Raw genomic sequence first — 52,802 nt, forward strand, 5'->3', positions numbered from 1 at the left:
TTCGGACATCGCCGGGTCAAAGGTTCATATCACCTCGCCGGCGCTTTTCGCAGATTAGCACGTCCTTCATCGCCTCTGACTGCCAGGGCATCCACCGTGTACGCTTAGTCGCTTAACCTCACAACCCGAAGATGTTTCACTTCAAGATTGCGAAAATTTGAGAGACTCGAACACACCATTAAGATGTGTCGTTTCAATTTTCAGCTTGATCCAGATTTTTAAAGAGCAAAACTTCTTAATGCACTCAAAAGTACATTCAGAAGTTCATCATTCATCAGACAATCTGTGTGAGCACTACAAAGGCAGGTTCTTTAAGGTAAGGAGGTGATCCAACCGCAGGTTCCCCTACGGTTACCTTGTTACGACTTCACCCCAGTCATGAATCACAAAGTGGTAAGCGCCCTCCCGAAGGTTAAGCTACCTACTTCTTTTGCAACCCACTCCCATGGTGTGACGGGCGGTGTGTACAAGGCCCGGGAACGTATTCACCGTAGCATTCTGATCTACGATTACTAGCGATTCCGACTTCATGGAGTCGAGTTGCAGACTCCAATCCGGACTACGACGCACTTTATGAGGTCCGCTTGCTCTCGCGAGGTCGCTTCTCTTTGTATGCGCCATTGTAGCACGTGTGTAGCCCTACTCGTAAGGGCCATGATGACTTGACGTCATCCCCACCTTCCTCCAGTTTATCACTGGCAGTCTCCTTTGAGTTCCCGGCCTAACCGCTGGCAACAAAGGATAAGGGTTGCGCTCGTTGCGGGACTTAACCCAACATTTCACAACACGAGCTGACGACAGCCATGCAGCACCTGTCTCAGAGTTCCCGAAGGCACCAATCCATCTCTGGAAAGTTCTCTGGATGTCAAGAGTAGGTAAGGTTCTTCGCGTTGCATCGAATTAAACCACATGCTCCACCGCTTGTGCGGGCCCCCGTCAATTCATTTGAGTTTTAACCTTGCGGCCGTACTCCCCAGGCGGTCGACTTAACGCGTTAGCTCCGGAAGCCACGCCTCAAGGGCACAACCTCCAAGTCGACATCGTTTACGGCGTGGACTACCAGGGTATCTAATCCTGTTTGCTCCCCACGCTTTCGCACCTGAGCGTCAGTCTTTGTCCAGGGGGCCGCCTTCGCCACCGGTATTCCTCCAGATCTCTACGCATTTCACCGCTACACCTGGAATTCTACCCCCCTCTACAAGACTCTAGCCTGCCAGTTTCGAATGCAGTTCCCAGGTTGAGCCCGGGGATTTCACATCCGACTTGACAGACCGCCTGCGTGCGCTTTACGCCCAGTAATTCCGATTAACGCTTGCACCCTCCGTATTACCGCGGCTGCTGGCACGGAGTTAGCCGGTGCTTCTTCTGCGGGTAACGTCAATCGATGAGGTTATTAACCTCACCGCCTTCCTCCCCGCTGAAAGTACTTTACAACCCGAAGGCCTTCTTCATACACGCGGCATGGCTGCATCAGGCTTGCGCCCATTGTGCAATATTCCCCACTGCTGCCTCCCGTAGGAGTCTGGACCGTGTCTCAGTTCCAGTGTGGCTGGTCATCCTCTCAGACCAGCTAGGGATCGTCGCCTAGGTGAGCCGTTACCCCACCTACTAGCTAATCCCATCTGGGCACATCTGATGGCAAGAGGCCCGAAGGTCCCCCTCTTTGGTCTTGCGACGTTATGCGGTATTAGCTACCGTTTCCAGTAGTTATCCCCCTCCATCAGGCAGTTTCCCAGACATTACTCACCCGTCCGCCGCTCGCCGGCAAAGTAGCAAGCTACTTTCCGCTGCCGCTCGACTTGCATGTGTTAGGCCTGCCGCCAGCGTTCAATCTGAGCCATGATCAAACTCTTCAATTTAAGTTTGATGCTCGTGAATTAAACTTCGTAATGAATTACGCATGTTCACTCAGAGACTTGGTATTCATTTTTCGTCTTGCGACGTTAAGAATCCATGTCACTTTGAGTGCCCACACAGATTGTCTGATAAATTGTTAAAGAGCAGTGCAACGCGGCTTTCGCTCACCGTTGCGAGGTGGCGTATATTACGCTTTCCTCCTTCAGAGTCAACCCGTTATTTCAGGATTTTTTCTCTTCAACCGACCGGGCTGTTTGTGAAGTGATTCACATCCGCCGTGTCGATGGAGGCGCATTATAGGGATCCCATTTTTTAGCACAAGTATTTTTTAGATCTTTTTTTCCGACTGCTGATTTTCCGCGCTTTTCGCTGAAATCCCGCCCGATCTGCTTAAATATTGACGTATTTTGCCTTGCCTCGATCCATTAATACGATCAAAGTCTTCTGTATAGCGCTCATTGTTAGAGGTAGATATGCCCGCAGTATTACGTCCTTATAAAGATCTGTTCCCCCAAAAAGGCGATCGCGTGATGATCGATGCCAGCAGCGTGGTGATTGGTGATGTCCGAATGGCCGATGATGTCAGTATCTGGCCACTCGTCGCCATCAGGGGTGATGTTAACTATGTGTCGATTGGTGCACGTACCAATATTCAGGACGGTAGCGTCCTGCACGTCACGCACAAATCCTCCTATAACCCGGAAGGCAATCCCCTCATCATTGGAGAAGAGGTTACCGTCGGCCATAAAGTGATGCTTCACGGCTGTACTATCGGAAATCGCGTACTTGTTGGCATGGGGTCGATTTTGCTGGATGGCGTCATAGTAGAAGATGACGTGATGATTGGAGCCGGTAGCCTGGTCCCGCAGAACAAACGGCTGGAGAGCGGCTATCTCTATCTGGGAAGTCCGGTAAAACAGATCCGCCCCCTTAAGGAGGCAGAGATCGAAGGATTAAAATACTCGGCGAACAACTACGTAAAATGGAAAAATGATTATTTGGATCAGGATAGCCAAACCCAACCCTGATCGTCTTCCTGCTCTTCGCGGATTAAATCGCTGGCTTCCTCTTCCAGCTCCCAGCGATTTTCGCAAAATACCGCTATCGGATCTGAACCGCCAAAACGACGCAACAGCGTTTCCCCATGAATGGCACAGGTCAGTTGCATGCCGTGTACCAGAACCGGGAAACAGACCGCTTGCTTACTTTCATCCCAGCTCTCTCTGTCCGGAAAATGAATAGCCTGATTCACGCCGAAAGCTCCTGCTTTAACTTTTCAATGACCGGCTCGACTGCAGGCAACACCCCGTGCCAGAGCAGCACCGCATGCGCAGCCTGCCCCACCAGCATGCCGAGTCCATCGGCTAACTGTTTCGCACCGTGTTGTTCACACCAGTTAAGGAAAGGCGTCTTTCCTTTCTGATAAAACATGTCATAGAAATACATATGCGCACTGACCAGCGAAGCGGGGATCGCCGGGATCTCACCACTAATGCCACTGGATGTGGCATTAATGACAAGATCGAACTCACGATCGGCAAGATCGTCAAGAGCTACCGCGCTCACGCTGCCGGTATGCGCAAACAACGCCGCCAGTGCTTCTGCCCGGGAAAAGGTTCTGTTAGTAATGGTCACCGAACAGTCCAGTGAAAGCAGAGGCAACAGAACGCCCCGCGATGCGCCACCCGCGCCAATCAGCAGGATCCGGAATCCAGGCTTGATAAAGGAGAGTCTTTCCAGATCGCTGAGTAAACCAATCCCGTCGGTGTTGTCACCCAAAAGGCGTCCATCCTCAAGCCGTTTTAGAGTATTGACTGCACCAGCCAGTGAAGCGCGCTCGGTTAGCTCATCCGCACGTTCGAAGGCTTCCTCTTTAAAAGGCACCGTCACATTCGCGCCTTTGCCCCCCGCGGTGAAAAAGGCCTCCAGCGTTGGGATAAAAGCATCCACTGGCGCCAGTATGCGACCATAGGGATGATCAATCTCCAGCTGCTCCGCGAATTGCTGATGGATCAACGGTGACTTGCTGTGTGCAATGGGATTGCCAAAAACAGCATAGGTTTCCATGAGATTACCCCTGGCGAAAACGTTCGCCGGTCAAAGCGTCGCGAATTTCAGACGGATTCAGGCGCCCTCCCGTTTCACCGACAGCAACAGGGAAGTCATTCCCGAACTGCGCCAGCACTTCTTCGGTTGTCCGACAAGGCGGCAATCCGGTCAGGTTAGCACTTGTTGAGACTAGCGGTTTACCAAATGCCAGACAAAGCTCAACCACCAGCGGATGGTCAGTTACGCGAACGGCGAGGGAATCAAAGCGTCCGGTTAACCAACGCGGGGTTGTCGGCTGCGCCGGGAAGACGAAGGTCACTGGTCCCGGCCACGCGGAGAAGATAGTCTCGCGCTGCGCCGGCGTCAGCATAGAGTCATCGATATAAGGTTTAAGCTGCTCGTAATTCGCAGCGATCAAAATCAGTCCTTTCTCGACGGGTCTTTGTTTCAGGGCAAGCAGACGGCTCACAGCCGTCTCGCTGTCAGGATCGCAACCGACCCCAAAAACAGCTTCAGTTGGATAGGCGATGACTTCTTCATTTTTCAGTACGTCCACTGCATGCGCAATGGAGCCTGATGGCAGGTTATTATTCACTATTTTGATCCGCCGTAACCGGCTTTCCACATTGTTTACTGGCGCAGAAGCGTTTCATGCCTTGCGCGGTTTTCTTCTCTATCAGTAGCGGATAATTGCAATGAGGGCAGATTCCCGCTACCGGTTTAAAATTGATGACGAACTGGCATTCAGGGTAGCGATCGCACGAATGGAAGGTCTTACCATAACGGGAACGGCGCTGTACCAGCTGACCGCGCTGACACTGAGGGCACGCAATTGCCGTTTCATCAGGTTTATCAATTTGTTCCGTATGCTCACATTCTGGATAGCGGCTACATCCAATAAACATGCCGAAACGCCCCTGCCGCAGGGCTAATTCACCACCGCACACGGGACAATACTGACCCTCCAGAATTTTAACGATATGTCCATCCGCCTGGCTTTTCAGAGGACGAACATAATCACATTCCGGATAGTGTGAACAACCGAGAAACGGGCCGTGTTTCCCGGACCGAATAACAAGTTCAGCCCCGCACTGCGGGCAGGGCTCGTTTTTATGCACCGTGAATAGTGCTGATTTGGCCATAACAACTCTTGGTGCTGCACATTGAATTAGTGCAGCATACCTTCATTCACTTCAAAGAGTAATTCTTCCATTTGCTGATAGGCATTTTCACAGCCCGGAATATTAAACAGAACCATCAGGATCACCCATTTGAGATCTTCCAGTTCGAATTCTGCTGTATCCAGCGCCATGACGCGCTCTATCACCATTTCTCTCGTTTCGAGGTTCAGCACCTGAATCTGCTCAAGGAATAAGATGAATCCCCGGCAGCTGGCGTCCAGCCTTTCACACTCTTCTGCGGTATAAATGCGTACTGACAATGGATCAGAAGCAAGCTGCATCGGTTCGGCCAGGCCTTCCTGATAATCAGCCAGTTTTTCCAACCACATCAACGCATTATAGATGTCTTCCCGCTCAAACCCCGCATCGGTAAGATCCTGTGTCAATTTGTCCTGATCCACTCGCATTTCTGCTTCGTTATGGATGTAAGTCTCAAACAAATACATCAGTACGTCGAACATGGCATGCCCTCCTCAATCGGACATAGCCGCCGGGTACAGCTGCGATCCACCCTGCTAACTCCAGTTCGAGTAGCTGTGCTACCGTTACTGGCACAGGTTGGCCGGCACGTTCAGCGACAACGTCAACAGGTGTTACCTCATCTCCTACGTTAGCCAGGAGCTTGGGAAATGGCAATGCCACCTTTCCCTGATCTGATGAATATTGTCGCTTTTCGGGATCTTCCTGCAGCCATTGCAGCCCATATTGCAAATTTTCAAGAATATCCCCTACTTCCGTTACAGGTGTGGCCCCTTGTTTAATCAGCCAGTGGGGCCCCTCGCATCCGGGGTTACCTATCGGGCCGGGCAAGGCAAAGACCTCTCTCCCCTGTTCGAGCGCGCATCGTGCCGTGACCAGCGAACCGCTTCGCCGCGCAGCTTCAACTACCAGCACGCCTTTGCTAAGCCCGCTGATAATTCGATTACGACGCGGAAAGTTTGCCGGCCTGGGCTGCGCGGAAAGCGGAAACTCAGAGACTATCGCGCCGTCAGATTCAATAAGCCGCATCGCCAATGCCTGATGTCGGCGTGGATAAATGCTAAAAAGACCGTTCCCCAGGACCGCGACACTTTGTCCTTTAGCTGACAGTGCCGCGCTGTGGGCAACGCCGTCAATACCGCAGGCCAGCCCGCTGGTAATCGTGAAACCACTTTGTGTAAGCTGTTCGCACAGGATTTTCCCCCATCGCTCGCCGTACCATGACGGCGCACGACTGCCTACCACCGCCAGCTGAACGGTATTAAGCGTCTCTGGGTTACCTTTTATGAATAATGCACCGGGATAATCAGGGATCGTGCGAAGCAAAGGGGGATAAAGGGGATGGTTGGCCGTTAATAAATGATGCCCCGGCTGCTCAAGCCATAGCAGGCTACGTTCCAGCTCACTCTCATTGAACGCAAAGAACCGTTCAGCCTGCTTTGCTGTCAGTCCAGCATTTCTTAAGACAAGCGTGTCGATGCCTTCCTGCTTCTGCAGTCGTGCAGCCGCTTCCAGCATTACATCACCACACAGAGACCCTGTGTGTATTAGCCGTAGCCATATCTCGGTCAACGTCATCCTTTCCCCTGCCATAAGCGGCCTCCGCAATCATTGCGATTGGTCACTGATGCTGTCAATCGATGGGGGATTTGTCTAGAATAGAGGTAGTATTCTTATCAACTCCTGAACACGACTCTGGAAATTTATGGCAGTTTTGCAAGTGTTACATATTCCGGACGAGCGCCTTCGCATCGTCGCTGAACCGGTCAAAGAAGTGAATGCAGAAATCCAGCGTATCGTTGATGATATGTTCGATACCATGTACGCCGAAGAAGGCATTGGCCTGGCGGCGACACAGGTGGACATTCATAAGCGTATTATCGTGATTGATGTTTCTGAAAATCGCGATGGCCGCCTGGTGCTGATCAACCCTGAGCTGCTCGAAAAGAGTGGCGAAACCGGTATTGAGGAAGGCTGTCTGTCTATTCCTGAACAGCGTGCGTTAGTGCCGCGAGCTGAAAAGGTGAAAATTCGCGCCCTGGATCGTGACGGTAATCCGTTCGAACTGGAAGCAGATGACCTGCTGGCGATTTGTATTCAGCATGAGATGGATCACCTTGTCGGTAAACTGTTTATCGATTACCTCTCACCGCTGAAACAGCAGCGTATTCGTCAGAAAGTAGAAAAACTGGATCGTTTGCGTTCTCGCGCATAACGCCCCCGGATACAAGGATCACCGTGTCTAAAACACTACGAATTATCTTCGCGGGAACCCCTGATTTTGCAGCGCGTCATCTTGACGCGCTGTTATCTTCCGGTCACAAGGTTGTTGGCGTCTTTACCCAGCCGGACCGTCCTGCTGGTCGCGGCAAAAAAATGATGCCCAGCCCGGTAAAAGTGCTGGCAGAAGAGCATGGGCTACCCGTTTTCCAGCCCGCATCGTTACGCCCACAGGAAAATCAGCAGCTGGTCGCTGACCTGAAAGCCGACGTAATGGTGGTGGTGGCTTACGGTTTAATCCTGCCAAAAGCTGTGCTCGATATGCCTCGCCTGGGTTGCATCAACGTGCATGGGTCTTTGCTCCCGCGCTGGCGTGGTGCTGCACCTATTCAGCGCTCGCTGTGGGCAGGTGATGCCGAAACGGGCGTTACCATTATGAAGATGGACGTAGGTTTAGACACCGGCGATATGCTGTATAAACTGGCCTGCCCCATTACGTCAGACGATACCAGCGCCACGCTGTATGACAAACTGGCAGACCTCGGTCCACAAGGGCTTATCGAGACGCTCCAGCAGCTTGCTGACAATACGTCGAAACCGGAAGTTCAGGATGACGCGCTGGTGACTTATGCCGAAAAGCTGAGCAAAGAAGAAGCGCGGATCGACTGGTCCCTGTCGGCCGCTCAGCTTGAACGCTGCATTCGCGCTTTCAATCCATGGCCGATGAGCTGGATGGAGATTGATGAGCAGCCGGTGAAAGTGTGGAAAGCCTCCGTCATTAGCGGTACTACTACGGCTGAACCCGGTACGATTGTTGACGCCAACAAGAACGGCATCCAGGTGGCGACTGGGCAAGGGATATTGAATCTTGAATCGCTCCAACCGGCCGGTAAGAAAGCCATGAGCGCTCAGGATCTGTTAAATTCCCGTCGCGAATGGTTTATCCCGGGCAACCGTCTTGCCTGAGCAAATTTATTCTTAAGGCCCGGTGTTTCCGGGCATTTTTATTTTTACGGTTATGAAAAAACAAAATCTACGCAGTATGGCGGCTCAGGCCGTCGAGCAGGTTATTGAGCAGGGCCAGTCATTGAGCAATGTCCTGCCTCCCCTGCAGCAAAAAGTCTCTGATAAGGATAAAGCCCTGCTTCAGGAGCTCTGCTTTGGCGTCCTGCGCACGCTTTCTCAACTTGAGTGGTTGATTAATAAGCTGATGTCACGCCCAATGACAGGCAAACAGCGCACCGTACACTATTTGATTATGGTGGGTTTTTATCAGCTTCTTCATACCCGCATCCCACCCCATGCCGCGCTGGCAGAGACGGTGGAAGGTGCCGTTGCGATTAAACGTCCTCAGTTGAAAGGGCTGATCAACGGCGTACTGCGTCAGTTCCAGAGACAGCAGGAAGAGCTTCTGGCTGAATTTGCCCAAAGCGAAGCGCGCTTCCTGCATCCGGACTGGCTGTTGAAGCGCCTGAAAAAAGCTTATCCGCAGCAATGGCAGGACATTGCCGATGCTAACAACCAGCGTCCACCAATGTGGTTACGCGTGAATCGTAATCACCACACCCGTGACGCATGGCTGGCATTACTTGAAGAAGCTGGAATGAGCGGCTTCACCCATGACGCATACCCTGATGCCGTGCGCTTAGCATCGCCTGCACCGGTACATGCATTGCCCGGCTTTGAAGACGGTTGGGTAACGGTACAGGATGCCTCGGCTCAGGGTTGCATGACCTGGCTTGAACCCCAAAACGGTGAGCAGATCCTCGATCTCTGCGCAGCGCCTGGGGGCAAAACGACCCATATTCTTGAAGTGGCTCCGCAGGCCAGCGTGATGGCGGTGGATGTTGATGAGCAGCGTCTTTCACGCGTTTATGACAACCTCAAGCGTCTGGGCATGAAGGCACAGGTTAAGCAAGGCGATGGGCGCAAACCCGCGGAATGGTGTGGTGAAACCCAGTTTGACCGCATTTTGCTGGATGCCCCCTGCTCAGCAACCGGCGTGATTCGTCGTCATCCGGATATCAAGTGGCTGCGTCGCGATCGTGATATTAACGAGCTTGCCCAACTGCAATCCGACATTCTCGACGCCATCTGGCCGCATCTCAAACCCGGCGGCACGCTGGTCTATGCGACCTGCTCAGTGCTGCCGGAAGAAAACAGTCAGCAAATCTCGGCCTTCCTTAAACGTACCCCGGACGCGGCGCTGCGAGATACGGGAACGCCTGAATGCCCGGGTCAGCAGAATCTGCCGGGTACAGAAGAGGGTGATGGTTTCTTTTACGCTAAGCTAATCAAAGAGTGATGTTGAGAACAGGTCACGAGATATGAAGATTATCATTCTGGGCGCAGGACAGGTTGGCGGAACGCTGGCGGAAAACCTGGTTGGGGAAAACAACGACATCACCATAGTTGATACCAACGGCGATCGCCTGCGTGTTTTACAGGACAAATTTGACCTGCGGGTGGTGCAGGGTCATGGTTCGCACCCACGTGTTCTTCGTGAGGCAGGCGCCGACGATGCCGACATGCTGGTTGCGGTGACCAGTTCTGACGAAACCAATATGGTTGCCTGTCAGGTGGCCTACTCGCTTTTCAACACGCCAAACCGAATTGCGCGTATTCGCTCTCCGGACTATGTTCGCGATGCTGAAAAACTGTTTAATTCCGAAGCGGTCCCCATCGACCACCTTATCGCGCCAGAACAGCTGGTTATCGACAATATCTACCGCCTGATCGAATATCCGGGTGCCCTGCAGGTGGTAAACTTTGCCGAGGGCAAAGTGAGTCTGGCAGTGGTTAAGGCCTATTACGGCGGACCATTGATCGGCAATGCGCTTTCCACCATGCGCGAGCACATGCCGCATATCGATACGCGCGTCGCAGCCATTTTCCGTCACGACAGACCCATTCGCCCGCAGGGCTCCACGATTGTCGAAGCCGGTGATGAGGTCTTCTTTATTGCGGCCTCACAGCATATTCGTGCGGTGATGAGTGAACTACAGCGTCTCGAAAAACCCTATAAACGCATTATGCTGGTCGGCGGCGGCAATATCGGTGCAGGTCTGGCACATCGGTTAGAAAAAGATTACAGCGTGAAGTTGATCGAGCGCGATCAACAGCGTGCTGCTGAACTGGCGGAAAAACTTCAAAATACGATCGTATTTTATGGTGATGCGTCCGATCAGGAGCTACTGGCTGAAGAGCATATTGATCAAGTCGATCTCTTTATTGCCGTCACCAACGATGACGAGGCAAATATAATGTCCGCCATGCTCGCGAAGCGCATGGGGGCAAAAAAAGTCATGGTGCTTATCCAGCGCAAGGCGTATGTCGATCTGGTTCAGGGCAGCGTTATTGATATTGCCATTTCGCCTCAGCAGGCAACAATTTCAGCGCTTCTGAGCCATGTTCGTAAAGCGGATATTGTCGGTGTGTCATCGCTCCGCCGTGGCGTGGCGGAAGCCATTGAAGCTGTTGCTCACGGAGATGAAACCACGTCACGCGTCGTGGGCCGGTCAATCGATGAAATTAAGCTTCCACCAGGCACGATCATCGGCGCCGTTGTGCGCGGGAATGATGTCATGATTGCCAATGACAATTTACGAATTGAGCAAGGCGATCACGTTATTATGTTCCTTACCGATAAAAAGTTTATTACCGACGTCGAACGTTTATTCCAGCCAAGTCCATTCTTCCTTTAAAGAATTGGGTGCTCCAGAAAGAGCACCCTTACTTTATCCTTTTCATTTTTGTGCCTTTTATTTTTTATAATGTTTAATTATCCCGAATGGCAATTGGCTAATCATTTGTTAAACTTAAACTCGTCAGCTGGCACAAGGAGAGAACAATGAGTTTTATTAAAGAATTTCGCGAATTTGCGATGCGCGGGAACGTGGTGGATTTAGCTGTGGGTGTCATTATTGGTGCGGCATTCGGCAAGATTGTTTCATCATTAGTGGCCGACATTATCATGCCACCTTTAGGGTTGTTAATCGGGGGCATAGATTTCAAACAGTTCGCTTTCACGCTGCGTGAAGCACAGGGTGATGTGCCGGCGGTCGTGATGCACTACGGCGTATTCATTCAGAACGTATTTGATTTTGTGATTGTCGCGTTTGCCATTTTTATGGCTATCAAGCTGATCAACAGGCTCAATCGTAAGAAAGAAGAGCCAGCTGCAGCACCTGCACCAACGAAAGAAGAAGTGCTGCTGAGTGAGATCCGCGATCTGTTAAAAGAGCAGAACAACCGCGTTTAATCAAAAGCTTAAAGCAGGAAGGCCAGTGGTAAATAAGCGATTCGCTTGCTTGCCACTGGCCTCCCAGTTACCCCGTTTTTCATGCTTGTCTTTACGCAGATAACTTCCTTTCCCTTTTTATTCTTCTCAACGCGCTGTCTGAATAGCGGGTCGTGAAGTAGTGCCTCAATGGCATTGTCTTTGATCTGACCTTTCGTGTGCTGATAGCGGCTCATAAATTCTCCTGAGCATGGTTTATGACGACGGGAGTCTAGACCCGGATGAACTAAAAATCAACAGCCCTGCGTTTCTCCACTCGCTCCCTGTTCAAGAGCTTCCAGAATGGAACAATAAATACTGCTGTGGGCCGTACCGCAGCAGGCATCATTCAGCCTTTGCAGAGAGCGCTGCATGGTTTGCAGCTCCTGAATGCGTGCTTCCACTTCATCCAGACGAGCCTGCACAATGCTTTTAGACTCCTGGCAGGTGTGATGTGCCGGATCGATGCGGATCGATAAAAGTTCGCGGATCGAGTCTAATGTGAAACCGAGCTGGCGCGCATAACGAATAAACCGCAGGCGCTGCAGATCGTTATCGGTATAAAGTCGAAAGCCACCTTCAGTACGAACCTCATGATCGATCATCTGCTGCTTTTCGTAATATCGAATGGTATCCGGCGTGACGTTAGCGAGCTTCGCAAGTTCACCGATACGGTACATAGCTACTCCTCATTTAATTTCTGCATCAATCTTACACCGTATTCACCGTGCAGAAAGTCAGTGTTCATTCCTGCCTGGCGAAGCTTGAGTTCAAGCAGGGTGAGACGACGGCTAAGTTCAGAATGTCGCGGATCGTCCTGACGGAGGCCTTTAAGCAGATCGGCCAGTTCAACAGCCTCTCTGCGCTGTTCAAGCTCCGGAGGGAGACAGCCTGCATTTTTCAGTAAACGGTATCCAGCCCGTAATTCAGGCGAGATGTGGGAATCGTCTTCAAGCACAAGAGGTTCGCCGCTTCCTGGAAGATCGTCGAATTCGCCTTTTTTTTGGGCATCACGAATATGGCGTTCTGCCCACTGGTCGAGCAACCACATTACCCGCTCCAGGAGATGAACAGAATTGATACAGACATTGTAGAGAAGTGGGGATATCGCGGATATAAAAAAACCCGCCGGAGCGGGTTTTTTTACGTTACTGCAGATTACTCTGCAGCAGCTTCTGCTTTCTCTGAACGATCAACCAGCTCGATGTAAGCCATCGGCGCGTTGTCGCCTGCACGGAAACCACACTTCAGAATGCGAGTGTAACCACCGGCACGGCTCGCGAAACGCGGGCCCAGTTCGTTAAACAGTTTTGCCACGATCTCGTTATCACGAGTACGGGCGAATGCCAGACGACGATTAGCAACGCTGTCAGTCTTGGCAAGAGTAATCAGCGGCTCAACTACGCGACGCAGCTCTTTCGCTTTAGGCAGGGTCGTCTTGATGATCTCATGACGAACCAGTGAACCTGCCATGTTGCGGAACATAGCCTGGCGATGGCTGCTGTTGCGGTTCAGTTGACGACCACTCTTACGATGGCGCATGACCTTATCCTTCTCAGTAAAACCTTAACCTGTGATCCGGTTACTCGTCAGCAATGCTTGCCGGTGGCCAGTTTTCCAGGCGCATGCCCAGAGACAGACCACGAGAAGCCAGCACGTCTTTAATCTCAGTAAGAGATTTTTTACCCAGGTTCGGCGTTTTCAGCAACTCAACCTCGGTACGCTGTACCAGATCACCGATATAGTGGATAGCTTCTGCCTTGAGGCAGTTAGCAGAGCGGACAGTCAACTCGAGATCGTCAACAGGGCGCAGCAGGATCGGATCGAATTCTGGTTTCTCTTCTTTCACTTCCGGCTGACGTACATCACGTAAGTCAACGAAAGCTTCCAGTTGTTCTGCCAGGATGGTTGCCGCACGACGAATCGCCTCTTCAGGATCGATTGTGCCGTTGGTTTCCATTTCGATGACCAGCTTGTCCAGGTCGGTACGCTGTTCTACACGCGCTGCTTCAACATTGTAGGCAATACGCTCTACAGGGCTGTAGCATGCGTCGACCAGCAGACGGCCGATTGGGCGCTCATCTTCTTCCGAATGAATTCGGGCAGAAGCCGGCACATAACCACGACCGCGCTGAACTTTGATACGCATGCTAATCGCTGCGTTCTCATCGGTCAGGTGGCAGATCACGTGCTGCGGCTTGACGATTTCAACATCACCGTCGTGGGTGATGTCGGCTGCAGTCACAGGGCCAATGCCAGATTTATTCAGAGTAAGAATAACTTCATCTTTACCCTGAACTCTCACCGCCAGCCCTTTCAGGTTGAGCAGGATTTCAAGGATATCTTCCTGAACGCCTTCTTTGGTGCTGTACTCATGAAGTACACCATCAATCTCAACCTCGGTCACCGCGCAACCCGGCATCGATGAGAGCAGAATACGGCGCAGTGCGTTACCCAGAGTATGGCCAAAGCCACGCTCTAAAGGCTCAAGGGTCACCTTGGCGTGCGTCGAACTCACTTGCTCGATATCTACCAGGCGCGGTTTTAGAAACTCTGTCACAGAACCCTGCATTGTGTCCTCTCTTTGGTACTAAGCTTTACTTGGAGTAAAGCTCGACGATCAGGTGTTCGTTAATGTCCGCAGACAGATCAGAACGTTCTGGCTGACGCTTGAACGTACCTTCCATCTTGCCAGCATCAACTTCCAGCCAGGTTGGCTTTTCACGCTGCTCAGCCAGCTCCAGAGCGGCCTTCACGCGAGATTGCTTTTTCGCTTTCTCACGAATGCTAACAACGTCATTCGCTTTAACCTGATAAGAAGCGATGTTAACAACACGACCGTTTACCATGATTGCTTTGTGGCTAACCAGCTGACGTGATTCAGCACGAGTAGCGCCGAAGCCCATACGGTATACAACGTTGTCCAGACGACCTTCCAGCAGAGCCAGCAGGTTTTCACCTGTGTTGCCTTTCAGACGTGCTGCTTCTTTATAGTAGTTACGGAACTGACGCTCCAGCACACCGTACATACGGCGAACTTTTTGCTTTTCACGCAACTGCACACCATAGTCAGACAGACGCGGTTTACGCGCACCGTGCTGGCCAGGAGCTTGTTCAATTTTACACTTGGTATCGATCGCGCGAACGCCAGACTTAAGGAATAAGTCGGTGCCCTCACGACGGCTCAGCTTGAGCTTAGGACCCAAATATCTTGCCATTTTCTATCTCCAACTAACCTAAAAAACGGAGCGTTATACGCGACGTTTTTTCGGCGGACGACAACCGTTATGAGGGATCGGAGTCACATCAGTAATATTCGTGATGCGGAAACCAGCGGCGTTCAGAGCGCGAACAGTAGATTCACGACCCGGACCCGGACCTTTAACCATAACTTCCAGATTCTTGATGCCGTATTCTTTTACGGCTTCAGCGCAACGCTCTGCTGCAACCTGAGCTGCGAACGGAGTGGATTTGCGAGAACCACGGAAACCGGAACCACCGGCTGTTGCCCAACCCAATGCGTTACCCTGACGATCAGTAATAGTAACGATGGTGTTGTTGAAAGAAGCATGGATATGAGCCACGCCGTCAGAGACTTGTTTTCTTACACGTTTACGTGCACGAACTGGTGCCTTTGCCATTATTCAATCACCCCGATTATTTCTTGATCGGTTTGCGCGGACCCTTACGGGTACGTGCGTTGGTCTTAGTACGCTGACCGCGCACTGGCAGACCACGACGATGACGCAAACCGCGATAGCAACCAAGATCCATCAGGCGCTTGATGCTCATGCTGATTTCACGGCGCAGATCACCTTCAACGACAAATTTGGCAACTTCGTCACGCAGCGTGTCGATTTGTTCTTCAGACAGCTCACTGATCTTAACATCTTCAGCGATACCCGCTGCAGCCAGAATGGCTTTAGAACGGGTCTTGCCGACGCCGTAGATCGAAGTTAATGCGATCACAGCATGTTTCTGATCAGGAATGTTAATGCCTGCTATACGGGCCACTATGCACTCCTACTATTTAATATGTACGCACCATGCTGAAAAGCCCGTTTTCAGGATACTCAAATGGAAACGTACAGACATACAAAAGATTGGCTGGCTAATCTAGCCAGCTCAACCCAACTTTGCAAGAAAAATATGCGAAATAATCAGCCTTGGCGCTGTTTATGCTTCGGCTCGGCACTGCAAATCACACGGATGACACCATCACGCTTAACGATTTTGCAGTTACGGCATAATTTCTTGACGGAAGCACGAACTTTCATTTTTACTCTCCGTAACTTCTCAGGCGACCAATTAGCGGCCGTAGCCTTTCAGGTTCGCCTTCTTCAATGCAGACTCATACTGACTGGACATCATCAGAGTTTGCACTTGAGCCATAAAGTCCATAATCACGACAACAACGATAAGCAGTGAGGTCCCACCGAAGTAGAACGGTACTTTCATTGCATCACGCATGAACTCCGGGATCAGGCAGATAAAAGTAATATAGAGCGCACCAACCAAAGTCAGGCGGGTCATTACTTTATCGATATACTTCGCCGTTTGCTCTCCCGGACGAATTCCTGGTACAAATGCACCGGACTTCTTCAGGTTATCTGCTGTTTCACGCGGGTTGAAGACCAACGCCGTGTAGAAGAAACAGAAGAAGATGATCGCAGACGCATAGAGTAACACATAAAGTGGTTGCCCAGGCTGCAAATACAGCGAAATTGTTGTCAGCCAGTTCCAACCAGTACCGCCCCCGAACCATGACGCGATGGTCGCCGGGAACAGAATAATACTGGAAGCGAAGATAGCCGGGATAACCCCCGCCATGTTCACTTTCAGCGGTAAATGTGTGCTCTGTGCAGCATAGACACGACGACCTTGCTGACGTTTAGCGTAGTTCACCACAATGCGGCGTTGACCACGTTCAACGAAGACAACAAAGAACGTCACTGCAAATACTAATACTGCAACCAACAGCAACAGGAGGAAGTGCAGGTCGCCTTGACGCGCTTGCTCGATAGTATGGGCGATGGCTGGCGGGAGGCCCGCAACAATACCGGCGAAGATGATGATTGAGATACCGTTACCGATACCACGCTCAGTAATCTGTTCGCCGAGCCACATCAGGAACATTGTCCCTGTGACCAGACTTACAACAGCGGTGAAGTAGAATGCAAAGCCCGGGTTTAACACCAGGCCCTGCATACCAGGCATATTCGGTAGACCGGTAGCAATACCGATCGACTGGAATATTGCCAGCACCAGAGTACCGTAACGGGTGTACTGACTAATCTTACGACGTCCAGACTCCCCTTCTTTCTTCAACTCTGCCAGGGCCGGATGAACGACCGTCAGCAGCTGGATAATAATAGATGCCGAAATGTACGGCATAATACCCAATGCAAAGATAGAAGCACGGCTGAGAGCACCACCAGAGAACATGTTGAACATTTCAATGATGGTGCCTCGCTGTTGCTCAAGCAGTTTGGCAAGTACAGCGGCATCGATACCAGGGATCGGAATAAAAGAGCCAATACGGAACACAATCAGCGCGCCGATAACAAACAGCAGTCTGCGTTTCAGCTCGCCAAATCCACCTTTGGCACTTTGAAAATCTAATCCCGGTTGCTTAGCCATCTGCTACTTATTCCTCAATTTTACCGCCAGCAGCTTCGATAGCAGCACGAGCACCTTTAGTAACACGCAGGCCACGAACAGTTACCGGAGTAGAAACTTCACCAGCCAGGATCACTTTCGCGAACTCGATCTGGATACCGATAATGTTTGCTGCTTTCAGCGTGTTCAGGTCTACAACGCCGCCTTCAACTTTCGCCAGGTCAGACAGACGGATTTCCGCTGTGATCGCTGCTTTGCGAGAGGTGAAGCCGAACTTCGGCAGACGACGGTACAGTGGCATCTGGCCACCCTCGAAACCGCGACGTACGCCACCGCCAGAACGAGAGTTCTGACCTTTGTGACCACGACCACCGGTTTTACCGAGGCCAGAACCGATACCACGACCCAGGCGTTTACCCGCCTTTTTAGAGCCTTCGGCCGGAGACAGAGTATTTAAACGCATCTCTTACTCCTCAACTTTAACCATGAAGTAAACCGCGTTGACCATACCACGAACAGCAGGAGTATCCTCGCGCTCAACGGTATGACCAATACGACGCAGACCCAGGCCAAGCAGCGTTGCCTTGTGTTTCGGCAGACGACCGATTGCACTGCGGGTTTGAGTGATTTTAATAGTCTTTGCCATGGTCAATTACCCCAGAATTTCTTCAACGGATTTACCACGCTTGGCAGCGACCATTTCTGGAGAATTCATATTTTCCAGGCCATCAATAGTTGCACGAACCACGTTGATCGGGTTGGTGGAACCATATGCTTTAGCCAGAACGTTATGAACCCCAGCAACTTCCAGAACGGCGCGCATTGCACCACCGGCGATGATACCGGTACCTTCTGAAGCTGGCTGCATGAATACACGAGAACCCGTGTGAACACCTTTAACTGGGTGCTGCAGGGTGCCGTTGTTCAGCGCGACGTTAATCATGTTGCGACGGGCTTTTTCCATCGCTTTCTGGATCGCTGCTGGAACTTCACGCGCTTTACCGTAACCAAAACCAACGCGACCGTTACCATCGCCTACTACAGTCAGAGCTGTGAAGGAGAAAATACGACCACCTTTAACGGTTTTAGATACGCGGTTTACCGCGATCAGCTTTTCCTGCAGTTCGCCAGCCTGTTTTTCGATGTGAGCCATCTTACACCTCTACCTTAGAACTGAAGGCCAGCTTCACGGGCAGCATCTGCCAGTGCCTGGACACGACCATGATATTGGAACCCGGAACGGTCAAAGGAAACATTGCTGATGCCTTTTTCCAGAGCGCGTTCAGCAACAGCTTTACCTACAGCTGCAGCGGCGTCTTTGTTACCGGTGTACTTCAATTGTTCTGAGATAGCTTTTTCTACAGTAGAAGCAGCTACCAGAACTTCAGAACCGTTCGGTGCAATTACCTGTGCGTAAATATGACGCGGGGTACGATGTACCACCAGGCGAGTTGCACCCAGCTCTTTGAGCTTGCGGCGTGCGCGGGTCGCACGACGGATACGAGCAGATTTCTTATCCATAGTGTTACCTTACTTCTTCTTAGCCTCTTTGGTACGCACGACTTCGTCGGCGTAGCGAACACCCTTGCCTTTGTAAGGCTCAGGACGACGGTAGGCGCGCAGATCTGCTGCAACCTGACCGATCAGCTGTTTATCGGCGCCTTTCAGCACGATTTCAGTCTGAGTCGGGCATTCTGCAGTGATACCGGCCGGCAGCGGATGCTCAACAGGGTGTGAGAAGCCCAGAGACAGGCCTACTGCATTCCCTTTGATAGCTGCACGATAACCTACACCAACCAGCTGAAGCTTTTTAGTGAAGCCTTCGGTAACACCAACAACCATTGAGTTCAGCAGGGCACGCGCGGTACCAGCCTGAGCCCATCCATCCACGAAACCATCACGTGGACCGAAGGTCAGAGCGTTATCTGCATGTTTAACTTCAACAGCTTTGTTGAGGGTACGAGTCAGCTCGCCGTTTTTACCTTTGATCGTAATAACCTGACCGTCGATTTTTACATCAACGCCGGCAGGAATAACGACCGGTGCTTTAGCAACACGAGACATTCTTTCCTCCGATTAGGCTACGTAGCAGATAATTTCGCCACCAAGACCAGCCTGGCGCGCTGCACGATCAGTCATAACACCTTTAGAGGTAGAAACAACTGCGATACCAAGACCAGCCATAACTTTTGGCAGCTCATCTTTTTTCTTATAGATGCGCAGGCCTGGGCGGCTGACACGCTGAATGCTTTCTACAACAGCTTTACCCTGGAAATACTTGAGAGTAAGTTCCAGTTCCGGCTTGGTGTCGCCTTCAACTTTAAAATCTTCGATAAAACCTTCTTCCTTCAGCACGTTGGCAATTGCCACTTTCAGCTTGGCGGAAGGCATGGTGACCGCAACTTTGTTCGCGGCCTGACCGTTACGGATACGGGTCAGCATATCCGCGATCGGATCTTGCATGCTCATCTGTCTTTACTCCCGTGATTCAATTGGTAATTACCAGCTAGCCTTTTTCAAGCCTGGCACTTCACCGCGCATGGCGGCTTCACGCAGTTTGATACGGCTCAACCCAAACTTGCCCACATAACCATGTGGACGACCTGTTTGACGACAGCGGTTACGCTGACGAGACGGGCTGGAATCACGCGGCAGAGACTGCAGCTTGAGAACCGCATTCCAACGATCTTCGTCGGAAGCGTTCACATCAGAAATGATCGCTTTCAGTTCAGCGCGTTTAGCGAAGAATTTATCAGCTAAAGCTACGCGCTTTACTTCGCGTGCTTTCATTGATTGCTTAGCCATTCAGTAACCCTACCTTACTTGCGGAACGGGAAGTCAAAGGCAGCCAGCAGAGCACGGCCTTCTTCGTCAGATTTCGCAGTAGTGGTAATGGTAATATCCAAACCACGCACGCGGTCGACTTTATCGTAGTCGATTTCTGGGAAGATGATCTGCTCACGGACACCCATGCTGTAGTTACCACGACCGTCGAAAGACTTAGCGGACAAGCCACGGAAGTCACGGATACGTGGAACAGCAATAGTGATCAGGCGCTCAAAGAACTCCCACATGCGTTCGCCACGCAGAGTTACTTTACAGCCGATCGGATAGCCCTGACGGATTTTGAAGCCTGCAACAGATTTGCGTGCTTTGGTGATCAGCGGTTTTTGACCGGAGATTGCTGTCAGGTCAGCTGCTGCGTTATCCAGCAGTTTCTTGTCAGCGATCGCTTCACCAACACCCATGTTCAGGGTGATCTTCTCGACCCGAGGGACTTGCATGACAGAATTGTAGTTAAACTCGGTCATGAGTTTTTTAACTACTTCGTCTTTGTAGTAATCATGCAGTTTCGCCATCGTACTACTCCAAATTACTTGATAGTTTCGCTGTTAGACTTGAAGAAACGGACTTTTTTGCCGTCTTCGAATCTAAAGCCTACACGGTCAGCCTTGCCGGTAGCCGCATTGAAGATTGCAACGTTAGAAACCTGAATAGCAGCTTCTTTTTCAACGATGCCACCTGGTTGGTTCAGGGCCGGAACCGGCTTCTGATGTTTCTTAACCAGGTTGATACCTTCAACGACAAGTTTGCCGGAAGACAGAACATTTTTTACTTTACCGCGTTTACCTTTATCTTTACCGGTTAACACGATAACTTCGTCATCACGACGGATTTTCGCTGCCATGATTCGCTCCTTAGAGTACTTCTGGTGCCAGAGAGATAATTTTCATGAACTTCTCAGTACGAAGTTCACGAGTTACCGGCCCAAAGATACGCGTGCCGATAGGCTGCTCGCTGTTATTGTTTAAAATAACGCATGCATTACCATCGAAGCGAATGACAGAACCGTCAGGGCGACGAACACCCTTCTTGGTGCGCACCACTACCGCCTTCAGCACATCACCTTTTTTGACCTTACCACGTGGAATTGCTTCCTTGATGGTGATCTTGATGATGTCGCCTACGCCTGCGTAGCGACGGTGCGAGCCACCCAGAACCTTGATACACATTACGCGACGTGCACCGGAGTTGTCGGCGACGTTCAGCATAGTCTGTTCTTGGATCATTTTAGTGCTCCGCTAATGTCAACTACTACCTGAGACTCTAAAATCAGAGCCGTTAAAAAGCCCCATATCGAGGGCGCGGCATTATAACACCGCTTCTGCAATATGGGTAGAAAAAATAAACGGCTCATCGCTGAGCCGTTTATTCGTATTGAGAAGGCGTACTGTATTACAGAACCGCTTTCTCTACAACGCGAACCAGCGTCCAGGACTTAGTCTTGGACAGTGGGCGGCATTCACGGATTTCAACCTTGTCGCCGATACCACATTCGTTGTTCTCGTCATGTACGTGCAGTTTGGTCGTACGCTTGATGAATTTACCGTAGATCGGGTGTTTCACAATACGTTCGATAGCTACAACAATGGATTTCTCCATTTTGTCGCTAACAACACGACCTTGCAGAGTACGGATTTTATCGGTCATTACGCACCCGCCTTCTGAGTCAGTAAAGTCTTAACGCGTGCAACATTGCGACGCACTTGCTTCAGCAGGTGAGTCTGTTGCAGCTGGCCACTTGCAGCCTGCATACGCAGGTTGAACTGCTCACGCAGCAGGTTCAGCAGCTCAGCGTTCAGCTCTTCAACGCTTTTTTCACGCAGCTCTTTTGCTTTCATTACATCACCGTCTTAGTTACAAAGGTGGTTTTGATAGGCAGTTTCGCTGCTGCCAGGCCGAAGGCTTCACGGGCCAGCTCTTCCGGAACACCGTCCATTTCATAAAGGACTTTGCCCGGTTGGATCAAGGCAACCCAGTACTCCACGTTACCTTTACCTTTACCCATACGAACTTCCAGCGGCTTCTCGGTGATCGGTTTGTCCGGGAATACACGGATCCAGATCTTACCTTGACGCTTAACTGCACGGGTCATTGCACGACGTGCTGCTTCGATCTGACGTGCAGTCAGACGACCACGGCCAACAGCTTTCAGACCGAAAGTGCCGAAGCTAACATCCGTACCCTGCGCCAGACCACGGTTGCGGCCTTTGTGCACTTTACGGAATTTTGTACGCTTTGGTTGTAACATCAGCGACGCTCCTTATTTACGGCCTTTACGCTGCTGCTTTTTAGGTTGAGCAGCCGGTTTTTCCGGTTGTTCAACAGCAGCCATACCACCCAGGATCTCACCTTTGAAGATCCATACCTTAACGCCGATTACACCGTAAGTGGTGTGCGCTTCAGAGGTGTTGTAGTCGATGTCAGCACGCAGAGTGTGCAGCGGTACGCGACCTTCACGGTACCATTCGGTACGTGCGATTTCCGCGCCGCCCAGACGGCCGCTAACTTCAACTTTGATACCTTTAGCGCCCAGACGCATTGCGTTCTGTACAGCACGCTTCATAGCACGACGGAACATTACACGACGTTCCAGCTGTGAAGTGATGCTGTCAGCAACCAATTTAGCGTCCAGTTCAGGCTTACGAACTTCAGCGATATTGATCTGTGCAGGAACGCCAGCGATATCCGCTACGACCTTGCGCAGTTTTTCTACGTCTTCGCCTTTCTTACCGATAACGATGCCAGGACGAGCAGTGTGAATAGTCACACGGATGCTCTTCGCTGGACGCTCGATAACGATACGAGATACAGACGCTTTAGCCAGTTCCTTAGTCAGGTACTGACGTACTTTAAAATCGCTGTCCAGGTTGTCAGCGAATTCTTTGGTGTTCGCAAACCAGGTAGAGTTCCATGGTTTTACAATACCCAGGCGAATACCATTAGGATGTACTTTCTGACCCATTGCTAGTCTCCAGAGTCTCAGCGATCGGACACAACCACAGTAATGTGGCTGGTGCGCTTCAGGATGCGATCTGCACGACCTTTCGCACGCGGCATAATGCGCTTCATGCTTGGGCCTTCATCTACGAAAATTTTCGCGACTTTCAGATCGTCGATGTCAGCGCCATCGTTGTGTTCAGCGTTAGCAATGGCAGATTCCAGTACTTTCTTGACCAATACCGCAGCTTTCTTGTTGGTATAGGTCAGGATGTCCAGGGCCTGCGACACTTTCTTACCGCGAATCAGGTCAGCAACAAGGCGAACCTTCTGAGCAGAAGAACGAGCATGGCGATGTTGAGCTAAAGTTTCCATCTCTTCCTCCTACCTTATTTCTTCTTCGCTTTTTTATCAGCAGCGTGGCCGCGATAAGTACGAGTCGGTGCGAATTCACCCAGTTTGTGACCAACCATTTCGTCGGTAACAAAGACTGGAACGTGCTGACGACCATTATGGACAGCGATGGTCAAACCGATCATGTTAGGAAAGATCGTTGAACGACGGGACCAAGTGCGCAGGGGCTTCTTGTCTCCGCTTTCCACCGCTTTCTCTACCTTCTTCAGCAAGTGCAGGTCAATAAAAGGACCTTTCTTGAGAGAACGTGGCATGGCTTATCCTCTAAAATTATTTGCTACGGCGACGTACGATAAATTTATCAGTACGCTTGTTGCTGCGGGTCTTCTTACCTTTGGTCTGAACGCCCCACGGAGATACCGGGTGCTTACCAAAGTTACGACCTTCACCACCACCATGTGGGTGATCGACTGGGTTCATCGCAGTACCGCGAACGGTAGGACGAACACCACGCCAGCGAGCAGCACCTGCTTTACCCAGAACGCGCAGCATATGCTCAGCATTGCCAACTTCGCCCAGAGTAGCGCGGCAGTCTGCTTCGACTTTACGCATTTCACCAGAACGCAGACGCAGGGTGACATAAGCACCATCACGAGCAACGATCTGAACGTAAGTACCAGCGGAACGTGCCAGCTGACCGCCTTTACCTGGTTTCATTTCTACGTTATGAACGGTAGAACCAACCGGGATATTGCGCATCGGCAGGGTGTTGCCTGCTTTGATTGCAGCATCAACGCCAGACTGAATCTGGTCGCCAGCTTTCAGGCCTTTAGGGGCCAGGATGTAACGGCGTTCGCCGTCTTTGTACAGAACCAGCGCGATGTTCGCGGAACGGTTCGGATCGTACTCAAGACGTTCAACAACTGCTGGGATACCGTCTTTGTTGCGTTTGAAGTCAACAATACGATAAGCCTGCTTGTGGCCACCACCGATGTGACGAGTGGTGATACGGCCATTGTTGTTACGACCACCGGATTTGCTGTTTTTTTCCAGCAACGGAGCAAAAGGTTTGCCCTTGTGCAGCTCAGGGTTAACCACTTTAACTACGTGGCGACGACCCGGAGATGTCGGTTTACATTTAACAACTGCCATTGTATTACTCCTCCGACTTACTCAGCGCCGCCAACGAAGTCCAGATTCTGGCCTTCTTTCAGGGTGACGTAAGCTTTTTTCCAGTCGCTACGACGACCGATACGCTGTCCGTGACGTTTAACTTTCCCTTTAACTACCAGGGTGTTAACGACTTCGACTTCGACTTCAAACAGTTTCTGCACAGCAGCTTTGATCTCTGCTTTGGTCGCGTCTTTAGCAACTTTGAGAACGATGGTGTTTGTTTTTTCCATCGCAGTAGACGCTTTTTCAGAAACGTGCGGTGCGCGAAGCACCTTCAGCAGACGTTCTTCACGAATCATGCCAGCATCTCCTCAACTTGCTTAACAGCATCAGCAGTCATTACGACTTTGTCGAAGGCGATCAGGCTAACCGGGTCGATACCAGTCGCATCGCGTACGTCAACCTTGTGCAGGTTACGTGCGGCCAGGAACAGGTTCTCGTCCAGCTCACCGGTGATGATCAGCACATCTTCCAGAGCCATGTCTTTCAGTTTCTGTGCCAGCAGCTTAGTTTTAGGCGCTTCAACAGAGAACTTCTCGACAACGATCAGACGATCCTGACGTACCAGTTCGGACAGGATGCTTTTCAGCGCGCCGCGGTACATCTTTTTGTTAACTTTTTGACTGTGGTCCTGTGGACGCGCAGCGAAGGTCACGCCACCTGAACGCCAGATCGGGCTCTTGATAGAACCTGAACGCGCACGGCCGGTACCTTTCTGGCGCCATGGCTTTTTGCCAGAACCAGTTACTTCAGCACGAGTCTTCTGAGCACGAGTACCCTGACGAGCACCAGCTGCATAAGCAACAACAACCTGGTGAACCAGCGCTTCGTTGAAATCACGACCGAAGGTAGTTTCGGAAACAGTCAGCGCGCTCTGCGCGTCTTTCAATACTAATTCCATTGCTATCCCCTTACGCCTTCACAGCTGGTTTAACGATCAGGTCGCTACCGGTTGCACCCGGAACTGCACCTTTAACCAGCAGCAGGTTGCGCTCAGCGTCAACACGTACTACGTCCAGGCTCTGAACGGTTACACGTTCGTTACCCAGCTGACCTGCCATTTTCTTGCCTTTGAACACTTTGCCCGGAGTCTGGTTCTGACCGATAGAACCCGGAACGCGGTGAGACAAGGAGTTACCGTGAGTAGCGTCTTGGGTACGGAAGTTCCAGCGCTTAACGGTACCAGCAAAACCTTTACCTTTAGAGGTACCGGTTACGTCAACTTTTTTAACGTCAGCAAACAGCTCAACGCTAATGTCCTGACCTACGGTGAACTCTTCGCCTTCAGCAAGACGGAATTCCCACAGACCACGGCCAGCTTCTACGCCAGCTTTAGCGAAGTGACCCGCTTCTGGTTTGGTTACACGGTTAGCTTTTTTAGCACCAGTGGTAACCTGAATAGCGCGGTAGCCATCGTTAGCCAGATCTTTAACCTGAGTAACGCGGTTTGCTTCAACTTCGATTACGGTTACTGGGATAGAAACGCCATCTTCAGTGAAGATGCGGGTCATACCCACTTTTTTACCGACTAAACCAATCATTGTTTCAACCTCTCAATCGCTCGATGACCTGATTAACCCAGGCTGATCTGCACGTCTACACCGGCAGCCAGATCCAGACGCATCAGAGCATCAACGGTTTTCTCAGTTGGCTCAACGATGTCAACCAGACGCTTGTGAGTGCGGATTTCGTACTGATCGCGCGCGTCTTTGTTGACGTGCGGGGAGATCAGAACGGTGAAGCGCTCTTTGCGGGTCGGCAGCGGGATCGGACCACGGACTTGCGCACCAGTGCGCTTAGCAGTCTCGACGATTTCCGCGGTTGATTGATCGATCAGACGATGATCAAACGCTTTAAGGCGGATACGGATTCTTTGGTTCTGCATGAGACCAGAGCTCCAATTATTTTATAAACGAAAATGATTACTCCTCAAACCCATTACGATTGATGGGAGAGTGTAACCGTTCTTACGTAGCTCCCCAATTGGGAGCATTGTTGAGTAACAAAATGAGCTACTCTGGTTCTGATTGAACCCGCCGTCAATTACGACAAGCCCGCGCATTATACGTAAATCTGGGCAAGACGCAAGTGCCGTTTAGAAATTAAGCGCCAGAGGCGCAGTATTCGTAAGAGCGCGCAACATTTTATGCAATGTAATCTCCGTCGATGCTTTGTTTCGAGCCGCTACGCATCTCCGTTTTTTATGCGTTGCCGGCAAGGCCGATTATAACGAGTATGCGCGCAAACTCGCTTGAGGCCTTTTTCATGCTAACCACCCTCCCCTTTCTGCTGATCTATCTTTCGCTGACTGCCTTACTTGTACATGCCGATATTCGCTACGGTCTGCTTCCCGATAAATTTCTCTGCCCGCTGCTATGGGCGGGATTGCTCTTTCAACTCTGTATCCAACCTGATTTTCTGCCGAGCGCGGTGGTGGGTGCGATGGCTGGATATATCGGCTTTGCCATTATTTACTGGGGCTACTGGTTTATCCGCCGTCGTGAAGGTATGGGATATGGCGATGTAAAATACCTGGCTGCGCTTGGCGCATGGCACGGCTGGTGCGTACTGCCTACGCTGGCGTTGCTTGCAGCACTGATGGCGCTTCTCTGCATTCTTGTTTTTTCGTTAATCCGCCCTGATAAGAAGGCAATAAAAAACCCGCTGCCTTTTGGGCCATTTCTGGCAGCAGCGGGTTTATGCGTTGGCTGGAAGACGTTGCTTATTCTTCCACTTTAATCTGTGACTGAAGATAGTTTTGCAGGCCGATTTTAGCAATCAGATCCAGCTCCGTTTCCAGCCAGTCAATATGGCCTTCTTCATCGGCCAGGATCTGGATCATCATATCGCGACTGACGTAGTCATGTACGCTGTCTGCGTAGGCAATGGCTTCACGGAGATCTTTGGCGCCTTCAAGCTCCAGCCTAAGGTCGGAACGCAGCATCTCTTCGACATCTTCTCCGATGCCCAGCTTGCCGAGATCCTGCAGGTTTGGAATGCCTTCAAGGAATAAAATACGCTCGATATATTTATCAGCGTGTTTCATCTCATCTATAGATTCATGGTACTCAACGTCGTTTAAACGTTTGAGTCCCCAGTTTTTGAACATTCTCGCGTGAAGAAAGTACTGGTTGATTGCGACAAGCTCATTTCCCAATAATTTATTGAGATAACTTATGATTTTAACATCACCTTTCATTATATAGTCCCTCCGCTTCCACTCATTGAAGCGTAGATCGGGCTACAGGGATGTCAAAAAAAAGATGGGCGCTTACGCGATCTCTTTGTATTCCGGGATCTGCATCAGTTCGTCCTGCATGATCTCTCGCGCAGCACGTACACATTTACCGCATTGATTTCCCACCGGAACAAATTTGCGAAGCTGCTGGAATGACTGGGGCTGGAACTGGCGAACGGCCTGACGTATTTTTTTGTCGCTTACACCATTACATAAACAAACGTACATAGAAACTCCCGTTCAAATTATGCGCAAAGTGTAAGTGAGAATGGTTATGATTACAATAGCACAAACGCCAGAATGCGGGGCGGGAGCAGGCAAAAAATGCGAAATTTTGTGACAATACCTGAGCGGCAGAAAACAAAAAAGGACGCCGAAGCGTCCTTTTTTATTCGGGGATAATTAATTAGCCCAGAACTTTAGCAACAACGCCCGCGCCAACGGTACGGCCGCCTTCACGGATTGCGAAACGCAGACCGTCGTCCATCGCGATTGGGTGGATCAGAGTCACAACCATCTTGATGTTGTCGCCTGGCATTACCATCTCAACGCCTTCTGGCAGTTCGATGGTACCGGTCACGTCAGTTGTACGGAAGTAGAACTGTGGACGGTAGCCTTTGAAGAACGGAGTATGACGGCCGCCTTCGTCTTTGGACAGAATGTACACTTCAGATTCGAACTTGGTGTGTGGCTTGATTGAGCCTGGCTTCGCCAGAACCTGACCACGTTCGATTTCTTCACGTTTGATACCACGCAGCAGAACACCAACGTTCTCACCAGCACGGCCTTCGTCCAGCAGTTTGCGGAACATTTCAACGCCAGTACAGGTAGACTTCGCAGTCTCTTTGATACCAACGATTTCAACTTCTTCACCAACTTTGATGATACCGCGCTCTACACGACCGGTAACAACGGTACCACGACCGGAGATGGAGAATACGTCTTCGATTGGCAGCAGGAATGGCTTGTCAATCGCACGCTCTGGTTCTGGGATGTAAGAATCCAGGAAGCCAGCCAGTTCGATGATTTTCGCTTCCCACTCAGCTTCGCCTTCCAGCGCTTTCAGAGCAGAACCACGAACGATTGGAGTATCGTCGCCTGGGAAATCGTACTGAGACAGCAGTTCACGAACTTCCATCTCTACCAGTTCCAGCAGCTCTTCGTCATCAACCATGTCGCACTTGTTCAGGAACACGATGATGAAAGGAACGCCTACCTGACGACCCAGCAGGATGTGCTCACGAGTCTGAGGCATTGGGCCGTCAGTCGCAGCAACAACCAGGATCGCGCCGTCCATCTGCGCAGCACCGGTGATCATGTTTTTAACATAGTCGGCGTGGCCTGGGCAGTCTACGTGTGCGTAGTGGCGAGTCGGGGTGTCGTACTCAACGTGAGAGGTGTTGATGGTGATACCACGAGCTTTTTCTTCTGGTGCGTTATCGATCTGGTCGAATGCACGAGCAGAACCACCGTAGGTTTTAGCCAGAACGGTAGTGATTGCAGCAGTCAGGGTAGTTTTACCATGGTCAACGTGGCCGATAGTACCAACGTTGACGTGCGGTTTTGTACGTTCAAATTTTTCTTTAGACACGGCTATATTCCTTACTATAGCGCTCTCCCCTCTGGAGAGAGCACGGGACTTAGGTTTTAATCCTGTGGATTACTTACCACGGGCTTCAATAACGGCCTGAGCAACGTTGTTAGGCGCATCATCATACTTCAGGAATTCCATGGTGTATGATGCACGACCTTTGGTCAGAGAACGCAGCTGAGTCGCATATCCGAACATTTCAGACAGCGGAACTTCAGCGTGGATCTTAACGCCAGTTACTTCGGATTCCTGACCACGCAGCATACCGCGACGACGGCTCAAGTCACCGATAACGTCACCGGTGTTCTCTTCAGGAGTTTCTACTTCAACCTTCATGATTGGCTCAAGCAGAACTGGTTTTGCTTTCTTAAAGCCTTCTTTAAAGGCAATAGACGCAGCCAGTTTAAACGCCAGTTCAGAGGAGTCAACGTCGTGGTAAGAACCGAAGTGCAGACGAACACCCATGTCAACAACCGGATAGCCAGCCAGAGGGCCCGCTTTCAGCTGTTCCTGGATGCCTTTATCAACGGCAGGGATGTATTCGCCAGGAATTACACCGCCTTTGATGTCGTTGATGAACTCGTAACCTTTCGGGTTAGAGCCCGGCTCCAGTGGGTACATGTCAATCACAACGTGACCGTACTGACCGCGACCACCAGACTGCTTAGCGTGTTTACCTTCAATGTCGGTAACTTTCGCGCGAATCGCTTCGCGGTAAGCAACCTGAGGTTTACCCACGTTCGCTTCAACGTTGAATTCACGCTTCATACGGTCAACGATGATGTCCAGGTGCAGTTCACCCATACCAGCGATGATGGTCTGGTTAGATTCTTCATCAGTCCATACGCGGAATGATGGGTCTTCTTTCGCCAGACGGCCCAGAGCCAGACCCATTTTTTCCTGGTCAGCTTTGGTTTTTGGTTCAACTGCGATGGAGATTACCGGCTCAGGGAATTCCATACGCTCCAGAATGATCGGGTGATCCGGGTCACACAGGGTGTCACCAGTGGTCACGTCTTTCAGACCGATAGCTGCAGCGATGTCGCCCGCACGAACTTCTTTGATCTCTTCACGTTTGTTAGCGTGCATCTGTACGATACGGCCAAAACGCTCACGCGCCGCTTTCACGGAGTTCAGGATGGTGTCACCGGAGTTAACCACACCAGAATAAACGCGGAAGAAGGTCAGGTTACCCACGAATGGGTCGGTAGCAATTTTGAACGCCAGTGCAGAGAATGGCTCTTCGTCGCTTGCGTGACGCTCAGCCGGAGTATCTTTACCGTCGTCCAGGATGCCGTTGATCGCAGGAACGTCAACCGGGGATGGCAGGTAGTCAACTACCGCATCCAGCATCGCCTGAACACCTTTGTTCTTGAACGCAGAACCACAGGTTACCAGGATGATTTCGTTGTTCAGAACGCGCTGACGCAGAGCTTTTTTGATCTCTTCTTCAGTCAGTTCTTCACCACCCAGGTATTTCTCCATCAGCTCTTCAGAAGCTTCAGCAGCGGATTCGATCAGGTTCTGGTGCCATTCGTCAGCCAGGTCCTGCATTGCAGCTGGGATATCTTCGTATTCGAAGGTAACGCCCTGGTCTGCATCGTTCCAGTTGATGGCTTTCATTTTCACCAGGTCGATAACGCCGGTGAAGCCTTCTTCAGCACCAATTGCCAGCTGCAGCGGAACAGGGTTCGCGCCCAGACGGGTTTTGATCTGACCAACAACTTTCAGGAAGTTAGCACCCATACGGTCCATTTTGTTAACGAACGCGATGCGTGGAACTTTATATTTGTTCGCCTGACGCCATACGGTTTCAGACTGTGGCTGAACACCACCAACTGCGCAATAAACCATTACCGCGCCGTCAAGAACACGCATGGAACGTTCTACTTCGATGGTGAAGTCAACGTGCCCTGGGGTGTCGATGATGTTTACGCGATGCGGTTCGTACTGCTTAGCCATACCTGACCAGAATGCAGTAGTCGCTGCGGAGGTGATAGTGATACCACGCTCCTGCTCCTGTTCCATCCAGTCCATGGTGGCTGCGCCGTCATGAACTTCACCGATTTTGTGGTTTACACCGGTGTAGAACAGAATACGTTCGGTAGTAGTGGTTTTACCGGCGTCGATGTGCGCACTGATACCGATGTTACGGTAGCGTGCGATGGGTGTTGTACGAGCCATTTGATTCCTCGTTTATATCTTTAGGCGTTCAGTTAAGTTACCCAGAGCGGGCGGCTTCTCTGAAGCGCCCGCCTGGTGACTAAGACTCCGAAGGGATTACCAACGGTAGTGTGCGAACGCCTTGTTGGCTTCTGCCATACGGTGAACGTCTTCACGTTTCTTAACTGCAGTACCTTTGTTGTCTGCAGCATCAGAAAGTTCGTTCGCCAGACGCAGAGCCATGGATTTATCACCGCGTTTACGAGCAGCTTCAACGATCCAACGCATTGCCAGGGCATTACGACGGACCGGACGAACTTCAACTGGAACCTGATAAGTAGAACCACCAACGCGGCGGGACTTAACTTCTACAGTTGGGCGAACGTTGTCGAGAGCGACTTCGAAAGCTTCCAGTTCATTTTTACCAGAACGCTGAGCCAGGGTCTCAAGCGCGCTGTATACGATTGCTTCTGCAGTAGATTTTTTACCATCTACCATCAGGATATTTACAAATTTTGCCAGCAGTTCTGATCCGAATTTCGGATCTGGAAGAATTTTACGCTGACCAATGACGCGACGACGTGGCATGGGAATACTCCGTTGTTAATTCAGGATTGTCCAAAACTCAAAGAGTTTAGTGTGACATTAAGATAAATCAGTTTGGCCTTACTTAACGGAGAACCATTAAGCCTTAGGACGCTTCACGCCGTACTTGGAGCGAGCCTGCTTACGGTCTTTAACACCTGAGCAGTCCAGCGCACCACGAACGGTGTGGTAACGAACACCCGGAAGGTCTTTAACACGACCGCCACGGATCAGGATCACGGAGTGCTCCTGCAGGTTGTGACCTTCACCACCGATGTAGGAAGTCACTTCGAAACCGTTAGTCAAACGCACACGGCATACTTTACGCAGTGCGGAGTTTGGTTTTTTAGGAGTGGTGGTATATACACGAGTACATACGCCACGTTTCTGCGGGCAGGCTTCCAGCGCAGGCACGTTGCTTTTCGCAACTTTGCGTGCACGTGGTTTGCGTACCAGCTGGTTAACTGTTGCCATTAAATAGCTCCTGGTTTTAGCTTTTGCTTCGTAAACACGTAATAAAACGACCTCATACAATATGAGGACGCGAAATTTTAGGGCTACGTCGAAAAGGTGTCAAGAAATATACAGCGATCTCAAATCACCAGTTCATTTGACTGGCGTGCGTCACAGTAAGATTGACGAAATCAGTATAGCCAACCACGTCAATTTTGGCTGAAATTTGACCAGAAAGACCCCGCGCATTCAGATCGTCCTTCAGCGCAGAGACTGTTATTGGGGCATTCGTGAGAATTTCAACGAAACGACTGCCTTCCAGTGCAGCAAGTACGCCATCCTGAATCAGCAGCAGGTCATCACCGTCGCGCAGCATACTCAGTAACGCGTCGATATCACATTGCCACGGTGAATGGCTCAGAGTATGGAGCATGTCAGCCTCAGAAAGTCAGAACGGTGTCGTAGTGGGAAAGGTGTTCGCGCAATGCAGCTGAAGACAGGACTGTCACATCCAGCACGAAAGGCGTCTTATCATCCAAACCGCGAGCGGCCAGCGAATCGGCGCAGACATAAAGGGTTTCGATGTCGTACAGCGGCAGCACTTTAAAGGTAGCGATGTAATCCCGCGCCAGAATGGCCTGAGGCTGTTGCCCAGCCAAAAGCTGAAACACCCCGTCCCCCAAAAAGAAGACGCCGATATCTTCGGTCAGCGCGGACGTTGCAAGTAACGCATCCAGCCCTTCGCGGCCAGAAGCGCTGCCGTGCGGCGCAGACTTAAAAACAAATGCCACGCGCTTCATCAGAATTGCACCACTCTGTCGCAGGTTAACGCCGCCTGTGCCAGCGCGCCCAGACCACTTAACGAAAAACCGGGCTGCAGGTTAGAACCCGATAAACCAAGACGCGCAGCTTCGGTTGCATCGGTGACGCCGCGGCGCAGTGCCGCCGCCACGCAGATGTGCAGTTCTACGCCCTGCTTTTCGTTTAATGCCTGCCAGCCGCGCACCAGATCGAACTCATCGCTCGCCGGCGACGTAAACTGGTTCGCGTTGTACACCCCTTCCCGATAGAAGAAGACGCTCGCCAGCTCATGTCCGGCCGCCAGCAGCGCATGCGCAAACTGCAGCGCGCTGCTGGCCTGCTGAGTCCCGTACGCCGGGCCTGTCACCATTAACGCAAAACGCATTACTTATCTTGTCCCAGGAAATCACCGCTTTTGAACTGGCGAATATAGAGGTAGACCGTGTGCTTGGAGATGTTCAGACGATCGGCCACCTGGTTGATGGCGTCTTTAATATCAAAAATCCCTTTTTCATAGAGATTGAGCACGATCTGGCGATTCTTGGCGTTGTTCGAGACGTTGCGATCGGCATTCACTTCTTCAATGGTGAACTCAAGCGTCTGAGTGACGAGATCTTCGACGGAAGAGGCAAAGTTAACAGAAGAGCCAACATCCGGCGTTTCTGGTGGAATAAAGGTGCTCATGATCTGCGAGAAAGGCACATCAAGGTTCATGTTGATGCACAGCAGCCCAATCACACGATGCTCGCGGTTTCGAATCGCGATAGTTTCTGATTTCATCAGCACGCCGCTTTTGGCGCGGGTGAAATAGCATTTGGAGACGCTGCTGTCCGCGCCGGTCATGTCATGCAACATACGCAATGCAAGGTCGGTGATTGGCGAACCAATTTTACGGCCAGTATGCTCACCATTCGCAATGCGGATGGCGGAACACTTCAGATCTTGCAGGGAGTGCAATACGATTTCGCAGTGGGAGCCAATGAGCATCGCTAACCCGTCCACTACCGCTTCATAGGATTTCAGAATATCGAAGTCGGTCTGATCGAAAGGACGTTGATCCAGCAAATCAAGTTCACTGGTTTCGTTGGTTAAAAGCGACCTGGACATGAAAAAAACACTCCTTTTCAGGAGCCTGTCGTTAGGTTTTCAGGGCAGGCTCATTATCTACACGGACAACTAAATTAATACAGCGTGTATAGCGCTTTCCAGTGTTAATTATATCTGCCCCACAATAAAAAAACCGCCGCCTGAAAGGCGGCGGTTTTTATCACATTACTTCTTAGCGTCTGTCGCTGCTTTTTCTTCAGCAGGTGCGTCCGCTTTAGCATCCGCTTTCGGTGCCGGTTTGATGTCCAGCAGCTCTACGTCAAAGACCAGCGTAGAGTTGGCTGGGATTCCCGGAACGCCGGTTTTGCCATAGGCCAGATCCGGTGGGATGACCATCTTGATCTTGCCGCCTTTCTTGATGTTTTTCAGGCCTTCAGTCCAGCCGGGGATCACACCATCCAGACGGAAGGAGAGCGGCTCACCACGGGTGTAAGAGTTATCGAACTCTTTACCGTCGATCAGCGTACCTTTGTAGTTCACAACAACGGTGTCGCTGTCTTTAGGCGCATCGCCGGTGCCTTCTTTCTCAACTTTGTACACCAGGCCAGTAGAAGAGGTTTTCACACCCTTCTCTTTAGCAAAGGTATCGCGGTAGGCTTTGCCTTTCGCTTCGTTGTCTTTCGCGTCCGCGTCCATCTTGGTCTGCGCGGCACCCTTCACACGCGCTTCGAACGCCTGCAGAGTCTGTTCAATTTCCTGGTCAGACAGCTTGCTCTTATCTGCAAATGCGTCCTGAACGCCCGCGATCAGCTGAGCTTTATCCAGTTTGATGCCCAGCTTCTCTTGTTCTTTCAGAGAGTTTTCCATGTAACGACCCAGAGATGCGCCCAGTGCGTAGGCGGATTTCTGGTCGTCATTTTTGAACGCCGCTTTGCTGTCTGCAGTGGCAGCAGGCTTCGCAGCAGTATCAGCAGCGAATGACAGCGGCGCGTTCAGCGCAACAGCCATCGTCGTCGCCAGCAGCGTTACTTTAAACAGTGATTTCATCCATATCTCCAGGGCCTGGGGACTCTCACCCCAGCGTTAAACGTAAATGAGTGACGTACTATAAAACGTTGCGGAAGAAATCTACAGACAGACACTTCCAATTCTCGCCACTTTTCAGACTATTTTTGTTTAAATAAGTTTCCTGCCAAGGGGATGCAGACTGTACTTAAGGATAAACTCAGTTAAACTGCGCCGCCGCAGTGCCATTATGGTGAATCTGAAACAAACGAGGTGAATGATGAAGGATACAACGATAGAAGCGAGAATGGCTGAGCTGGAAAGCCGCCTGGCTTTTCAGGACATCACCATCGAAGAGCTAAACCAGACCGTGACCGCACATGAGCTCGAAATGGCGAAACTGCGGGATCATATGCGCCTGCTGACGGAAAAGCTGAAGGCTACGCAGCCGTCGAACATTGCCTCTCAGTCAGAAGAGACGCCACCTCCTCATTATTGAGGCGTAAAAAAAGCGGGATAATCCCGCTTTTTTATTTTCCGCATGACGGAATTAGTGGCAGCCGCAGCCGCCGTTACCGCAACCACCTTTACCGTGGCCGTGATCATGACCATGGTCGTGGCCGTGACCACCGCAGCAGCCATCGTGGCCGTGATCGTGGTCATGGTCGTGACCGTGCGCACCGTGAACGTGGCCATGAGCCAGCTCTTCTTCGGTCGCTTCGCGGATCGCAACAACTTCGACGTTGAACTTCAGGTTCTGGCCAGCCAGCATGTGGTTACCGTCAACCACGACGTGGTCATCTTCCACTTCGGTGATTTCAACAGGAACTGGACCCTGGTCAGTTTCAGCCAGGAAGCGCATGCCAACCTGCAGTTCGTCAACGCCCATGAACACGTCTTTAGGAACGCGCTGAACCAGGTTGTCGTCATACTGACCGTAAGCGTCGTTCGCGCCTACAGCAACGTCAAATTTGTCGCCAACTTCATGACCTTCCAGCGCGTTTTCCAGGCCGGAAATCAGGGAACCGTGACCATGCAGGTAGTCAAGCGGCGCACTCACCGGAGACTCATCAACCAACACACCGTCTTCTGTACGTACCTGATAGGCCAGGCTGACCACCAGGTCTTTTGCTACTTTCATGATATCTCCTGAGCGTGGGAAAATTGCTGGCGCAGATTGTAGCGGAAATCTGCACCCGTGTACCCTTAAGCTTAAAAAAACTCAGAGCATATCGCTAGTCTGGATGAAAAATGCCGATAACTTGCTCTTCTTTGCGAACGTGATCGCGGGCTTCTTTGTCGGCCTCACGCATCTGGTGACCGCACTTAACACACTCAACAACATCAATATTATTTTCCCGCCACATCGCCAGGGTATCTTGCGCCTGGCAGGTCGGGCATTTTGCACCCGCGATAAAGCGTTTACGTACAGCCATCTTTCGTTACCCTTTATTCAAATTCATCCCAGCCATCGAGCTGGCGTCTTTCCTGCTGCATCTCGCGCTGGAAGATCTCCTCCAGCTCGCGACGCGCTTCCCGCACGCGGGAGATCTGCGCCGTATCGGTATGTACCGGCATCAGCTCGCGCAGCATCCGCATATCCAGCCGGCGGAAGTGCATCTGGGCGCGCTGCGCCTGATGCGGATGCATGCCGAGCGAGATCAACGCCTTGCGCCCCAGCTCCAGCGCACTGGAGAATGTCTCACGGGAGAAGTGTTTCACACCCGCCTGCAATAATTCGTGAGCTTCAACACGTCCCCGCGCACGCGCCAGAATATGCAGATGCGGGAAATGCTGCTGACACATATCCACCAGCTTCATCGTGTCTTCCGGGTCGTTACAGGTAATCACGATGGACTCTGCCGCTTCTGCCCCCGCCGAGCGCAGCAGCTCGAGCTGGGTCGCATCGCCGTAGTAAACCTTATAGCCATATTTGCGCATCAGGTTGACCGCGCTGATATCACGCTCCAGCACCGTAATGCGCATTTTGTTCGCCATCAGCAAACGTCCGATCACCTGTCCGAAGCGGCCAAAGCCCACCACGATAACCTGAGGCTTATCATCTTCCACCCACGGCGCTTCGTCTTCATCGTCTGACGGGTTCAGGCGGCGCGACAGGAGTTTATCCACCAGCTTCATCAGCAGCGGCGTGGTCATCATTGACAGCGTGACCGTCACCAGCAAAAGCGCCATCTGATCGTCTTTAAACAGCTTCTGGGAGGAGGCGGTAGAGAACAGCACAAACGCAAACTCACCTCCCTGGCTTAACACGCTGGCAAACTGCATGCGTTCCGAACTGCGCAAGCCGTAAATGCGCGCCAAGGCGTACAGCACCAGCGTTTTCACCGCTACCAGGATGGCTACGCTCACCACAACCCACAGCAGATGGGTATAGAGCACGCCAAGGTTGAGCGCCATCCCCACCGAAATAAAGAACAGGCCTAACAGCAGCCCTTTGAAGGGATCGATGGCAATTTCCAGCTCGTGCCGATACTCGCTCTCCGCCAGCAGCACCCCGGCGATAAAGGTCCCGAGCGCCATCGACAGCCCCAGCGCATCCATAAACAATGCCGACCCCAGCACCAGCAGCAGCGTCGCGGCCGTAAAGACCTCGCGCACGCCCGACGCGGCAATAAAGCGGAACACCGGACGTAAAAGAAAACGTCCGCCAATCAGCATGCCCGCGAAGGCCAGCACCTTCATGGCAATTTTTGCCCAGTCGAAGTGATCGTCCCCGGAGCCCGCCAGCAGCGGCACCAGCGCCAGCGCCGGGATGACCGCCAAATCCTGGAACAGCAGCACCGAAAAACCCAGCTGACCGGCTTCGTTGCGGTTCATCCCCTTGTCGCGCATCAGCTGCAGGGCCATCGCCGTCGACGACATCGCAAGGCCTATCCCGCCGATCACCGCCGCCTGCCAGGAGAAATTCGTCAGCATTAACAGGCCACCCAGTATCGCGGCGCTGAGCACCACCTGCGCGGCACCCACGCCAAAGATAGAGCGTCTGAGCTGCCATAATTTAGAAGGGTTCAGCTCAAGGCCGATGATGAACATCAGGAACACCACGCCCAGCTCGGAGAAATGGAGAATTTCATCCACATCGCTGATGAATCCCAGCCCCCAGGGGCCAATCGCGATCCCAGCCAGCAGATAACCCAACACCGCACCTATCCCAATACGTGCAGCAAGCGGCACCGCGACGACGGCCGCAAACAAAAAAAGCACCCCGGCGAGGAGCAAATTCGATCCTTCCATTAACGACCTCCTGCCGGAATCGGTGACGCCAGCCATTCACCGTAGGCTCTGGCGTGGCTGGCCAGTTCTTTAGGATCCTGACGACGGGCCCAGTAGACAATAATCGGGCTCATCCAGTGCATACGGCACATGGCCGCCGTCAGCTCAAAAGGCCGCAGAATGTCGCTCATCGGATAGCGGTTCAGCCCGGCGTGGCGGTAAGCGCTTTCGGGTTCACCGGTCGTAATCACGCTACGCCAGTACTTTCCCGCCAGCTGATTGCCCCCTACCCCGCTGGAGAAACCCCGGCTCAGCACGCGGTCCAGCCACTCTTTGAGCAGCGCCGGACAGCTGTAGGTATAAAGCGGATGCTGGAACACAATCACGTCATGCTGACGCAGCAGTTCCTGCTCGTAAGGGATATCAATAAAGAAATCAGGATAGTGCGCGTAGAGATCGTGCACCGTCACGTTACTGAGCTGTGTGGCCGGCTTAAGCAGCACCCGGTTTGCCACCGAGTCCTGAGATTCCGGATGGGCATACAGCAGCAGCACTTTTGCTGTCTGAGACATCATTCCCCTCCCGGTCTTGTTTCTGTTTTTGTGTATCGTTGTTGTTTTGGGCTACCATGGCGGCCCGGTGCGGAAAATGGCCCACACCTTACATTATCATAATGACAAATTAACATAGTCGGAACATACGGCGCTTCTATGATTGTTTTCTCCTCGTTACAAATTCGTCGCGGCGTGCGCGTCCTGCTGGATAACGCCACTGCTACCATCAACCCAGGCCAAAAAGTGGGTCTGGTCGGCAAAAACGGCTGTGGTAAATCCACCCTGCTGGCGCTGCTGAAAAACGAGATTAGCGCGGATGGCGGTAACTTTACCTTCCCGGGAAACTGGCAACTCGCCTGGGTAAACCAGGAGACTCCGGCGCTGAGCGAACCGGCACTCGACTATGTTATCGACGGTGACCGTGAGTACCGTAAGCTCGAGGCGGAACTTAACGCCGCTAACGAGCGCAACGACGGCCACGCCATTGCCACGGTTCACGGCAAGCTGGACGCTATTGACGCGTGGACCATTCGCTCCCGCGCCTCCAGCCTGCTGCACGGCCTGGGCTTCAGCAATGAACAGCTGGAACGCCCGGTCAGCGACTTCTCCGGCGGCTGGCGTATGCGCCTCAACCTGGCGCAGGCGCTGATCTGCCGCTCTGACCTGCTTCTGCTCGATGAACCGACTAACCACCTCGATCTCGATGCGGTTATTTGGCTGGAGAAGTGGCTCAAGAGCTATCAGGGCACTCTGATTCTGATCTCCCACGACCGCGACTTCCTCGACCCGGTGGTGGATAAAATCATTCATATCGAACAGCAAACGATGTTCGAGTACACCGGCAACTACAGCTCCTTCGAGCGCCAGCGCGCGACGCGTCTTGCCCAGCAGCAGTCCATGTACGAAAGCCAGCAGCAGCGCGTGGCACACCTGCAGAGCTTCGTGGATCGCTTCAAGGCCAAAGCCTCAAAAGCGAAGCAGGCCCAGAGCCGCATCAAGATGCTGGAACGCATGGAGATGATCGCCCCGGCGCACGTGGATAACCCGTTCCACTTCAGCTTCCGCGCCCCGGAAAGCCTGCCGAACCCGCTGCTGAAGATGGAAAAAGTCAGCGCGGGCTATGCCGACCGCATTATTCTCGACTCCATCAAGCTCAACCTGGTGCCGGGTTCGCGCATTGGCCTGCTGGGACGCAACGGCGCCGGTAAATCAACGCTGATCAAGCTGCTGGCGGGCGAGCTTAACCCGGTCAAGGGTGAAATCGGCCTGGCGAAGGGCATCAAGCTGGGTTACTTCGCCCAGCATCAGCTGGAATTTTTACGCGCGGATGAATCCCCGATTCAGCACCTCGCGCGTCTGGCGCCGCAGGAGATGGAGCAGAAGCTGCGCGACTACCTCGGCGGCTTCGGCTTCCAGGGCGATAAGGTCACTGAAAACACCGAGCGCTTCTCCGGGGGCGAAAAAGCCCGTCTGGTGCTGGCGCTGATCGTCTGGCAGCGTCCGAACCTGCTGCTGCTCGATGAACCGACCAACCACCTGGATCTCGATATGCGTCAGGCGCTGACCGAAGCGCTGATTGAGTTCGAAGGCGCACTGGTTGTGGTTTCGCACGACCGTCACCTGATCCGCTCCACCACGGACGATCTGTATTTAGTGCACGATGGCAAAGTGGAACCGTTCGATGGCGATCTGGAAGACTATCAGCAGTGGCTGACGGACGTGCAGAAGCAGGAGAGCCAGCCGGAGGAGTCGGCGAAAGACAACGCCAACAGCGCGCAGGCACGTAAAGACCAGAAACGCCGTGAAGCGGAGCTGCGCACCCAGACGCAGCCGCTGCGTAAAGAGATTGCCCGTCTCGAAAAAGAAATGGAAAAGCTCAACGCCACGCTTGCTACCGTTGAAGAGAAGCTCGGCGACAGCGGCCTGTATGACCAGAGCCGTAAAGCTGAACTGACGGACTGCCTGCAAACCCAGGCGAAGACCAAATCCAGCCTTGAAGAGTGTGAGATGGCGTGGCTCGACGCGCAGGAACAGCTGGAAGCGATGCTGCAGGCTGACTGACCTGTTTACCCCGTTTTAAGAACAGAATCCGTACCGGGTTCGGAAATCCAGCTTAAACGGGGTACAATTCGGAAAGTATCGTAAATTTCCGACAAGAATCAGCATCGCGCTTATGACCCAAATTATCCCATCAGACTTCGACATTGCGGTCGAAGACAGCACTGAGTTCGTGCCTATGCGCGGCGTGGCCAATCCCCATTTGCAGACCATGCTGCCGCGACTGATCCGCCGCAAGGTTCAGTTCACCCCGCACTGGCAACGGCTTGACCTGCCAGACGGTGATTTTCTGGATCTCGCCTGGAGCGAAGCGCCGGAACAGGCTCGCCATAAGCCGCGTCTGGTGGTCTTTCACGGCCTGGAAGGCAGCCTGCACAGCCCGTATGCCCATGGGCTAATTGAGGCGGCAAAGGCGCGCGGCTGGCTCGGCGTGGTGATGCATTTTCGCGGCTGTAGCGGCGAACCGAATCGTCAGAAACGCATTTATCACTCGGGTGAAACAGAAGACGGGACGTGGTTTTTACACTGGCTGCGTGAAAATTATGGCACCGTGCCAACGGCCGCCGTGGGCTACTCGCTGGGCGGCAATATGCTGGCCTGCTTGCTGGCCAAAGAGGGCGAAAGCGTGCCGCTGGAGGCCGCCGTCATTGTCTCCGCGCCGTTTATGCTCGAGCAGTGCAGCTACCATATGGATAAAGGCTTCTCCCGCGTCTACCAGCGTTACCTCCTCAACCTCCTGAAGGCCAACGCGGCACGTAAACTGAAGGCCTACCCGGATACCCTGCCGGTCAGCCTGCGCCAGCTGAAAAAGGTACGCCGTATTCGCGAGTTCGACGACCTGATCACCGCGAAAATTCACGGCTTCGCCGATGCGATTGACTATTATCGTCAGTGCAGCGCCATGCCGCTGCTCAGCAAGATCACACAGCCAACGCTGATTATTCATGCCAAAGATGACCCGTTTATGGATCATCACTCGATCCCCGCGCAGGAATTCCTGCCCGACAACGTTCACTATCAGTTGACCGAGCACGGCGGCCACGTCGGGTTTATCGGCGGCACGCTGCGCCGCCCGAAAATGTGGCTTGAGGCGCGTATTCCTGACTGGCTAACCCCTTATCTGGACGGTGCAAAATGATTATTCCCTGGCAGGATCTGGCTCCCGAAACGCTCGATAATCTGATTGAAAGCTTTGTATTACGCGAAGGCACCGATTATGGTGAACAGGAACGCTCGCTTGAGCAAAAGGTCAACGATGTAAAGCGCCAGCTGAAAAGCGGCGACGTGGTGCTGGTGTGGTCAGAACTGCATGAGACGGTCAATATCATGCCCCGCAACGCGTTTCACGGCTGATCTTCCACCCTTTTCAGTCAGGGAGTTGCTATGTCTGCCAGACATCCGGTTATAGCCGTTACGGGGTCGAGTGGTGCGGGAACCACCACCACAAGCCTCGCATTTCGCAAGATTTTCGCCCAGCTGAATCTCCGTGCGGCGGAGGTCGAGGGCGACAGCTTTCACCGCTACACGCGTCCTGAAATGGACATGGCCATCCGTAAGGCGCGCGATCTGGGTAAACACATCAGCTACTTCGGTCCGGAAGCCAATGACTTCGGCCTGCTGGAACAAACCTTTATTGAGTACGGCCAGAGCGGTAAAGGGCAGTCCCGCAAGTATCTGCATACCTATGATGAAGCCGTTCCCTGGAATCAGGTGCCGGGAACCTTTACCCCATGGCAACCGCTGCCGGAACCCACTGACGTCCTGTTTTACGAAGGATTACACGGCGGCGTGGTCACCCCGCAACACGACGTGGCGCGCCACGTGGACCTGCTGGTCGGTGTGGTCCCTATCGTGAACCTGGAGTGGATCCAGAAGCTGACGCGCGACATGAGCGAACGTGGCCATTCGCGAGAGGCGGTAATGGACTCGGTGGTACGCTCCATGGAAGATTACATCAACTTCCTGACGCCGCAGTTTTCCCGCACCCATATCAACTTCCAGCGCGTGCCGACGGTGGACACCTCCAACCCGTTCGCGGCCAAAAGTATCCCATCCCTGGATGAGAGCTTTGTGGTGATCCATTTCCGCAATCTCGAAGGCATTGATTACCCCTGGCTACTGGCCATGCTGCAGGGCTCGTTTATTTCGCACATGAATACATTGGTCGTGCCGGGCGGAAAAATGGGGCTGGCGATGGAGCTCATCATGACGCCGCTGGTGGAGCGACTGATGGAAGGGAAGCAGATTGCGTGAGCATGTTCCCTCTCCCTGTGGGAGAGGGTTAGGGTGAAGGCATCAACACGCACGATGCCCCATCAATCACGCCTCGATCACTTCATACGAATGCGTGATTTTTACCGCTTTCTCCAGCATTAACGCTACAGAGCAGTACTTCTCCGCAGACAGATCCACCGCACGCGAGACCGCCGCGTCTTTCAGTTCTTTACCTGTGACCACAAAGTGCAGGTTAATATGGGTGAACAGACGTGGCGCCTCTTCACGCCGTTCTGAGGTGAGTTTAACCTCACAATCCGTCACGTCATGACGACCTTTTTGCAGAATCGACACCACGTCAATGGCGCTGCATCCGCCTGCCGCCATCAGCACCATTTCCATTGGGCTTGGCGCTTTATCGCCGGAGTTACCGTCCATTAAAATCTGGTGCCCTGACGCGGATTCGCCCAGGAACGTTAAACCTTCAACCCATTTCACGCGCGCTTGCATATTCTTAAACTCCAACGTTGCATTTTTGGTGACAGATTACGCGTGCGTTACATTTCTCGCAATGGAAGGCGACCTGCATCATGCTGAAGCGAGACACCAGGAGACACGCGGCGAAAGCTATGCTAAAACACTCTGGATGCTACAGTAATACATTGACGTTACACATGTATGCAGAGGACATCAAACTTTACTGGCTGCGAAACGTTACGGTAGCCGACTTCCCAGGGTATGGGTAAGAATTCGATTGCAACCCCAGAGTCCGGATGCATCTGATGACTCTGGTGACAGCTTATAACAGAGGATAACAGCGCATGGTGCTTGGCAAACCGCAAACAGACCCGACTCTCGAATGGTTCTTGTCTCATTGCCACATTCATAAGTACCCATCAAAGAGCACGCTGATTCACCAGGGTGAAAAAGCGGAAACGTTGTATTACATCGTTAAAGGCTCGGTGGCAGTGCTGATCAAAGATGAAGAAGGGAAAGAGATGATCCTTTCTTATCTGAACCAGGGCGATTTCATCGGTGAACTGGGCCTGTTTGAAGAGGGCCAGGAACGTAGCGCCTGGGTTCGTGCAAAGACAGCATGTGAAGTGGCTGAAATTTCTTACAAGAAGTTCCGTCAGCTGATTCAGGTTAACCCTGACATCCTGATGCGTCTTTCTTCCCAGATGGCGCGCCGTCTGCAGGTCACGTCAGAGAAAGTGGGTAACCTCGCCTTCCTGGACGTTACCGGCCGTATCGCACAAACCCTGCTGAACCTGGCGAAACAGCCAGACGCCATGACCCACCCGGACGGCATGCAAATTAAAATTACCCGTCAGGAAATTGGTCAGATCGTCGGTTGCTCCCGTGAAACAGTAGGCCGTATCCTGAAAATGCTGGAAGATCAAAACCTGATCTCCGCCCACGGTAAAACCATCGTGGTCTACGGAACGCGTTAATTCCGCTTAAACGGCGTGCCATCGCAAGGTGTCACGCCGTTTTTGTCTCTACTCCCCATGTGGCGCAGGCTGATCTATCACCCGGAAGTTAACTACGCACTGCGACAAACGCTGGTGTTGTGTCTTCCTGTGGCCATAGGCCTGATCCTCGGACATCTTCAGCAAGGCCTGCTGTTTTCCCTCGTGCCCGCCTGCTGCAACATCGCCGGTCTGGACACGCCGCATAAGCGCTTTTTCAAACGCCTGATCGTTGGCGGCTGCCTGTTTGCCGGCTGTAGCCTCGCCGTACAGCTGTTACTGGCTCGTGATATCCCGCTGCCGCTGATCCTGACCGTGCTGGCGATGACGCTCGGCGTCACCGCCGAAATCAGCTCGCTGCACGCCCGCCTGCTTCCCGCCTCGCTGATTGCGGCCATCTTCACGCTGAGCCTCGCCGGGAATATGCCGGTGTGGGAGCCGCTGCTGATCTACGCCCTGGGGACACTGTGGTACGGGCTGTTTAACTGGTTCTGGTTCTGGCTGTGGCGGGAACAGCCGCTGCGCGAATCCCTGAGCCTGCTCTATGTACAGCTTGCGGATTACTGCGAAGCCAAATACACCCTGCTCACCCAGCATACCGATCCGGAAAAATCCTTACCGCCGCTGCTTACGCGCCAGCAGAAGGTGGTGGATCTGATAAGCCAGTGCTATCAGCAGCTGCATATGCTCGCCGCCAACAAGAACCACGAGTACAAACGCCTGCTGCGCACCTTCCAGGTCGGGCTGGATCTACAGGAACATATCTCCGTGAGCCTGCACCACCCGCAGGAGGTACAAAAGCTGGTCGAGCGCAGCCATGCCGAAGCGGTGATCCGCTGGAACGCGCAGACCGTCTCCGCACGCCTGCGGGTGCTGGCCGATGATATTCTCTATCACCGCTACCCCACGCGCTTTAACATGGATAAACAGCTCGGCGCGGTGGAGAAAATCGCCCGCCAGCATCCGGATAACCCGGTCGGACAGTTTGCCGCCTGGCACTTCAGCCGCATCGCCCGGGTATTGCGCACCCAGCGTCCGCTTTATCCCCGCGACCTGATGGCGGATAAGCAAAAACGGCTGCCGTTATTGCCCGCACTCAAAAGCTATCTTTCTTTTAAATCGTCCGCCCTGCGCAACGCCGCAAGGATTAGCGTGATGCTCAGTACCGCCAGCCTGATGGGCATGGCGCTGCATCTGCCGAAGCCCTACTGGATCTTAATGACCGTGCTGTTTGTCACCCAGAACGGCTACGGTGCCACGCGGGTGCGTATTCTGCACCGGGCGGGCGGAACGATGGCCGGGCTGATCATTGCGGGCGTAACGCTGCACTTCCACGTGCCGGAAGGCTATACCCTGGCAGGGATGCTGGCGATCACGCTGGTGAGCTATCTGATTATCCGCAAAAACTACGGCTGGGCGATGGTGGGCTTTACGGTGACGGCGGTATATACCCTGCAGCTGCTTACGCTCAATGGCGAACAGTTTATTATCGCCAGGCTGATTGATACTCTGATCGGCTGCCTGATTGCCTTTGGCGGCATGGTCTGGCTCTGGCCGCAGTGGCAGAGCGGGCTGCTGAGACAGAACGCCCACGACGCGCTGGAGGCCGACCAGCAGGCCATTCGCCTGATCCTGAGCGACGACCCGCAGCCGTCCCCGCTGGCGTATCAGCGCATGAAGGTCAACCAGGCGCACAACGCCCTGTTCAACTCGCTTAACCAGGCGATGCAGGAGCCGGGCTTTAACTCGCACTATCTGGCCGATATGAAGCTCTGGGTGACGCACAGCCAGTTTATCGTCGAGCACATTAACGCCATGACCACGCTGGCGCGCGAGCACACGATGCTGACGCCGGACCTGGCGCAGCGCTATCTGCAGTCATGTGAAATTGCGTTGCAGAGGTGTCAGCAGCGTCTGGAGTATGACGCGCCGGGCGAGTCGGGAGACTCAAACATTCTGGAAGCGCCGGAAACGTTGACCCACGGGCCAATGAGCACCCTGGAGCAGCACTTGCAGCGCGTTCTGGGGCATCTGAACACCATGCACACCATTTCGTCGGTGGCATGGCGTCAGCGTCCGCATCACGGCATTTGGTTAACGCGCCGGTTGAAACGAACCGAATATTAGCCTTTAACGATCTTCGCAACCGCCGCGGCAAAGCGGGTCAACCCGTCTTCAATGTCTTTGTCTTCCACCACCAGCGACGGCGCAAAGCGCATGACGTCCGGTCCGGCGTTGAGCACCATCACCCCTTCGCGAGCGGCGGCGTGCAGGAAGTCGCGAGCGCGGCCCTTGTACTGCGGCTTAAGCTCGGCGCCAATCAGCAGCCCCATCCCGCGGATCTCGCTGAACACGTCGTACTGATCATCAATCTTTTTCAGGTGTTTCACAAACAGCTCGCGCTTCGCGCTAACGCCGTTCAACACCTCTGGCGTGTTGATGATGTCGAATGCGGCACCCGCCACGGCGCTCGCCAGCGGGTTACCGCCGTAGGTGGAGCCGTGAGAACCGACGTGGAACGCGGAGGCGATCTCCTGCGTCGTCAGGACCGCACTTACCGGGAAACCGCCGCCGAGCGCTTTCGCGCTGGTCAGAATATCCGGCGTCACGCCGTAGTGCATATAGGCAAACAGGTCCCCGGTACGCCCCATCCCGCACTGCACTTCATCAAACACCAGCAGCGCCTGATGTTCGTCGCATAGCGCGCGCAGCCCTTTCAGGAATTCCGGGGTTGCCGCGGTCACGCCGCCTTCCCCCTGAATAGGCTCGACCACCACCGCGCAGGTGTGGTCGTCCATCACCGCTTTCACCGCGTGCAGATCGTTAAACGGCACGTGGACGATATCGGCCGGTTTTGGGCCAAACCCGTCGGAATACTTCGGCTGCCCGCCAACGGAGACGGTAAAGAAGGAACGTCCGTGGAAGGCGTTGTGGAAGGCGATGATTTTGGTTTTGTACGGGCTGTGGCGCGTTGTCGCATAGTAGCGCGCCAGCTTAAAGGCAGTTTCGTTGGCTTCAGTGCCGGAGTTCATAAACAGCACGCGTTCCGCGAAGGTCGCATCAATGATCTTGCGGCCCAGGCGCAGCGCCGGTTCGTTGGTGAACACGTTGCTGGTGTGCCACAGGGTTTCGCCCTGAGTTTTCAGCGCCTCCACCAGCGCGGGATGGCAATGACCCAGCGCCGTGACCGCAATACCACCCGCGAAATCCACATACTCTTTACCCTGCTGATCCCAGACGCGGCTGCCTTTTCCCTTCACCGGGATAAACTCAGCCGGTGCATAAATCGGCAGGATCACTTCATCAAATGTCGCGCGGGTAATTGCTGGTTGTTCAGTTGCCATGTCATGACCATCCATTTTATGTCACAGTGAATGTGAAAATATAATCACAAAATATGCATAAAAAATCACAGCAAGGCAACAGATTTTCAGCGATTGAGGAAATTTGCCAGCAGCGCGTGCCCCTGCTCGCTGAGGATACTTTCCGGGTGGAACTGCACGCCTTCGAGATCCCATTCGCGGTGGCGAATCCCCATGATCTCCTGCGTATCGCTCCAGGCGGTCACCTCAAAACAGTCGGGCAGCGTCGACGGGTCAATGACCAGGGAATGGTAGCGCGTCACGGTTAAAGGATTATTGAGCCCCGTGAACACCCCGGTGCCGGCGTGGGTGACCGGAGAGGTTTTACCGTGCATCACTTTCGCGGCGCGCACGATGGTGGCACCAAACGCCTGGGCAATTGCCTGATGGCCCAGGCAGACGCCCAGGATTGGCAGCTTGCCGGCATAGTGCTGGATAACCTCCAGCGAAATACCCGATTCCGACGGGGTGCAGGGGCCGGGTGAAATCACTATTTTCTGCGGCGCCAGCGTCTCGATATCGGCGAGAGCGATCTCGTCGTTACGGCGGACAACCACCTCTGCACCCAGTTCACAAAAATACTGGTAAAGGTTCCAGGTGAAGGAATCGTAGTTATCAATCAGCAGAATCATGGCGGCTCCCGAAAAAAATGCCGCCCTATTCTACTCAGATTCCCGCGCTTCGCTCACTACTTTGGCAAAGATAGCGTTTAACGCCGTTAAATCTCCCGTTGCGCCACTTCGGTTAGCCGCAACCCACTGCTCGGGGTCGATATCACGCCAGTCCAGCGAGTAGCCCGCGTGGAGCGCCAGCTGCTCGAAGAAAACGCGTTGGGCAATGCCGTTGCCGCCCATAAACGGATGCAGCATGTTGATTTCGCAGTAGTAGTGGCTAACTCTGTCAACAAACGCCGCTTTCTCAAGACCCACAAGATATTTTTCGCTTTCCAGCGCCGCCATCAGCTCGTTCCCCATCTTTTCGATGTACTCAAAATGGCAGAAGGGAATGTCACCTTTAAAAATATCCTCGGTACGGAGCTCACCTGCCCGCTTCATCTCACTGCGGTACAAATGACGATGAATAAGGCACAGATGGGGTAGCCCGGGCGCGGAAGGCCCAAGCTCCAGCGTCTCAATATGGGGTTCTGAGGGACCATTACCTTTTTCAAGGAGACAACTGGCCTGTAAATTGACGTTACGCTGCTGTTCCCAGAGACGGGATTTTTGCTTGTCGGTGAGTTTTTTCACTTAACGCCTCCCTGAATAGTCCGTTTGCCACAAGTATAAGCAGCAAAACGCGCTTTCGCAGGGAGGGCTACATAACGCGGGCCGGAGAAGCCCGCGCTCAGAAGAGTTACGGCAGAACTTTGGCGGAGAGGATAACCACTGGTTTTGACGGGACATTCTGATACGGACCGACGTCGTGAGTAGGCACCTGAGAAATCTTGTCAGCCACGTCCATCCCTTTCACGATTTTACCAAAGACCGCATAGCCAAAGTCGCGCTGACCGTGGTCGAGGAAGGCGTTATCCGCTACGTTGAGGAAGAACTGGCTGGTCGCGCTATCTTTGTCCGCGGTACGCGCCATTGAGATGGTACCGCGTTTGTTCAGCAGGCCGTTGTCCGCTTCGTTTTTAATAGGCGGGTTTGGCTGTTTCTGCTGCATTTGTTCGTTGAAACCGCCACCCTGAATCATGAAGCCTGGGATTACGCGGTGGAAAGTGGTGTTGTTGTAGAAACCGCTGTTCACATAGTCGAGGAAGTTTTTCACGGAAACAGGGGCTTTCTGGCTATTCAGTTCCAGCTCAATATTCCCGGCGGAGGTGGTCAGCAGAACGTGAGGGTCCCCTTTTGCTGCCAGCGCAGCAGGGGAAACGGCAGAAAGAGCAAACACAGCTGCGACAGCCGCCAGTGTTGATTTGAGCATGAGAATTCCTTAACAAAGCGCAGTATAAAAAGCGAATGGCTTGATTCTAAAGAGCAGTATGAACGGAGACCAGCCTTTTACCTAATTTTACGAAGTTGAAACAATTATTACTACGCAAACGATTGGTTACGCCGCCAATTAATGTGATTTAGATCACACTAAAACCTGCAATGACACATTCATTGCCCTTAAAAGATAGGAATAGATCACTTTAACGACTAAAATCTGCCCGCTCTCAGCGCCCCCTGGGCGCTTTTCTTTTTCTGAACAGGCCAGACATGACTAACAGCAATCGCATCAAGCTCACATGGATCAGCTTCTTCTCCTACGCCCTGACCGGCGCGTTGGTGATCGTCACCGGGATGGTGATGGGGAATATCGCAGACTACTTCCAGCTGCCCGTTTCCAGCATGAGTAACACCTTCACCTTCCTCAACGCGGGGATCCTGATCTCTATCTTCCTGAATGCCTGGCTGATGGAAATCGTCCCGCTGAAAACCCAGTTACGCTTCGGCTTTGTACTGATGGTCGCCGCCGTGGCGGGTCTGATGCTAAGCCACAGCATCGCCCTGTTCTCCGCCGCCATGTTCGTGCTCGGTCTGGTCAGCGGGATCACCATGTCGATCGGTACGTTCCTGATTACCCATATGTATGAAGGCCGCCAGCGCGGCGCGCGTCTGCTGTTTACCGACTCCTTCTTCAGCATGGCCGGGATGATTTTCCCAATGGTCGCGGCCGTTCTGCTGGCCCGCAGCATTGAGTGGTACTGGGTCTATGCCTGCATTGGTCTGGTCTACGTGGCGATCTTTATTCTGACCTTCGGCTGCGAGTTCCCGGTGCTGGGCAAAAAAGCGCAAACCACTGCAGAACCCGTCGCTAAAGAGAAATGGGGTATCGGCGTGCTGTTCCTCTCCATCGCCGCCCTGTGCTACATCCTGGGCCAGCTGGGATTTATCTCCTGGGTACCGGAATACGCCAAAGGTCTGGGCATGAGCCTGAACGACGCAGGCAAACTGGTGAGCGATTTCTGGATGTCTTACATGTTCGGCATGTGGGCGTTTAGCTTCATCCTGCGCTTCTTCGACCTGCAGCGCATTCTGACCGTGCTGGCGGGCCTGGCGACCGTGCTGATGTATCTGTTCATCAACGGCTCCCCGGAACATATGCCGTGGTTCATTCTGACCCTGGGCTTCTTCTCCAGCGCCATTTATACCTCGATCATTACCCTGGGCTCCCTGCAGACCAAAGTGGCCTCGCCGAAGCTGGTTAACTTCGTTCTGACCTGCGGCACCATCGGCACCATGCTGACCTTCGTGGTGACGGGCCCGATCGTTGCCCACAGCGGCCCGCTGGCCGCGCTGCACACCGCGAACGGTCTGTACGCCGTGGTGTTCATCATGTGCTTCGTTCTGGGCTTCGTGACCCGCCACCGCCAGCACAACGCGGTAGCGGCATCGCACTAAACCCTGCGCCCCTTTGCATTACGCAGAGGGGCTGTTTCTGGCAAAACTCACCTCTTCTCCTCCGGTATCCATCTGGATCCAGGTCTGCGCCAGCTGCGTGGTGGCGATAATCCGCCCCTGACGAATCGACCAGCGCACCGGCACCTGGCAGCGCACCGCTTCAAACCCGCTCTCCGCAGGCAGAATAATCAGGTTCGCCGGGTTTCCCGTAGCAATACCGTAATCGCTCAGGCCGAAGGTACGGGCGCTGTTGTGGGTGATCAGGTTCAGGCCATTGTCGATTTGCGGATAGCCCATCATCTGACAGACGTGCAACCCCATATGCAGCACCTGCAGCATATTGCCGGTGCCGAGCGGGTACCACGGGTCGAAGACGTCGTCATGACCAAAGCAGACGTTTATGCCCGCTTCCTGCAGCTCTTTTACCCGGGTGATGCCGCGGCGCTTCGGATAGTCATCAAAGCGCCCCTGCAGGTGGATATTGACCAGCGGGTTAGCGACGAAGTTAATCCCCGACATCTTCAGCAGACGGAAGAGCCGCGAGGTGTAAGCGCCGTTGTAGGAGTGCATGGCGGTGGTATGGCTGGCCGTCACGCGCGGGCCGATGCCGGCCTCATACGCCAGTGCTGCCACCGTCTCGACAAATCGCGACTGCTCGTCGTCGATTTCATCGCAGTGGATATCCAGCGGAAGGTCATACTTCTTCGCCAGTTCAAAAGCGATGTGCAGCGACTGCACGCCATACTCGCGGGTGAACTCGAAGTGTGGGATCGCCCCCACCACGTCGGCGCCCAGCTTTAACGCCTCTTCCAGCAGCGCCGCGCCGTTCGGGTAAGAGAGAATCCCTTCCTGCGGAAACGCAACGATTTGCAGCGTTACCCACGGGGCCACCTCCTGCTTCACCTCGAGCATCGCCTTCAGGGCGGTAAGCGTCGGGTCGGAGACATCCACATGGGTGCGGACAAACTGGATGCCGTTAGCGATTTGCCACTTCAGCGTTTTCCAGGCGCGCGCTTTCACGTCGTCATGGCTGAGCAACGCCTTGCGCTCCGCCCAGCGCTCAATGCCCTCAAACAGCGTGCCGGACTGGTTCCAGTTCGGTTCGCCCGCCGTCTGGGTCGTATCAAGATGGATATGCGGCTCA

72 protein-coding genes, 2 rRNA genes and 1 pseudogene (2 of these 75 running past the window's edge) are annotated in these 52,802 nt (G+C 52.9%); 15 read left to right on the forward strand and 60 right to left on the reverse strand.

What is annotated here, in order from left to right; all coding sequences use genetic code 11:
• Both PUP35_RS19815 and PUP35_RS19820 read right to left on the reverse strand, forming a co-directional pair.
• A 23S ribosomal RNA gene (locus PUP35_RS19815) occupies nucleotides 1–118 on the reverse strand; it reaches 2,788 nt to the left of the window's first position.
• Between the two features lie 199 nt (nucleotides 119–317).
• Nucleotides 318–1,859 (reverse strand): 16S ribosomal RNA (locus PUP35_RS19820).
• Together the 16S and 23S rRNA genes form the textbook arrangement of a ribosomal RNA operon.
• Nucleotides 1,860–2,330: 471 nt before the next feature.
• Here PUP35_RS19820 and PUP35_RS19825 point away from each other — a divergent pair.
• Entirely contained in the window at nucleotides 2,331–2,885 is a 555-nt protein-coding gene (locus PUP35_RS19825) for a gamma carbonic anhydrase family protein (protein ID WP_111966069.1), read from the forward strand.
• Here PUP35_RS19825 and PUP35_RS19830 read toward each other — a convergent pair.
• The 6 genes from PUP35_RS19830 to dprA are packed head-to-tail and all read right to left on the reverse strand — an operon-like array spanning nucleotide 2,861 to nucleotide 6,644.
• Nucleotides 2,861–3,109, reverse strand: coding sequence for a DUF1488 domain-containing protein (locus PUP35_RS19830; protein WP_274241011.1), 249 nt, complete (start codon nucleotides 3,107–3,109; stop codon nucleotides 2,861–2,863). The two genes, PUP35_RS19825 and PUP35_RS19830, sit on opposite strands and share 25 nt — an antisense overlap.
• Complete coding sequence (gene aroE / locus PUP35_RS19835; RefSeq protein WP_274241013.1) at nucleotides 3,106–3,924, reverse strand: shikimate dehydrogenase; 819 nt, start codon at nucleotides 3,922–3,924, stop codon at nucleotides 3,106–3,108. The genes PUP35_RS19830 and aroE overlap by 4 nt, the downstream gene beginning before the upstream one ends.
• A gap of 4 nt (nucleotides 3,925–3,928) precedes the next feature.
• Nucleotides 3,929–4,501: an L-threonylcarbamoyladenylate synthase type 1 TsaC gene (gene tsaC, locus PUP35_RS19840; RefSeq protein ID WP_023309444.1), complete on the reverse strand. Its 573-nt coding sequence runs from the start codon at nucleotides 4,499–4,501 to the stop codon at nucleotides 3,929–3,931.
• Nucleotides 4,494–5,048 (reverse strand): DNA topoisomerase family protein, encoded by a 555-nt coding sequence (locus PUP35_RS19845; RefSeq protein WP_274241016.1) that lies wholly within the window; start codon nucleotides 5,046–5,048, stop codon nucleotides 4,494–4,496. The genes tsaC and PUP35_RS19845 overlap by 8 nt, the downstream gene beginning before the upstream one ends.
• 26 nt (nucleotides 5,049–5,074) lie before the next feature.
• Nucleotides 5,075–5,548: a DUF494 family protein Smg gene (gene smg / locus PUP35_RS19850; protein WP_008503477.1), complete on the reverse strand. Its 474-nt coding sequence runs from the start codon at nucleotides 5,546–5,548 to the stop codon at nucleotides 5,075–5,077.
• The gene (gene dprA, locus PUP35_RS19855; RefSeq protein ID WP_111966072.1) at nucleotides 5,520–6,644 is read right to left on the reverse strand and encodes a DNA-protecting protein DprA; all 1,125 of its coding nucleotides are present in this window, start codon (nucleotides 6,642–6,644) and stop codon (nucleotides 5,520–5,522) included. The genes smg and dprA overlap by 29 nt, the downstream gene beginning before the upstream one ends.
• A 127-nt stretch (nucleotides 6,645–6,771) precedes the next feature.
• On the opposite strand from dprA, the gene def reads away from it, so the two are divergent.
• From def to mscL, 5 genes are all read left to right on the forward strand, one after another.
• Entirely contained in the window at nucleotides 6,772–7,281 is a 510-nt protein-coding gene (gene def / locus PUP35_RS19860) for a peptide deformylase (RefSeq protein WP_008503479.1), read from the forward strand.
• A gap of 23 nt (nucleotides 7,282–7,304) precedes the next feature.
• Nucleotides 7,305–8,252 (forward strand): methionyl-tRNA formyltransferase, encoded by a 948-nt coding sequence (fmt, locus tag PUP35_RS19865; RefSeq protein ID WP_127732448.1) that lies wholly within the window; start codon nucleotides 7,305–7,307, stop codon nucleotides 8,250–8,252.
• A gap of 52 nt (nucleotides 8,253–8,304) precedes the next feature.
• Entirely contained in the window at nucleotides 8,305–9,591 is a 1,287-nt protein-coding gene (rsmB, locus tag PUP35_RS19870) for a 16S rRNA (cytosine(967)-C(5))-methyltransferase RsmB (protein ID WP_274241020.1), read from the forward strand.
• Nucleotides 9,592–9,613: 22 nt separating this feature from the next.
• On the forward strand, nucleotides 9,614–10,990 hold the full coding sequence (trkA, locus tag PUP35_RS19875; protein ID WP_008503482.1) for a Trk system potassium transporter TrkA: 1,377 nt from the start codon (nucleotides 9,614–9,616) through the stop codon (nucleotides 10,988–10,990).
• 146 nt (nucleotides 10,991–11,136) lie between these two features.
• Nucleotides 11,137–11,547: a large-conductance mechanosensitive channel protein MscL gene (gene mscL / locus PUP35_RS19880; RefSeq protein WP_023309449.1), complete on the forward strand. Its 411-nt coding sequence runs from the start codon at nucleotides 11,137–11,139 to the stop codon at nucleotides 11,545–11,547.
• Here mscL and PUP35_RS19885 read toward each other — a convergent pair.
• From PUP35_RS19885 to rpsJ, 31 genes and pseudogenes are all read right to left on the reverse strand, one after another.
• Nucleotides 11,548–11,762, reverse strand: a pseudogene (locus tag PUP35_RS19885) (alternative ribosome-rescue factor A).
• A gap of 57 nt (nucleotides 11,763–11,819) precedes the next feature.
• Complete coding sequence (gene zntR, locus PUP35_RS19890; protein WP_014833516.1) at nucleotides 11,820–12,245, reverse strand: Zn(2+)-responsive transcriptional regulator; 426 nt, start codon at nucleotides 12,243–12,245, stop codon at nucleotides 11,820–11,822.
• Nucleotides 12,246–12,247: 2 nt separating this feature from the next.
• Nucleotides 12,248–12,616 carry a DUF1992 domain-containing protein gene (locus PUP35_RS19895; RefSeq protein WP_271369732.1) on the reverse strand — a complete coding sequence of 123 codons (369 nt, stop codon included), beginning with the start codon at nucleotides 12,614–12,616 and terminating at the stop codon, nucleotides 12,248–12,250.
• 107 nt (nucleotides 12,617–12,723) lie between these two features.
• Nucleotides 12,724–13,107 carry a 50S ribosomal protein L17 gene (gene rplQ / locus PUP35_RS19900; protein WP_001216368.1) on the reverse strand — a complete coding sequence of 128 codons (384 nt, stop codon included), beginning with the start codon at nucleotides 13,105–13,107 and terminating at the stop codon, nucleotides 12,724–12,726.
• A 40-nt stretch (nucleotides 13,108–13,147) separates the two neighbouring features.
• Nucleotides 13,148–14,137 (reverse strand): DNA-directed RNA polymerase subunit alpha, encoded by a 990-nt coding sequence (locus PUP35_RS19905; RefSeq protein WP_002919219.1) that lies wholly within the window; start codon nucleotides 14,135–14,137, stop codon nucleotides 13,148–13,150.
• A 25-nt stretch (nucleotides 14,138–14,162) separates the two neighbouring features.
• A complete protein-coding gene (rpsD, locus tag PUP35_RS19910) occupies nucleotides 14,163–14,783 on the reverse strand; it encodes a 30S ribosomal protein S4 (protein ID WP_004868345.1) in 621 nt (206 codons plus the stop codon).
• Between the two features lie 33 nt (nucleotides 14,784–14,816).
• Nucleotides 14,817–15,206 carry a 30S ribosomal protein S11 gene (gene rpsK / locus PUP35_RS19915; protein WP_003863312.1) on the reverse strand — a complete coding sequence of 130 codons (390 nt, stop codon included), beginning with the start codon at nucleotides 15,204–15,206 and terminating at the stop codon, nucleotides 14,817–14,819.
• Between the two features lie 16 nt (nucleotides 15,207–15,222).
• Complete coding sequence (gene rpsM / locus PUP35_RS19920) at nucleotides 15,223–15,579, reverse strand: 30S ribosomal protein S13 (protein WP_003863308.1); 357 nt, start codon at nucleotides 15,577–15,579, stop codon at nucleotides 15,223–15,225.
• Nucleotides 15,580–15,725: 146 nt separating this feature from the next.
• Nucleotides 15,726–15,842 (reverse strand): 50S ribosomal protein L36, encoded by a 117-nt coding sequence (gene rpmJ / locus PUP35_RS19925; protein ID WP_000868187.1) that lies wholly within the window; start codon nucleotides 15,840–15,842, stop codon nucleotides 15,726–15,728.
• A gap of 31 nt (nucleotides 15,843–15,873) precedes the next feature.
• A complete protein-coding gene (gene secY, locus PUP35_RS19930; protein WP_003863305.1) occupies nucleotides 15,874–17,205 on the reverse strand; it encodes a preprotein translocase subunit SecY in 1,332 nt (443 codons plus the stop codon).
• 7 nt (nucleotides 17,206–17,212) lie between these two features.
• A complete protein-coding gene (gene rplO, locus PUP35_RS19935; RefSeq protein ID WP_003863304.1) occupies nucleotides 17,213–17,647 on the reverse strand; it encodes a 50S ribosomal protein L15 in 435 nt (144 codons plus the stop codon).
• 3 nt (nucleotides 17,648–17,650) lie between these two features.
• Nucleotides 17,651–17,830 carry a 50S ribosomal protein L30 gene (gene rpmD, locus PUP35_RS19940; protein ID WP_003863301.1) on the reverse strand — a complete coding sequence of 60 codons (180 nt, stop codon included), beginning with the start codon at nucleotides 17,828–17,830 and terminating at the stop codon, nucleotides 17,651–17,653.
• Between the two features lie 6 nt (nucleotides 17,831–17,836).
• On the reverse strand, nucleotides 17,837–18,337 hold the full coding sequence (gene rpsE, locus PUP35_RS19945; protein WP_003863299.1) for a 30S ribosomal protein S5: 501 nt from the start codon (nucleotides 18,335–18,337) through the stop codon (nucleotides 17,837–17,839).
• A 14-nt stretch (nucleotides 18,338–18,351) separates the two neighbouring features.
• On the reverse strand, nucleotides 18,352–18,705 hold the full coding sequence (gene rplR, locus PUP35_RS19950) for a 50S ribosomal protein L18 (RefSeq protein ID WP_003863297.1): 354 nt from the start codon (nucleotides 18,703–18,705) through the stop codon (nucleotides 18,352–18,354).
• 9 nt (nucleotides 18,706–18,714) lie between these two features.
• On the reverse strand, nucleotides 18,715–19,248 hold the full coding sequence (rplF, locus tag PUP35_RS19955; protein ID WP_003863296.1) for a 50S ribosomal protein L6: 534 nt from the start codon (nucleotides 19,246–19,248) through the stop codon (nucleotides 18,715–18,717).
• A gap of 12 nt (nucleotides 19,249–19,260) precedes the next feature.
• Nucleotides 19,261–19,653: a 30S ribosomal protein S8 gene (gene rpsH, locus PUP35_RS19960; protein WP_006178918.1), complete on the reverse strand. Its 393-nt coding sequence runs from the start codon at nucleotides 19,651–19,653 to the stop codon at nucleotides 19,261–19,263.
• A gap of 30 nt (nucleotides 19,654–19,683) precedes the next feature.
• The gene (rpsN, locus tag PUP35_RS19965; RefSeq protein WP_003863291.1) at nucleotides 19,684–19,989 is read right to left on the reverse strand and encodes a 30S ribosomal protein S14; all 306 of its coding nucleotides are present in this window, start codon (nucleotides 19,987–19,989) and stop codon (nucleotides 19,684–19,686) included.
• A gap of 14 nt (nucleotides 19,990–20,003) precedes the next feature.
• Nucleotides 20,004–20,543 (reverse strand): 50S ribosomal protein L5, encoded by a 540-nt coding sequence (gene rplE / locus PUP35_RS19970; RefSeq protein ID WP_001096202.1) that lies wholly within the window; start codon nucleotides 20,541–20,543, stop codon nucleotides 20,004–20,006.
• 14 nt (nucleotides 20,544–20,557) lie between these two features.
• On the reverse strand, nucleotides 20,558–20,872 hold the full coding sequence (gene rplX, locus PUP35_RS19975) for a 50S ribosomal protein L24 (RefSeq protein WP_003863287.1): 315 nt from the start codon (nucleotides 20,870–20,872) through the stop codon (nucleotides 20,558–20,560).
• Nucleotides 20,873–20,882: 10 nt separating this feature from the next.
• Nucleotides 20,883–21,254: a 50S ribosomal protein L14 gene (rplN, locus tag PUP35_RS19980; protein WP_002919748.1), complete on the reverse strand. Its 372-nt coding sequence runs from the start codon at nucleotides 21,252–21,254 to the stop codon at nucleotides 20,883–20,885.
• 166 nt (nucleotides 21,255–21,420) lie between these two features.
• Nucleotides 21,421–21,675 carry a 30S ribosomal protein S17 gene (rpsQ, locus tag PUP35_RS19985; protein WP_008503489.1) on the reverse strand — a complete coding sequence of 85 codons (255 nt, stop codon included), beginning with the start codon at nucleotides 21,673–21,675 and terminating at the stop codon, nucleotides 21,421–21,423.
• Complete coding sequence (rpmC, locus tag PUP35_RS19990) at nucleotides 21,675–21,866, reverse strand: 50S ribosomal protein L29 (protein ID WP_003863282.1); 192 nt, start codon at nucleotides 21,864–21,866, stop codon at nucleotides 21,675–21,677. Before rpmC ends, rpsQ begins: the two co-directional genes overlap by 1 nt.
• A complete protein-coding gene (gene rplP / locus PUP35_RS19995; protein WP_002919759.1) occupies nucleotides 21,866–22,276 on the reverse strand; it encodes a 50S ribosomal protein L16 in 411 nt (136 codons plus the stop codon). Before rplP ends, rpmC begins: the two co-directional genes overlap by 1 nt.
• A 12-nt stretch (nucleotides 22,277–22,288) precedes the next feature.
• A complete protein-coding gene (gene rpsC, locus PUP35_RS20000; protein ID WP_000529945.1) occupies nucleotides 22,289–22,990 on the reverse strand; it encodes a 30S ribosomal protein S3 in 702 nt (233 codons plus the stop codon).
• Between the two features lie 17 nt (nucleotides 22,991–23,007).
• A complete protein-coding gene (gene rplV / locus PUP35_RS20005; RefSeq protein WP_002919773.1) occupies nucleotides 23,008–23,340 on the reverse strand; it encodes a 50S ribosomal protein L22 in 333 nt (110 codons plus the stop codon).
• A gap of 14 nt (nucleotides 23,341–23,354) precedes the next feature.
• On the reverse strand, nucleotides 23,355–23,633 hold the full coding sequence (gene rpsS, locus PUP35_RS20010) for a 30S ribosomal protein S19 (protein WP_001138117.1): 279 nt from the start codon (nucleotides 23,631–23,633) through the stop codon (nucleotides 23,355–23,357).
• Between the two features lie 16 nt (nucleotides 23,634–23,649).
• Nucleotides 23,650–24,471 carry a 50S ribosomal protein L2 gene (gene rplB / locus PUP35_RS20015; RefSeq protein WP_008457150.1) on the reverse strand — a complete coding sequence of 274 codons (822 nt, stop codon included), beginning with the start codon at nucleotides 24,469–24,471 and terminating at the stop codon, nucleotides 23,650–23,652.
• A 17-nt stretch (nucleotides 24,472–24,488) separates the two neighbouring features.
• Nucleotides 24,489–24,791, reverse strand: a complete 303-nt coding sequence (rplW, locus tag PUP35_RS20020) for a 50S ribosomal protein L23 (RefSeq protein ID WP_000617546.1) — start codon at nucleotides 24,789–24,791, stop codon at nucleotides 24,489–24,491.
• Nucleotides 24,788–25,393, reverse strand: coding sequence for a 50S ribosomal protein L4 (gene rplD, locus PUP35_RS20025; RefSeq protein ID WP_000424395.1), 606 nt, complete (start codon nucleotides 25,391–25,393; stop codon nucleotides 24,788–24,790). Before rplD ends, rplW begins: the two co-directional genes overlap by 4 nt.
• 10 nt (nucleotides 25,394–25,403) lie before the next feature.
• Nucleotides 25,404–26,033, reverse strand: coding sequence for a 50S ribosomal protein L3 (rplC, locus tag PUP35_RS20030; RefSeq protein ID WP_003863274.1), 630 nt, complete (start codon nucleotides 26,031–26,033; stop codon nucleotides 25,404–25,406).
• A gap of 32 nt (nucleotides 26,034–26,065) precedes the next feature.
• A complete protein-coding gene (gene rpsJ / locus PUP35_RS20035) occupies nucleotides 26,066–26,377 on the reverse strand; it encodes a 30S ribosomal protein S10 (RefSeq protein WP_001181005.1) in 312 nt (103 codons plus the stop codon).
• A gap of 380 nt (nucleotides 26,378–26,757) precedes the next feature.
• Between rpsJ and PUP35_RS20040 the strand changes: the two genes are divergently transcribed.
• The gene (locus tag PUP35_RS20040) at nucleotides 26,758–27,231 is read left to right on the forward strand and encodes a prepilin peptidase (protein ID WP_274241039.1); all 474 of its coding nucleotides are present in this window, start codon (nucleotides 26,758–26,760) and stop codon (nucleotides 27,229–27,231) included.
• Here the strand turns inward: PUP35_RS20040 and bfr are convergent.
• The 11 genes from bfr to fkpA form a co-directional block, all read right to left on the reverse strand.
• Complete coding sequence (gene bfr, locus PUP35_RS20045; protein ID WP_008503492.1) at nucleotides 27,215–27,691, reverse strand: bacterioferritin; 477 nt, start codon at nucleotides 27,689–27,691, stop codon at nucleotides 27,215–27,217. The two genes, PUP35_RS20040 and bfr, sit on opposite strands and share 17 nt — an antisense overlap.
• Before the next feature lie 72 nt (nucleotides 27,692–27,763).
• Entirely contained in the window at nucleotides 27,764–27,958 is a 195-nt protein-coding gene (gene bfd, locus PUP35_RS20050) for a bacterioferritin-associated ferredoxin (RefSeq protein WP_008503493.1), read from the reverse strand.
• A gap of 178 nt (nucleotides 27,959–28,136) precedes the next feature.
• Nucleotides 28,137–29,321 (reverse strand): elongation factor Tu, encoded by a 1,185-nt coding sequence (gene tuf, locus PUP35_RS20055; RefSeq protein WP_014068448.1) that lies wholly within the window; start codon nucleotides 29,319–29,321, stop codon nucleotides 28,137–28,139.
• 69 nt (nucleotides 29,322–29,390) lie between these two features.
• Nucleotides 29,391–31,505 (reverse strand): elongation factor G, encoded by a 2,115-nt coding sequence (gene fusA / locus PUP35_RS20060; protein ID WP_008503004.1) that lies wholly within the window; start codon nucleotides 31,503–31,505, stop codon nucleotides 29,391–29,393.
• A gap of 96 nt (nucleotides 31,506–31,601) precedes the next feature.
• Nucleotides 31,602–32,072 (reverse strand): 30S ribosomal protein S7, encoded by a 471-nt coding sequence (gene rpsG / locus PUP35_RS20065; RefSeq protein ID WP_004106370.1) that lies wholly within the window; start codon nucleotides 32,070–32,072, stop codon nucleotides 31,602–31,604.
• A gap of 96 nt (nucleotides 32,073–32,168) precedes the next feature.
• Nucleotides 32,169–32,543: a 30S ribosomal protein S12 gene (gene rpsL / locus PUP35_RS20070; RefSeq protein WP_000246815.1), complete on the reverse strand. Its 375-nt coding sequence runs from the start codon at nucleotides 32,541–32,543 to the stop codon at nucleotides 32,169–32,171.
• A gap of 124 nt (nucleotides 32,544–32,667) precedes the next feature.
• Nucleotides 32,668–32,955 (reverse strand): sulfurtransferase complex subunit TusB, encoded by a 288-nt coding sequence (gene tusB / locus PUP35_RS20075; protein ID WP_115876879.1) that lies wholly within the window; start codon nucleotides 32,953–32,955, stop codon nucleotides 32,668–32,670.
• 7 nt (nucleotides 32,956–32,962) lie between these two features.
• Nucleotides 32,963–33,322 (reverse strand): sulfurtransferase complex subunit TusC, encoded by a 360-nt coding sequence (tusC, locus tag PUP35_RS20080; RefSeq protein WP_111963791.1) that lies wholly within the window; start codon nucleotides 33,320–33,322, stop codon nucleotides 32,963–32,965.
• The gene (tusD, locus tag PUP35_RS20085; RefSeq protein ID WP_121426097.1) at nucleotides 33,322–33,708 is read right to left on the reverse strand and encodes a sulfurtransferase complex subunit TusD; all 387 of its coding nucleotides are present in this window, start codon (nucleotides 33,706–33,708) and stop codon (nucleotides 33,322–33,324) included. Before tusD ends, tusC begins: the two co-directional genes overlap by 1 nt.
• Entirely contained in the window at nucleotides 33,708–34,430 is a 723-nt protein-coding gene (locus tag PUP35_RS20090; RefSeq protein ID WP_003861697.1) for a helix-turn-helix transcriptional regulator, read from the reverse strand. The genes tusD and PUP35_RS20090 overlap by 1 nt, the downstream gene beginning before the upstream one ends.
• A 165-nt stretch (nucleotides 34,431–34,595) precedes the next feature.
• Complete coding sequence (gene fkpA / locus PUP35_RS20095; RefSeq protein ID WP_111963789.1) at nucleotides 34,596–35,417, reverse strand: FKBP-type peptidyl-prolyl cis-trans isomerase; 822 nt, start codon at nucleotides 35,415–35,417, stop codon at nucleotides 34,596–34,598.
• 238 nt (nucleotides 35,418–35,655) lie between these two features.
• On the opposite strand from fkpA, the gene PUP35_RS20100 reads away from it, so the two are divergent.
• Nucleotides 35,656–35,874: a protein SlyX gene (locus PUP35_RS20100; RefSeq protein WP_008503009.1), complete on the forward strand. Its 219-nt coding sequence runs from the start codon at nucleotides 35,656–35,658 to the stop codon at nucleotides 35,872–35,874.
• A 51-nt stretch (nucleotides 35,875–35,925) separates the two neighbouring features.
• Here PUP35_RS20100 and slyD read toward each other — a convergent pair whose 3' ends face one another.
• The 4 genes from slyD to kefG form a co-directional block, all read right to left on the reverse strand.
• Nucleotides 35,926–36,516, reverse strand: coding sequence for a peptidylprolyl isomerase (gene slyD, locus PUP35_RS20105; RefSeq protein ID WP_008503010.1), 591 nt, complete (start codon nucleotides 36,514–36,516; stop codon nucleotides 35,926–35,928).
• A 94-nt stretch (nucleotides 36,517–36,610) separates the two neighbouring features.
• Nucleotides 36,611–36,811 carry a YheV family putative zinc ribbon protein gene (locus PUP35_RS20110; RefSeq protein ID WP_010436300.1) on the reverse strand — a complete coding sequence of 67 codons (201 nt, stop codon included), beginning with the start codon at nucleotides 36,809–36,811 and terminating at the stop codon, nucleotides 36,611–36,613.
• Nucleotides 36,812–36,824: 13 nt separating this feature from the next.
• Nucleotides 36,825–38,630 carry a glutathione-regulated potassium-efflux system protein KefB gene (kefB, locus tag PUP35_RS20115; RefSeq protein WP_248175398.1) on the reverse strand — a complete coding sequence of 602 codons (1,806 nt, stop codon included), beginning with the start codon at nucleotides 38,628–38,630 and terminating at the stop codon, nucleotides 36,825–36,827.
• Nucleotides 38,630–39,181, reverse strand: coding sequence for a glutathione-regulated potassium-efflux system ancillary protein KefG (kefG, locus tag PUP35_RS20120; protein ID WP_441315740.1), 552 nt, complete (start codon nucleotides 39,179–39,181; stop codon nucleotides 38,630–38,632). The genes kefB and kefG overlap by 1 nt, the downstream gene beginning before the upstream one ends.
• Nucleotides 39,182–39,319: 138 nt before the next feature.
• On the opposite strand from kefG, the gene PUP35_RS20125 reads away from it, so the two are divergent.
• From PUP35_RS20125 to PUP35_RS20140, 4 genes are all read left to right on the forward strand, one after another.
• Entirely contained in the window at nucleotides 39,320–41,224 is a 1,905-nt protein-coding gene (locus PUP35_RS20125; protein WP_274241057.1) for an ABC transporter ATP-binding protein, read from the forward strand.
• A gap of 112 nt (nucleotides 41,225–41,336) precedes the next feature.
• The gene (locus PUP35_RS20130; RefSeq protein WP_115876875.1) at nucleotides 41,337–42,359 is read left to right on the forward strand and encodes a hydrolase; all 1,023 of its coding nucleotides are present in this window, start codon (nucleotides 41,337–41,339) and stop codon (nucleotides 42,357–42,359) included.
• Complete coding sequence (locus tag PUP35_RS20135) at nucleotides 42,356–42,574, forward strand: YheU family protein (protein WP_008503016.1); 219 nt, start codon at nucleotides 42,356–42,358, stop codon at nucleotides 42,572–42,574. The genes PUP35_RS20130 and PUP35_RS20135 overlap by 4 nt, the downstream gene beginning before the upstream one ends.
• Before the next feature lie 30 nt (nucleotides 42,575–42,604).
• Nucleotides 42,605–43,474 carry a phosphoribulokinase gene (locus tag PUP35_RS20140; RefSeq protein ID WP_008503017.1) on the forward strand — a complete coding sequence of 290 codons (870 nt, stop codon included), beginning with the start codon at nucleotides 42,605–42,607 and terminating at the stop codon, nucleotides 43,472–43,474.
• Between the two features lie 66 nt (nucleotides 43,475–43,540).
• Here PUP35_RS20140 and PUP35_RS20145 read toward each other — a convergent pair whose 3' ends face one another.
• Nucleotides 43,541–43,945, reverse strand: a complete 405-nt coding sequence (locus tag PUP35_RS20145) for an OsmC family protein (protein ID WP_008503018.1) — start codon at nucleotides 43,943–43,945, stop codon at nucleotides 43,541–43,543.
• A 311-nt stretch (nucleotides 43,946–44,256) separates the two neighbouring features.
• Here PUP35_RS20145 and crp point away from each other — a divergent pair, with 311 nt between their 5' ends.
• The gene (gene crp / locus PUP35_RS20150) at nucleotides 44,257–44,889 is read left to right on the forward strand and encodes a cAMP-activated global transcriptional regulator CRP (protein WP_000242758.1); all 633 of its coding nucleotides are present in this window, start codon (nucleotides 44,257–44,259) and stop codon (nucleotides 44,887–44,889) included.
• A gap of 57 nt (nucleotides 44,890–44,946) precedes the next feature.
• Entirely contained in the window at nucleotides 44,947–47,034 is a 2,088-nt protein-coding gene (locus PUP35_RS20155; RefSeq protein ID WP_274243331.1) for a YccS/YhfK family putative transporter, read from the forward strand.
• On the opposite strand, the gene argD is transcribed toward PUP35_RS20155, so the two are convergent.
• The 4 genes from argD to ppiA form a co-directional block, all read right to left on the reverse strand.
• On the reverse strand, nucleotides 47,031–48,251 hold the full coding sequence (argD, locus tag PUP35_RS20160; RefSeq protein ID WP_181899775.1) for a bifunctional acetylornithine/succinyldiaminopimelate transaminase: 1,221 nt from the start codon (nucleotides 48,249–48,251) through the stop codon (nucleotides 47,031–47,033). The two genes, PUP35_RS20155 and argD, sit on opposite strands and share 4 nt — an antisense overlap.
• Before the next feature lie 86 nt (nucleotides 48,252–48,337).
• Nucleotides 48,338–48,901 carry an aminodeoxychorismate synthase component 2 gene (gene pabA, locus PUP35_RS20165; protein ID WP_115876872.1) on the reverse strand — a complete coding sequence of 188 codons (564 nt, stop codon included), beginning with the start codon at nucleotides 48,899–48,901 and terminating at the stop codon, nucleotides 48,338–48,340.
• Between the two features lie 30 nt (nucleotides 48,902–48,931).
• Entirely contained in the window at nucleotides 48,932–49,516 is a 585-nt protein-coding gene (locus tag PUP35_RS20170) for a putative adenosine monophosphate-protein transferase Fic (RefSeq protein ID WP_115876871.1), read from the reverse strand.
• 106 nt (nucleotides 49,517–49,622) lie between these two features.
• Nucleotides 49,623–50,195, reverse strand: coding sequence for a peptidylprolyl isomerase A (gene ppiA / locus PUP35_RS20175; RefSeq protein ID WP_014885514.1), 573 nt, complete (start codon nucleotides 50,193–50,195; stop codon nucleotides 49,623–49,625).
• Between the two features lie 278 nt (nucleotides 50,196–50,473).
• On the opposite strand from ppiA, the gene tsgA reads away from it, so the two are divergent.
• Nucleotides 50,474–51,658, forward strand: a complete 1,185-nt coding sequence (gene tsgA, locus PUP35_RS20180; protein ID WP_274241085.1) for an MFS transporter TsgA — start codon at nucleotides 50,474–50,476, stop codon at nucleotides 51,656–51,658.
• An 18-nt stretch (nucleotides 51,659–51,676) separates the two neighbouring features.
• On the opposite strand, the gene PUP35_RS20185 is transcribed toward tsgA, so the two are convergent.
• Nucleotides 51,677–52,802 carry the 3' portion of a cytosine deaminase gene (locus PUP35_RS20185; protein ID WP_274241088.1) on the reverse strand. Its footprint extends 176 nt past the window's final position, so only the last 1,126 of its 1,302 coding nucleotides appear in the window; its start codon lies beyond the right edge, outside the window — the gene reads right to left on this strand; the stop codon is at nucleotides 51,677–51,679.

The sequence above is a fragment of the Enterobacter sp. S-33 genome (assembly GCF_028735835.1).
In the GTDB taxonomy this organism is placed as follows: domain Bacteria; phylum Pseudomonadota; class Gammaproteobacteria; order Enterobacterales; family Enterobacteriaceae; genus Enterobacter; species Enterobacter vonholyi.

Bases quoted from the DNA above. Each gene is read 5' to 3' on its own strand.
- PUP35_RS19825 (WP_111966069.1), top strand. From the start codon at position 2,331: ATGCCCGCAGTATTACGTCCTTATAAAGATCTGTTCCCCCAAAAAGGC.
- rplN (WP_002919748.1), bottom strand. From the start codon at position 21,254: ATGATCCAAGAACAGACTATGCTGAACGTCGCCGACAACTCCGGTGCA.
- PUP35_RS19895 (WP_271369732.1), bottom strand. From the start codon at position 12,616: ATGTGGTTGCTCGACCAGTGGGCAGAACGCCATATTCGTGATGCCCAA.
- rpsJ (WP_001181005.1), bottom strand. From the start codon at position 26,377: ATGCAGAACCAAAGAATCCGTATCCGCCTTAAAGCGTTTGATCATCGT.
- rpmJ (WP_000868187.1), bottom strand. From the start codon at position 15,842: ATGAAAGTTCGTGCTTCCGTCAAGAAATTATGCCGTAACTGCAAAATC.
- PUP35_RS20040 (WP_274241039.1), top strand. From the start codon at position 26,758: ATGCTAACCACCCTCCCCTTTCTGCTGATCTATCTTTCGCTGACTGCC.
- rpsN (WP_003863291.1), bottom strand. From the start codon at position 19,989: ATGGCTAAGCAATCAATGAAAGCACGCGAAGTAAAGCGCGTAGCTTTA.
- rplQ (WP_001216368.1), bottom strand. From the start codon at position 13,107: ATGCGCCATCGTAAGAGTGGTCGTCAACTGAACCGCAACAGCAGCCAT.
- fusA (WP_008503004.1), bottom strand. From the start codon at position 31,505: ATGGCTCGTACAACACCCATCGCACGCTACCGTAACATCGGTATCAGT.
- slyD (WP_008503010.1), bottom strand. From the start codon at position 36,516: ATGAAAGTAGCAAAAGACCTGGTGGTCAGCCTGGCCTATCAGGTACGT.
- rplD (WP_000424395.1), bottom strand. From the start codon at position 25,393: ATGGAATTAGTATTGAAAGACGCGCAGAGCGCGCTGACTGTTTCCGAA.
- trkA (WP_008503482.1), top strand. From the start codon at position 9,614: ATGAAGATTATCATTCTGGGCGCAGGACAGGTTGGCGGAACGCTGGCG.
- argD (WP_181899775.1), bottom strand. From the start codon at position 48,251: ATGGCAACTGAACAACCAGCAATTACCCGCGCGACATTTGATGAAGTG.
- bfd (WP_008503493.1), bottom strand. From the start codon at position 27,958: ATGTACGTTTGTTTATGTAATGGTGTAAGCGACAAAAAAATACGTCAG.
- PUP35_RS19845 (WP_274241016.1), bottom strand. From the start codon at position 5,048: ATGGCCAAATCAGCACTATTCACGGTGCATAAAAACGAGCCCTGCCCG.
- rpsQ (WP_008503489.1), bottom strand. From the start codon at position 21,675: ATGACCGATAAAATCCGTACTCTGCAAGGTCGTGTTGTTAGCGACAAA.
- rpmD (WP_003863301.1), bottom strand. From the start codon at position 17,830: ATGGCAAAGACTATTAAAATCACTCAAACCCGCAGTGCAATCGGTCGT.
- ppiA (WP_014885514.1), bottom strand. From the start codon at position 50,195: ATGCTCAAATCAACACTGGCGGCTGTCGCAGCTGTGTTTGCTCTTTCT.
- kefB (WP_248175398.1), bottom strand. From the start codon at position 38,630: ATGGAAGGATCGAATTTGCTCCTCGCCGGGGTGCTTTTTTTGTTTGCG.
- rpsD (WP_004868345.1), bottom strand. From the start codon at position 14,783: ATGGCAAGATATTTGGGTCCTAAGCTCAAGCTGAGCCGTCGTGAGGGC.
- smg (WP_008503477.1), bottom strand. From the start codon at position 5,548: ATGTTCGACGTACTGATGTATTTGTTTGAGACTTACATCCATAACGAA.
- tusD (WP_121426097.1), bottom strand. From the start codon at position 33,708: ATGCGTTTTGCGTTAATGGTGACAGGCCCGGCGTACGGGACTCAGCAG.
- rplO (WP_003863304.1), bottom strand. From the start codon at position 17,647: ATGCGTTTAAATACTCTGTCTCCGGCCGAAGGCTCTAAAAAGGCGGGT.
- PUP35_RS20130 (WP_115876875.1), top strand. From the start codon at position 41,337: ATGACCCAAATTATCCCATCAGACTTCGACATTGCGGTCGAAGACAGC.
- rpsC (WP_000529945.1), bottom strand. From the start codon at position 22,990: ATGGGTCAGAAAGTACATCCTAATGGTATTCGCCTGGGTATTGTAAAA.
- rplF (WP_003863296.1), bottom strand. From the start codon at position 19,248: ATGTCTCGTGTTGCTAAAGCACCGGTCGTTATTCCTGCCGGCGTTGAT.
- rplW (WP_000617546.1), bottom strand. From the start codon at position 24,791: ATGATTCGTGAAGAACGTCTGCTGAAGGTGCTTCGCGCACCGCACGTT.
- PUP35_RS20110 (WP_010436300.1), bottom strand. From the start codon at position 36,811: ATGGCTGTACGTAAACGCTTTATCGCGGGTGCAAAATGCCCGACCTGC.
- rpsH (WP_006178918.1), bottom strand. From the start codon at position 19,653: ATGAGCATGCAAGATCCGATCGCGGATATGCTGACCCGTATCCGTAAC.
- PUP35_RS20140 (WP_008503017.1), top strand. From the start codon at position 42,605: ATGTCTGCCAGACATCCGGTTATAGCCGTTACGGGGTCGAGTGGTGCG.
- crp (WP_000242758.1), top strand. From the start codon at position 44,257: ATGGTGCTTGGCAAACCGCAAACAGACCCGACTCTCGAATGGTTCTTG.
- rplR (WP_003863297.1), bottom strand. From the start codon at position 18,705: ATGGATAAGAAATCTGCTCGTATCCGTCGTGCGACCCGCGCACGCCGC.
- rpsE (WP_003863299.1), bottom strand. From the start codon at position 18,337: ATGGCTCACATCGAAAAACAGGCTGGCGAACTGCAGGAAAAGCTGATC.
- PUP35_RS20125 (WP_274241057.1), top strand. From the start codon at position 39,320: ATGATTGTTTTCTCCTCGTTACAAATTCGTCGCGGCGTGCGCGTCCTG.
- rpsL (WP_000246815.1), bottom strand. From the start codon at position 32,543: ATGGCAACAGTTAACCAGCTGGTACGCAAACCACGTGCACGCAAAGTT.
- PUP35_RS20100 (WP_008503009.1), top strand. From the start codon at position 35,656: ATGAAGGATACAACGATAGAAGCGAGAATGGCTGAGCTGGAAAGCCGC.
- rpsS (WP_001138117.1), bottom strand. From the start codon at position 23,633: ATGCCACGTTCTCTCAAGAAAGGTCCTTTTATTGACCTGCACTTGCTG.
- fkpA (WP_111963789.1), bottom strand. From the start codon at position 35,417: ATGAAATCACTGTTTAAAGTAACGCTGCTGGCGACGACGATGGCTGTT.
- rplX (WP_003863287.1), bottom strand. From the start codon at position 20,872: ATGGCAGCGAAAATCCGTCGTGATGACGAAGTTATCGTGTTAACCGGT.
- rpsK (WP_003863312.1), bottom strand. From the start codon at position 15,206: ATGGCAAAGGCACCAGTTCGTGCACGTAAACGTGTAAGAAAACAAGTC.
- bfr (WP_008503492.1), bottom strand. From the start codon at position 27,691: ATGAAAGGTGATGTTAAAATCATAAGTTATCTCAATAAATTATTGGGA.
- tusB (WP_115876879.1), bottom strand. From the start codon at position 32,955: ATGCTCCATACTCTGAGCCATTCACCGTGGCAATGTGATATCGACGCG.
- tusC (WP_111963791.1), bottom strand. From the start codon at position 33,322: ATGAAGCGCGTGGCATTTGTTTTTAAGTCTGCGCCGCACGGCAGCGCT.
- secY (WP_003863305.1), bottom strand. From the start codon at position 17,205: ATGGCTAAGCAACCGGGATTAGATTTTCAAAGTGCCAAAGGTGGATTT.
- PUP35_RS20135 (WP_008503016.1), top strand. From the start codon at position 42,356: ATGATTATTCCCTGGCAGGATCTGGCTCCCGAAACGCTCGATAATCTG.
- rsmB (WP_274241020.1), top strand. From the start codon at position 8,305: ATGAAAAAACAAAATCTACGCAGTATGGCGGCTCAGGCCGTCGAGCAG.
- PUP35_RS20145 (WP_008503018.1), bottom strand. From the start codon at position 43,945: ATGCAAGCGCGCGTGAAATGGGTTGAAGGTTTAACGTTCCTGGGCGAA.
- PUP35_RS20155 (WP_274243331.1), top strand. From the start codon at position 44,947: ATGTGGCGCAGGCTGATCTATCACCCGGAAGTTAACTACGCACTGCGA.
- dprA (WP_111966072.1), bottom strand. From the start codon at position 6,644: ATGACGTTGACCGAGATATGGCTACGGCTAATACACACAGGGTCTCTG.
- zntR (WP_014833516.1), bottom strand. From the start codon at position 12,245: ATGTACCGTATCGGTGAACTTGCGAAGCTCGCTAACGTCACGCCGGAT.
- rplB (WP_008457150.1), bottom strand. From the start codon at position 24,471: ATGGCAGTTGTTAAATGTAAACCGACATCTCCGGGTCGTCGCCACGTA.
- mscL (WP_023309449.1), top strand. From the start codon at position 11,137: ATGAGTTTTATTAAAGAATTTCGCGAATTTGCGATGCGCGGGAACGTG.
- rplP (WP_002919759.1), bottom strand. From the start codon at position 22,276: ATGTTACAACCAAAGCGTACAAAATTCCGTAAAGTGCACAAAGGCCGC.
- PUP35_RS20090 (WP_003861697.1), bottom strand. From the start codon at position 34,430: ATGTCCAGGTCGCTTTTAACCAACGAAACCAGTGAACTTGATTTGCTG.
- kefG (WP_441315740.1), bottom strand. From the start codon at position 39,181: ATGTCTCAGACAGCAAAAGTGCTGCTGCTGTATGCCCATCCGGAATCT.
- aroE (WP_274241013.1), bottom strand. From the start codon at position 3,924: ATGGAAACCTATGCTGTTTTTGGCAATCCCATTGCACACAGCAAGTCA.
- rplV (WP_002919773.1), bottom strand. From the start codon at position 23,340: ATGGAAACTTTAGCTCAACATCGCCATGCTCGTTCTTCTGCTCAGAAG.
- PUP35_RS19905 (WP_002919219.1), bottom strand. From the start codon at position 14,137: ATGCAGGGTTCTGTGACAGAGTTTCTAAAACCGCGCCTGGTAGATATC.
- rpmC (WP_003863282.1), bottom strand. From the start codon at position 21,866: ATGAAAGCAAAAGAGCTGCGTGAAAAAAGCGTTGAAGAGCTGAACGCT.
- pabA (WP_115876872.1), bottom strand. From the start codon at position 48,901: ATGATTCTGCTGATTGATAACTACGATTCCTTCACCTGGAACCTTTAC.
- rplE (WP_001096202.1), bottom strand. From the start codon at position 20,543: ATGGCGAAACTGCATGATTACTACAAAGACGAAGTAGTTAAAAAACTC.
- tsgA (WP_274241085.1), top strand. From the start codon at position 50,474: ATGACTAACAGCAATCGCATCAAGCTCACATGGATCAGCTTCTTCTCC.
- rpsG (WP_004106370.1), bottom strand. From the start codon at position 32,072: ATGCCACGTCGTCGCGTCATTGGTCAGCGTAAAATTCTTCCAGATCCG.
- def (WP_008503479.1), top strand. From the start codon at position 6,772: ATGGCAGTTTTGCAAGTGTTACATATTCCGGACGAGCGCCTTCGCATC.
- rplC (WP_003863274.1), bottom strand. From the start codon at position 26,033: ATGATTGGTTTAGTCGGTAAAAAAGTGGGTATGACCCGCATCTTCACT.